This is a genomic window from Brevibacterium sp. S111 (assembly GCF_004745075.1).
Lineage (GTDB): Bacteria > Actinomycetota > Actinomycetes > Actinomycetales > Brevibacteriaceae > Brevibacterium.
This window is the reverse complement of record NZ_RHFH01000003.1, coordinates 114,733-172,403: the sequence shown is the minus strand read 5'-3', so window position 1 is coordinate 172,403 and position 57,671 is coordinate 114,733. Positions and strand designations below refer to the sequence as shown.

46 protein-coding genes (2 of these 46 only partly in view) are annotated in these 57,671 nt (G+C 66.0%); 18 read left to right on the top strand and 28 right to left on the bottom strand.

What is annotated here, in order from left to right:
• From secA to mtrA, 7 genes are all read right to left on the bottom strand, one after another.
• Window positions 1-308: the 5' end (the start) of a preprotein translocase subunit SecA gene (gene secA, locus EB836_RS04975; protein ID WP_135538152.1), read on the bottom strand. It extends 2,383 nt beyond the left edge of the window; only the first 308 of its 2,691 coding nucleotides appear in the window; it begins with the start codon at window positions 306-308; the stop codon falls past the left edge of the window.
• Between the two features lie 54 nt (window positions 309-362).
• On the bottom strand, window positions 363-1,604 hold the full coding sequence (locus tag EB836_RS04970) for a crosslink repair DNA glycosylase YcaQ family protein (protein WP_135538150.1): 1,242 nt from the start codon (window positions 1,602-1,604) through the stop codon (window positions 363-365).
• 98 nt (window positions 1,605-1,702) lie between these two features.
• The gene (gene raiA, locus EB836_RS04965; protein ID WP_135538148.1) at window positions 1,703-2,371 is read right to left on the bottom strand and encodes a ribosome-associated translation inhibitor RaiA; all 669 of its coding nucleotides are present in this window, start codon (window positions 2,369-2,371) and stop codon (window positions 1,703-1,705) included.
• A 66-nt stretch (window positions 2,372-2,437) separates the two neighbouring features.
• Entirely contained in the window at window positions 2,438-3,160 is a 723-nt protein-coding gene (locus EB836_RS04960; protein WP_135538147.1) for a ComF family protein, read from the bottom strand.
• A gap of 43 nt (window positions 3,161-3,203) precedes the next feature.
• Window positions 3,204-4,928: an LpqB family beta-propeller domain-containing protein gene (locus EB836_RS04955; RefSeq protein ID WP_135538145.1), complete on the bottom strand. Its 1,725-nt coding sequence runs from the start codon at window positions 4,926-4,928 to the stop codon at window positions 3,204-3,206.
• A complete protein-coding gene (mtrB, locus tag EB836_RS04950) occupies window positions 4,925-6,751 on the bottom strand; it encodes an MtrAB system histidine kinase MtrB (RefSeq protein WP_240689610.1) in 1,827 nt (608 codons plus the stop codon). The genes EB836_RS04955 and mtrB overlap by 4 nt, the downstream gene beginning before the upstream one ends.
• Window positions 6,748-7,428 carry an MtrAB system response regulator MtrA gene (mtrA, locus tag EB836_RS04945; RefSeq protein WP_135538143.1) on the bottom strand — a complete coding sequence of 227 codons (681 nt, stop codon included), beginning with the start codon at window positions 7,426-7,428 and terminating at the stop codon, window positions 6,748-6,750. The genes mtrB and mtrA overlap by 4 nt, the downstream gene beginning before the upstream one ends.
• A 116-nt stretch (window positions 7,429-7,544) precedes the next feature.
• Here mtrA and EB836_RS04940 point away from each other — a divergent pair, with 116 nt between their 5' ends.
• From EB836_RS04940 to EB836_RS04920, 5 genes are read left to right on the top strand one after another with little or no spacing between them, the layout of a single operon-like run.
• Complete coding sequence (locus tag EB836_RS04940; protein ID WP_240689609.1) at window positions 7,545-8,612, top strand: hypothetical protein; 1,068 nt, start codon at window positions 7,545-7,547, stop codon at window positions 8,610-8,612.
• Window positions 8,609-9,310, top strand: a complete 702-nt coding sequence (locus EB836_RS04935) for a DUF4129 domain-containing protein (RefSeq protein ID WP_135538142.1) — start codon at window positions 8,609-8,611, stop codon at window positions 9,308-9,310. Before EB836_RS04940 ends, EB836_RS04935 begins: the two co-directional genes overlap by 4 nt.
• Window positions 9,307-10,560, top strand: coding sequence for a DUF4350 domain-containing protein (locus EB836_RS04930; RefSeq protein WP_135538140.1), 1,254 nt, complete (start codon window positions 9,307-9,309; stop codon window positions 10,558-10,560). The genes EB836_RS04935 and EB836_RS04930 overlap by 4 nt, the downstream gene beginning before the upstream one ends.
• Window positions 10,557-11,642: a MoxR family ATPase gene (locus tag EB836_RS04925; protein ID WP_135538139.1), complete on the top strand. Its 1,086-nt coding sequence runs from the start codon at window positions 10,557-10,559 to the stop codon at window positions 11,640-11,642. Before EB836_RS04930 ends, EB836_RS04925 begins: the two co-directional genes overlap by 4 nt.
• Window positions 11,643-12,929, top strand: a complete 1,287-nt coding sequence (locus tag EB836_RS04920) for a DUF58 domain-containing protein (protein ID WP_135538137.1) — start codon at window positions 11,643-11,645, stop codon at window positions 12,927-12,929.
• A 68-nt stretch (window positions 12,930-12,997) separates the two neighbouring features.
• Here EB836_RS04920 and EB836_RS04915 read toward each other — a convergent pair whose 3' ends face one another.
• A complete protein-coding gene (locus EB836_RS04915) occupies window positions 12,998-13,996 on the bottom strand; it encodes a stage II sporulation protein M (protein WP_135538135.1) in 999 nt (332 codons plus the stop codon).
• Window positions 13,997-14,063: 67 nt separating this feature from the next.
• On the opposite strand from EB836_RS04915, the gene EB836_RS04910 reads away from it, so the two are divergent.
• Window positions 14,064-14,888: an RDD family protein gene (locus tag EB836_RS04910; RefSeq protein WP_135538133.1), complete on the top strand. Its 825-nt coding sequence runs from the start codon at window positions 14,064-14,066 to the stop codon at window positions 14,886-14,888.
• A 107-nt stretch (window positions 14,889-14,995) separates the two neighbouring features.
• Here EB836_RS04910 and ahcY read toward each other — a convergent pair whose 3' ends face one another.
• The 3 genes from ahcY to EB836_RS04895 all read right to left on the bottom strand — a co-directional run bounded on the left by ahcY (window position 14,996) and on the right by EB836_RS04895 (window position 18,400).
• Window positions 14,996-16,456: an adenosylhomocysteinase gene (gene ahcY, locus EB836_RS04905; RefSeq protein ID WP_135538131.1), complete on the bottom strand. Its 1,461-nt coding sequence runs from the start codon at window positions 16,454-16,456 to the stop codon at window positions 14,996-14,998.
• A gap of 100 nt (window positions 16,457-16,556) precedes the next feature.
• Entirely contained in the window at window positions 16,557-18,047 is a 1,491-nt protein-coding gene (gene manB / locus EB836_RS04900; RefSeq protein WP_135538129.1) for a phosphomannomutase/phosphoglucomutase, read from the bottom strand.
• The gene (locus EB836_RS04895) at window positions 18,044-18,400 is read right to left on the bottom strand and encodes a DUF3499 domain-containing protein (RefSeq protein ID WP_135538407.1); all 357 of its coding nucleotides are present in this window, start codon (window positions 18,398-18,400) and stop codon (window positions 18,044-18,046) included. Before EB836_RS04895 ends, manB begins: the two co-directional genes overlap by 4 nt.
• Window positions 18,401-18,488: 88 nt before the next feature.
• Here EB836_RS04895 and EB836_RS04890 point away from each other — a divergent pair, with 88 nt between their 5' ends.
• Window positions 18,489-18,851, top strand: a complete 363-nt coding sequence (locus tag EB836_RS04890; RefSeq protein ID WP_135538127.1) for a hypothetical protein — start codon at window positions 18,489-18,491, stop codon at window positions 18,849-18,851.
• A gap of 68 nt (window positions 18,852-18,919) precedes the next feature.
• Here EB836_RS04890 and EB836_RS04885 read toward each other — a convergent pair whose 3' ends face one another.
• The 3 genes from EB836_RS04885 to EB836_RS18680 are packed head-to-tail and all read right to left on the bottom strand — an operon-like array spanning window position 18,920 to window position 23,798.
• On the bottom strand, window positions 18,920-20,377 hold the full coding sequence (locus tag EB836_RS04885) for a DUF5719 family protein (RefSeq protein ID WP_135538125.1): 1,458 nt from the start codon (window positions 20,375-20,377) through the stop codon (window positions 18,920-18,922).
• Complete coding sequence (locus EB836_RS04880; RefSeq protein ID WP_135538123.1) at window positions 20,374-23,550, bottom strand: glycosyl transferase; 3,177 nt, start codon at window positions 23,548-23,550, stop codon at window positions 20,374-20,376. Before EB836_RS04880 ends, EB836_RS04885 begins: the two co-directional genes overlap by 4 nt.
• A complete protein-coding gene (locus tag EB836_RS18680; RefSeq protein WP_167200753.1) occupies window positions 23,547-23,798 on the bottom strand; it encodes a WhiB family transcriptional regulator in 252 nt (83 codons plus the stop codon). Before EB836_RS18680 ends, EB836_RS04880 begins: the two co-directional genes overlap by 4 nt.
• A gap of 537 nt (window positions 23,799-24,335) precedes the next feature.
• Here EB836_RS18680 and EB836_RS04870 point away from each other — a divergent pair.
• The 4 genes from EB836_RS04870 to EB836_RS04855 all read left to right on the top strand — a co-directional run bounded on the left by EB836_RS04870 (window position 24,336) and on the right by EB836_RS04855 (window position 27,683).
• Complete coding sequence (locus tag EB836_RS04870; protein ID WP_135538121.1) at window positions 24,336-25,463, top strand: coenzyme F420-0:L-glutamate ligase; 1,128 nt, start codon at window positions 24,336-24,338, stop codon at window positions 25,461-25,463.
• An 88-nt stretch (window positions 25,464-25,551) separates the two neighbouring features.
• Window positions 25,552-26,250 (top strand): hypothetical protein, encoded by a 699-nt coding sequence (locus EB836_RS04865; RefSeq protein ID WP_135538119.1) that lies wholly within the window; start codon window positions 25,552-25,554, stop codon window positions 26,248-26,250.
• Window positions 26,238-27,008 (top strand): CoA transferase subunit A, encoded by a 771-nt coding sequence (locus tag EB836_RS04860; protein ID WP_135538117.1) that lies wholly within the window; start codon window positions 26,238-26,240, stop codon window positions 27,006-27,008. Before EB836_RS04865 ends, EB836_RS04860 begins: the two co-directional genes overlap by 13 nt.
• A 12-nt stretch (window positions 27,009-27,020) precedes the next feature.
• On the top strand, window positions 27,021-27,683 hold the full coding sequence (locus EB836_RS04855) for a CoA transferase subunit B (protein ID WP_135538116.1): 663 nt from the start codon (window positions 27,021-27,023) through the stop codon (window positions 27,681-27,683).
• A 360-nt stretch (window positions 27,684-28,043) separates the two neighbouring features.
• Here the strand turns inward: EB836_RS04855 and manA are convergent, their stop codons facing one another.
• The 8 genes from manA to EB836_RS04815 all read right to left on the bottom strand — a co-directional run bounded on the left by manA (window position 28,044) and on the right by EB836_RS04815 (window position 39,356).
• On the bottom strand, window positions 28,044-29,393 hold the full coding sequence (manA, locus tag EB836_RS04850) for a mannose-6-phosphate isomerase, class I (protein ID WP_135538114.1): 1,350 nt from the start codon (window positions 29,391-29,393) through the stop codon (window positions 28,044-28,046).
• 285 nt (window positions 29,394-29,678) lie between these two features.
• Complete coding sequence (locus EB836_RS04845; protein WP_240689607.1) at window positions 29,679-32,471, bottom strand: NlpC/P60 family protein; 2,793 nt, start codon at window positions 32,469-32,471, stop codon at window positions 29,679-29,681.
• Window positions 32,472-32,733: 262 nt separating this feature from the next.
• Window positions 32,734-34,254: an LCP family protein gene (locus EB836_RS04840; RefSeq protein ID WP_135538112.1), complete on the bottom strand. Its 1,521-nt coding sequence runs from the start codon at window positions 34,252-34,254 to the stop codon at window positions 32,734-32,736.
• Between the two features lie 304 nt (window positions 34,255-34,558).
• Window positions 34,559-35,707 (bottom strand): acyl-CoA dehydrogenase family protein, encoded by a 1,149-nt coding sequence (locus EB836_RS04835; protein WP_135538110.1) that lies wholly within the window; start codon window positions 35,705-35,707, stop codon window positions 34,559-34,561.
• Between the two features lie 37 nt (window positions 35,708-35,744).
• Window positions 35,745-36,269: a 5-(carboxyamino)imidazole ribonucleotide mutase gene (gene purE, locus EB836_RS04830; protein ID WP_135538108.1), complete on the bottom strand. Its 525-nt coding sequence runs from the start codon at window positions 36,267-36,269 to the stop codon at window positions 35,745-35,747.
• Window positions 36,270-36,373: 104 nt separating this feature from the next.
• Complete coding sequence (locus EB836_RS04825) at window positions 36,374-37,576, bottom strand: 5-(carboxyamino)imidazole ribonucleotide synthase (protein ID WP_135538106.1); 1,203 nt, start codon at window positions 37,574-37,576, stop codon at window positions 36,374-36,376.
• A gap of 14 nt (window positions 37,577-37,590) precedes the next feature.
• Window positions 37,591-38,769 carry a nucleotide pyrophosphatase/phosphodiesterase family protein gene (locus tag EB836_RS04820; protein WP_135538104.1) on the bottom strand — a complete coding sequence of 393 codons (1,179 nt, stop codon included), beginning with the start codon at window positions 38,767-38,769 and terminating at the stop codon, window positions 37,591-37,593.
• Entirely contained in the window at window positions 38,769-39,356 is a 588-nt protein-coding gene (locus EB836_RS04815; protein WP_135538102.1) for a DUF5998 family protein, read from the bottom strand. Before EB836_RS04815 ends, EB836_RS04820 begins: the two co-directional genes overlap by 1 nt.
• A gap of 98 nt (window positions 39,357-39,454) precedes the next feature.
• Here EB836_RS04815 and EB836_RS04810 point away from each other — a divergent pair, with 98 nt between their 5' ends.
• The 3 genes from EB836_RS04810 (at window position 39,455) to EB836_RS04800 (ending at window position 45,895) form a co-directional block, all read left to right on the top strand.
• Window positions 39,455-42,127 carry a bifunctional GNAT family N-acetyltransferase/acetate--CoA ligase family protein gene (locus EB836_RS04810; protein ID WP_135538100.1) on the top strand — a complete coding sequence of 891 codons (2,673 nt, stop codon included), beginning with the start codon at window positions 39,455-39,457 and terminating at the stop codon, window positions 42,125-42,127.
• Between the two features lie 272 nt (window positions 42,128-42,399).
• Window positions 42,400-42,954, top strand: a complete 555-nt coding sequence (locus EB836_RS04805) for a TetR/AcrR family transcriptional regulator (RefSeq protein ID WP_135538098.1) — start codon at window positions 42,400-42,402, stop codon at window positions 42,952-42,954.
• A gap of 148 nt (window positions 42,955-43,102) precedes the next feature.
• On the top strand, window positions 43,103-45,895 hold the full coding sequence (locus tag EB836_RS04800) for a DNA topoisomerase IV subunit A (RefSeq protein ID WP_135538096.1): 2,793 nt from the start codon (window positions 43,103-43,105) through the stop codon (window positions 45,893-45,895).
• A gap of 23 nt (window positions 45,896-45,918) precedes the next feature.
• Here the strand turns inward: EB836_RS04800 and EB836_RS04795 are convergent, their stop codons facing one another.
• Together EB836_RS04795 and EB836_RS04790 are read right to left on the bottom strand one after the other, a co-directional pair.
• Window positions 45,919-47,670 carry an adenylate/guanylate cyclase domain-containing protein gene (locus EB836_RS04795; protein WP_240689605.1) on the bottom strand — a complete coding sequence of 584 codons (1,752 nt, stop codon included), beginning with the start codon at window positions 47,668-47,670 and terminating at the stop codon, window positions 45,919-45,921.
• Window positions 47,670-48,542, bottom strand: a complete 873-nt coding sequence (locus EB836_RS04790; protein WP_135538094.1) for a biotin--[acetyl-CoA-carboxylase] ligase — start codon at window positions 48,540-48,542, stop codon at window positions 47,670-47,672. The genes EB836_RS04795 and EB836_RS04790 overlap by 1 nt, the downstream gene beginning before the upstream one ends.
• 67 nt (window positions 48,543-48,609) lie before the next feature.
• On the opposite strand from EB836_RS04790, the gene EB836_RS04785 reads away from it, so the two are divergent.
• Both EB836_RS04785 and EB836_RS04780 read left to right on the top strand, forming a co-directional pair.
• The gene (locus tag EB836_RS04785; RefSeq protein WP_135538092.1) at window positions 48,610-50,190 is read left to right on the top strand and encodes an acyl-CoA carboxylase subunit beta; all 1,581 of its coding nucleotides are present in this window, start codon (window positions 48,610-48,612) and stop codon (window positions 50,188-50,190) included.
• Complete coding sequence (locus EB836_RS04780; RefSeq protein ID WP_240689604.1) at window positions 50,187-50,600, top strand: hypothetical protein; 414 nt, start codon at window positions 50,187-50,189, stop codon at window positions 50,598-50,600. Before EB836_RS04785 ends, EB836_RS04780 begins: the two co-directional genes overlap by 4 nt.
• A 211-nt stretch (window positions 50,601-50,811) precedes the next feature.
• On the opposite strand, the gene EB836_RS04775 is transcribed toward EB836_RS04780, so the two are convergent.
• From EB836_RS04775 to EB836_RS04760, 4 genes are all read right to left on the bottom strand, one after another.
• Complete coding sequence (locus tag EB836_RS04775) at window positions 50,812-52,605, bottom strand: MDR family MFS transporter (protein WP_135538090.1); 1,794 nt, start codon at window positions 52,603-52,605, stop codon at window positions 50,812-50,814.
• Window positions 52,602-53,309, bottom strand: coding sequence for a TetR/AcrR family transcriptional regulator (locus tag EB836_RS04770; protein WP_135538088.1), 708 nt, complete (start codon window positions 53,307-53,309; stop codon window positions 52,602-52,604). Before EB836_RS04770 ends, EB836_RS04775 begins: the two co-directional genes overlap by 4 nt.
• Before the next feature lie 210 nt (window positions 53,310-53,519).
• Complete coding sequence (locus EB836_RS04765; protein WP_135538086.1) at window positions 53,520-54,317, bottom strand: nitrilase-related carbon-nitrogen hydrolase; 798 nt, start codon at window positions 54,315-54,317, stop codon at window positions 53,520-53,522.
• A gap of 188 nt (window positions 54,318-54,505) precedes the next feature.
• Window positions 54,506-55,702, bottom strand: a complete 1,197-nt coding sequence (locus EB836_RS04760; protein WP_135538084.1) for an MFS transporter — start codon at window positions 55,700-55,702, stop codon at window positions 54,506-54,508.
• A gap of 119 nt (window positions 55,703-55,821) precedes the next feature.
• On the opposite strand from EB836_RS04760, the gene EB836_RS04755 reads away from it, so the two are divergent.
• Together EB836_RS04755 and EB836_RS04750 are read left to right on the top strand one after the other, a co-directional pair.
• Window positions 55,822-57,498 (top strand): DUF885 domain-containing protein, encoded by a 1,677-nt coding sequence (locus EB836_RS04755; protein WP_135538082.1) that lies wholly within the window; start codon window positions 55,822-55,824, stop codon window positions 57,496-57,498.
• An 11-nt stretch (window positions 57,499-57,509) separates the two neighbouring features.
• Window positions 57,510-57,671 carry the 5' portion of a GntR family transcriptional regulator gene (locus tag EB836_RS04750; protein ID WP_135538080.1) on the top strand. The gene runs 558 nt beyond the window's last position, so 162 of the gene's 720 nt are visible here — the first part of the coding sequence; the start codon lies at window positions 57,510-57,512; its stop codon lies beyond the right edge, outside the window.

Genomic DNA, 57,671 nt, shown 5'->3' with positions numbered 1-57,671 from the left:
GTCTTCATCTCTGCGATGTTGCCCAGGTGCAGAGCGGCGCCGCCCATGAGCTGGACATCGAAGTGACGCAGGCCCAGGGTGCGGCTCGAGGCCTCCCTCACCGCGGCGAAGGCTTCGGGCAGCAGGGAGTCGAGGCTCTCTCCGTCCTTGTAGCGCTCCTTGAACCTGCCGGTTTCCTCACGCAGCTCAGTGTCGGACATCTCGCTGAACTCGTCGGACAGCTCATTGATGGCATCCGTGTATCGGCGGAGCTTCTTCAGAGTTCTGCCTTCACCTGTGCGCAGAAGCTTCTCGAGGAAATTAGCCACTTTTCTCCTAATCGGCATGACTGCCGGACAACAACTCGAACGACTGTATAGTCTCTAGCTTAATGGCAGGTGAGTGCCTTCGAGGTCCACTCCGCTCAGGCCCAGCCATGTGGCCATCGCCTGGAGCTCTTGGACGAGCTCCGCTGTGTGCTCCTCCCCCGGCTCCCATGTCACCCGGTGTGCACGCAGGGTGCCCGCCGCACGGTCCCGGTGCAGATCGACGCGGCCGACGAGCCGATCACCGAGGAGGAACGGCGTCACATAGTAGCCGTACACGCGCTGCGGAGCGGGGGTGTAGATCTCGATGCGGTAGTGGAAGTCGAAGAGCCAGTCGATGCGCGGCCGGTAGAAGACGAGTGGGTCGAAGGGAGCCAACAGTGCTCGCGCGTCCACTGTGCGCGGGGTGCGTGCCTCATGCCAGCGCAGGGCGGTGACGCCGTCGACCTCGACTTCGCGCAGTTCACCAGTGGCAAGCAGTTCCGCGATGGCGGTGTCGGTGGGTGCGCGCAGCTGTCGGAAGTAGTCCGCGATATCGTCGGGACGGGCGATTCCCAAAGCACGGGAGGCGGTGCGGGTCAGGGCGAGGACGTCGTTGTCGACGCCGGAGACTCCCCGCTGACGGGAAGCGACGGGGTCGAGGCCGAGGTCCGGGTTCTCAGGGGTCCCGAAGGCCAAGGGGATCTCGGGCAGTTCCGGGGACACGTGTTTCGTGCGTGCGTAGATCCGTTCGAAGTGATCATTGCGCCCGGAGGCGCTGATCACGCCTCCGGCGAACAGCGCCTCGAGGGCGAGTTTGACCTGGCTGGGGTTCCAGCCCCAGTGCCCCCGATGCCGTTCGGGCAGATCATGGTCGACGAGTTCGGAGACCTGGCGCGCCGTCTTCGGTCCTGCGGCCAGCACGTCGAGCACGGAGGTCTGCAGCCCACGGAAGGCGGCACCGGATTCGGGGTGCCGTTGTCCGTAGTCGTTTCGCCACCACTCGGCGCGGTTGCGTGCGAAGTGGTTCCACGTCTGCGGGGGCACGAACGCCGCCGCATGGGCCCAGTATTCGACGCCCATCCTCGGCGAGGAATAGAACAGGCGGTCGAGCGTCTCGCGTGGGTACGGTCCCAGGCGGGAGAAGAATGGAAGGTAGTGGGAGCGGACGACACGCGCCACGGAGTCGATCTGGGTCAGCCCCATCGTGGCGAAGACTGATCTCAGGTGGCGAGCCGTGACCCGCTGCGGTCGCGGCCGGTCGAGTCCGGCCGCCGCGATGGCAGTCCTGCGTGCCTGCGCGCGTGTCATCTTCTGCATGATCCCACGCTACATTCCCCTCCCCTATTACTACGTGACGGCGGCCCAGCAACCTCGCGCGAGGTTGCTGGGCCGCCGTCACGTAGTAATAGGGGAGGTTAGTCGGCTGCTTCTTCGAGTTCGCGGTCGAGGGCGATGACTCCGTAGCTCCAGCCCTTGCGGCGGTAGACGACGGAGGGCTTGCTCGACTCCTCATCGATGAACAGGTAGAAGTCGTGACCGACGAGCTCCATCCGGTTGAGGGCCTCTTCGATGCCGATCGGTGCGGCGGTGAAGGTCTTCTCCCGCAGGACCACCGGCGAATCGCCCTCGGCCTTGATCCGACCGTTCGTCTTGTCGACGTTCGTCGGCTGATCGTCTGCCGCGGCCGAAGAGTCGGCGTCAGGGTCGGGAATCAGCGGTTCGGCAATCGGCATCTTCGCCAACGCTTCGGCGGTGGATTCCTTGCGGTGGTGACCCGAACGCGGAACCTTGTGCCGATCTCTGGCGCGCCTCAGCCGCTCGACGAGCTTGGCCCATGCCAGATCGAGGGCCGCGTATTTGTCGCTGGCCATGGCCTCAGCCCGAATCGCCGGCCCCTTCGCCACCACGGTGAGTTCAACCCTCTCGCTCGTCTCGGGCTGGCGGGAGTTCTTCTCGTGGGTGACGTGCACTTCGACGCGCTGAGCTCGGGGAGCGAGCTGTTCGACCTTCGCGATCTTGTCCTCGATGTGGGCTCGAAAGCTGTCGGAGATGGTCAGTTGACGGCCGTTGACAACGATGTCCATGATGTGTCCTTAGCGACTCGCTCGTCGGATTCATCCGATCCCATGCCCTTGGATGGGTAAACACCGTTATACAGTAAAGGGAGAGACAAATCGAGTGCCCCCGCGGCCGAGCCCGAGAACGGCTCCTGCAGCGGGTCTGATCTGCACCGATGCTAATAATCGTGCGCTTTCTGCCAAGGTCGCACCGGTCGTGGAGAAGTCATCGACGAGGATGTCCGCCGAGGCGGCCCGCCGCCGGTCACGCGGTTCGGATGACCGAATGATCTCCAGTTCCACCGCATCGAGATGCTGGGTGCGAGAGGCGTTCTTCGACCGCTCCTTCGCTCCGAGCCCGACCTGGTCCCGGGACCGTTCGGCCCGCAGCACGTCATGGACTTCCAACGGCAGCTCCGGGGCCAGCTCCTGCGCCCTCCGCGCCAGAGCGGCGGTATGGGAACCGCCGCGACGACGCCTGGCACGAGCTGAGCTTGGGGCCGGGAAGAGTCTGATCGCCCCTCCCCTGTAGCCGATGAGGTCGAGGGCCGCGACGACCGAGCGGTTCAGGGCCAGTGCCAGGGGATCGAGGATGTCGCGGCGGCCTCCGTCCTTATATCCGACGACCATCCGCGAGATGCGCGAGTTGTATTCGCAGACGCCGACGATCGGAATCTGACCGTAGCGCGGCTCCATCGCCCGCGGGATTCCGCCGAGCAGCTGCAGGCAACTCGTACACAGCGAGACGTTCTCCCGCCCGCATCCGGCGCATCGTCGGGGCAGGAGCAGTTCGCCGACCTCCTCGAGCAGCCCCATGGGAGCAATCTACTATGCGCCCGCAACCCCACGGGCCTAGCGGTCAGCCGGGGTAGGACGGATCCTTCGCCGCAACATCGACGAGTTTCTGCCACGCATTCGAGTTATACGAATACAGCGCCCCCTCGGAGCCGGTGACCAGGATCGAGCGGCCATCGGCGCCACCGGCGATACGGCTTCCGCCGGAGACCTCACCGAGCTGCTCCGAGGGACCGGTGACGCCGATGCGGAACGGCTGCGCGGAGTCGCCCTCTTCGGCCGCCAGAGCCACCAGATTGGTCGAACCGGCCCAGGAGACGTCCTTGACCTCGTCGAAGTTCGCGCCCACGGAGATCGGGGTCTCGGAGGCGTGGCCGGACGGGTTTCCGGCCTTGTCCCGGGGGATGCCCACGACGTCGATGCGGTCCGGTTCCCCCTTGTGGCGACTGAGCAGGGCGACTCGGGTGCCGTCGCGGGAGACTTCGACGTCGGCGAGCTGCCTGCCGGAGAGGAAGTCCACGGCCACGGTGAAGACCTTGCCGTCACGGCCCACCGCCTTGAGCTCGCCCTTGTTCGCGGCCTCCCCGGTCCACGTCATGTTGAACCGGTCGATACTCGGACGCACGAGCTGTCTGCCCTCGAGGATCGGGGTGGCGTCGACCGCGTCAGATTTCAACCGCATGAGTTCCCGGCGCTCGTTCTGCAGGTACACGTACAGGGAATCATCGAGCGAGACCGCAGGATCGCTGGCCTTCTTCCCCTTGAGGTTCGGACTGTTCTCGACCTTGGCCACGGTGGTGCCCGAAACCCGGGAGAGCCGGTTGTCGGCGAGCACCACGGGAGGACCGTCGACCTGGATGGACGTGTCGGTCTTCGGCTGCAGGCTCGCAGAGATCGTCTGCCCGCCGATGCTCAGTTCGATGCTCGAGACCGAGGGGATGACCTGAAGAGTCGTTGAGATCTGCTGGCGGATCAGCCCCTTCTCCCGGTCCGAGAGGGCGGGGCTCTGCGGTCCCAACGACACATGTGCGACCCCGTTCTCGATCGTCACAACGTTCGATTCGCTGAGCTTCGCGCCGTCCGGGACAGCGGTGATCACCGCGCCCGACAGATACGGGGCCGGCCCGCTGAGCAGTTCGTTCATCAGCGCAGTCGGGGTCGACGAGGAGCGGAGGAACCACCGGGAGTCGGGGACGAGATACGAGTAGTCGGAGGTGAAGAACTGCAGCGAGTAGTTGAGGAAGATCGTGCGGAAATCGGACTGGCTGATGAGCAGGCCGTCCGGGGCCGAGGAGATCCGCCATTCGCCGTTCTCCTGCCGCAGCGAGAACTCCAGAGTCGACTGGGTGCCGGGTTTCGTCGAGTTGTACACGCCGGAGGAGTCGACGAGGCCGACCACCGGGGCCGACATGCTCAGGGTCTTCTGGTCGGAGGTGACCTCTTGGTTCAAGGAATCGATGTCCGTGTCGTTGGGCAGCACCGACACGGATTCCTGCGGACTCCACTCCTGCGCTTCGGCCTCGGTGAGGAATGAACGGGCGACGGAGAAGTTGTTGCCGGTTCCCGCGCCCGCGGCGAGGAATCCGCGCACGATCTCCGAAATGCTGTCGCCGGGTTCAGGCCCGTCGGGGATGCGGGCATTGCTGGCCCCGGGATCCCCCGAATCGTCTTCGATGTGGCCGACCGGTGAGGAGGTCGGGATCGACGAGCAGCCGACAAGGGCGAGAGAGGCGAATACGGAGACCAGGATCGTCCGCACGCGGAACCTTCGTGACTGCAGCGATGTCATGATCGGCCTCCTTCGCCTTCGCCATCGGTCTCGGCGGCGTCGCCGAGGCGGTTGTCGTCCTCATCGGAATCCGCCGCCTCGGCGGCATCGGTGTCCTGCTGTTCGTCCTCGGCGGCCATCGTCTGATCGGTTTCAACGACGATCGGGATCGACCCGGTCTGGATCCGCACGGATCCATCGGAAGACAGAGGACCGGCGACGAGGGCGGCACCCTGGATCTGCGCATCGCGGGGCGGCAGCGGCAGCGGTGAGGAGGTGATCTCCTGATCCGGGCGACGCGGAATCGTCAGACGGAAACAGGACCCCTCGCCGGGTTTGCCCCAGACCTGCAGCCACCCGCTGTGCAGGTGAGCGTCCTCGAGTGAGATCGCCAAGCCCAGCCCGGAACCGCCGAGGGTGCGTTTGCGGGCCGGGTCGGCGCGCCAGAACCGGTCGAAGACATGCTCGACCTGTTCCAAGTTCATGCCCACACCGTGGTCGCGCACGCTGACTGCGACGGCCTCGGCATTGGAGGCGACATAGATGTCGATCGGGTTGCCGTCACCATGCTCGATCGCATTCACCACGAGATTGCGCACGATGCGGGTGATGCGCACCCGGTCGGCCTCGGCCATCACCGGCGAGGACGGGGCGTGGACGACGATGCCCGTCGACATCTGCTCGGCGACCATCGACACCGTCTCGATGACGGAGGTGACGATGGCCCCGATGTCGACGGGTTTGGCCACGAGCGCTGCGGCACCGGCATCGTAGCGGGAGATCTCGAGCAGGTCGGAGAGCAGATTGTCGAAGCGTTCGGCCTGCGAATTCAGCAGCTCGGCGCTGCGGGCGGTGACGGGGTCGAGTTCGTCACGCGAGTCGTAGATGAGGTCCGCGGCGGCGCGGATCGTCGTCAGCGGTGTGCGCAGTTCGTGCGAGACGTCGGAGACGAACTGACGCTGCAGCACGGACAGCCGTTCCATCTGCTCGATCTGATGCTGCAGAGTGTCGGCCATGTCGTTGAAGCTCTCACCGAGCACCGCGATCTCGTCGTTGCCGTGCACGGGCATGCGTTCGTCGAGGTCACCGTCGGCGATGAGGCGGGCGACTTCGGCCCCCGTGCGCACAGGGGTGACGACGAGGCGTGTGACGATCCAGGCGACGGCACCGACGAGGACGACGAGGACGAGTGCGGCGACGAACATCGACCTCTGCACGAAGTTCAGGGTGTCCTGCTGTTCGCTGAGATCGCCCAGGTAATAGAGCTGGAATTGGCCGGCGCCCGGGATCTGCAGCTCCTGGGTGATGAGCAGTCCGGGGCCGTTGCCGTCCGGCAGACTCACTGATTGGTAGAGCTTGTCATCGGTCGGGGCTTTGCGGATGGCTTCGCGCAGTTCGTCGGTGACGGGCACCTTCGCCGTTTCCCCGTCCTCCTCGGCGACGCCGGCGGTGATCGTGGTGAACGAGGAGTTCGGTTCCTTCGGCTCCAGTGTCAGCGAATACACCGACCCGGCCGAACGGTTGTAGATCGACGACAACTGCGAAGACAGGGTGTCCTGAGTCACCGCCTGACCATCGACGGGAGCCAGAGAACGCAGCTCGGAAAGGATCGACCGGGCCTGTGAGGACAGAGAGTCCAGACGGGTGTCAAAGAGGCCGCGGGCGATCTGCTGGGACATATAGGTGCCGACTCCGAAGATCGCCACCGAAGTGAGCACGATGGTGAGAGCGACGATCCTGACCTGCAGGGAGTGGCTGAACGATCGAAGGATGAAACTCCAGAACGTTCGCAGTGCCGAGGCCGCGGTGCGGATGGGCCCGCCCGCTGCCGACCCGGAACTCACGCGGCTCTGCCGGCCTTATAGCCGACGCCGCGGACAGTGACGATGATGTCGGGTTTCTCTGGGTCGCGTTCGATCTTCGACCGCAGCCGCTGCACGTGCACGTTGACCAGTCGAGTGTCGGCGGCATGACGGTAGCCCCAGACCTCTTCGAGGAGAGTCTCACGAGAGAACACCTGCCAGGGTTTGCGGGCCAAGGCCACCAGCAGATCGAATTCGAGGGGAGTCAGCGATACCGGGGAACCGCCCTTGGTCACGGTGTGGCCGGCCACGTCGACGACGACATCGCCGACGGTCAGCAGCTCCGGGGCCTGCGGTTCGGAGATCCGCAGGCGGGCACGGACACGGGCGATGAGCTCCTTGGGTTTGAATGGCTTCGGCACATAGTCGTCGGCACCGGATTCGAGACCGAGGACGACGTCGACGGTGTCCGATTTCGCCGTGAGCATGATGATCGGCACCGAGGACACCTCGCGGATCTCTCGGCAGACTTCGAGACCGTCCTTGCCCGGCAGCATCAGGTCGAGGAGGACGAGGTCCGGGCTGACCTTCTGGAACTCCTCGAACGCCTGGTCGCCTGTGGCACAGAAGAAGGGCTCGAAGCCTTCACTTTTGAGCACAATTCCGATCATTTCGGCCAAAGCCGTGTCATCATCAACTACGAGGATTCGAGCGTTCATGCTCCCATTGTCCCTTATGTTCGCCTGTTCTTTCGTTCCCGACACTCCTACCCTATCGGGCCGAGCCGACCACCTCGGTCATCACGTGGCCTCTGCTCGGCACGAACAGGAGAATCATGGCAGGATTGGCAGTGATGGGACGCTCGAATGCATGGACCTCGGAGGTCGACTGGCACACCGGCCGATGGCAGGCCCGCACCGCATCCGCCCCGCATCACAGCTGGGCGCCTCCGCCGCCTCGCGGACTGTTGCCCAAACGTCCGCTGACCTTCATCGAGGCACTCGATTCCGGGTTTCGGCTGCTGCGATTCGCGCCGGGGCTGAGCATCGGCTCCTCCCTCATCGTCTTCACGCTCTGGAGCCTTCTGCTCACCGCCATCGGCACATTCGTCGCCGTGCAGTTCCTGCCGTTCCTCTACGATCTCAGCGGCAACGACGAGGCCCTCTCCGGCTTCCTCGCCCTCGCCCAGCTGGGATCGGCTGCTCTCAGCCTGCTCAGCCTCGGACTGGCACATCTGCTCTCCGGACTCATCGCCACCGGCACCCGCGCCTCCTTCGGAGCACGCAGGACCACCCTGTCCGAGGCGTGGAAGGCCCTAGCCGGCCGTCGGCTGCGCCTGGTCTCAGCGACCGTGCTCATGTCGGCGATCAACCTCGGCCTGCTGCTCGCCCTCGCCGCCCCCACCGCTCTGTTCGCTCTCATCGATTCTCCGGTTCTCGCCTTCGTCTGGGCCGGAATCGCCGTGCTGCTGTGGCTGCTCGCACTCCTGTGGATCAATCTGCGCCTGTCCTTCCTCGGCGCATCGATCGTCGTCGAGGATCTCAATGTGCGCGCCGGGATCCGCCGGTCGTGGGCGCTGACATCGCGCGGGTACTGGAGGCTGCTCGGTCAGCTGGCGCTCGGCTATTTCCTGTCGAATCAGCTCGTCCAGCTCGTCATCTCACCGCTGGTCTTCGTCATCTCCATCGCCGTCGGCCTCGGCTTCGCCACGACGGAGGGCAACGACACCGCACAGCTCGTCCTCGGAGTCGTCGCCGGCGGTCTGCTGCTGGCTCTGACGCTGATCTCCTCAGCCGTGCTCTTCGCCTACTTCTCCTGCCTCGTCACGGTCTGCTACTTCGACCAGCAGATGCGCACCGAAGGTCTCGACCTCATCCTCATCCGCAGTGAGGAGGAGCGATGACCGGCAGCCTCTTCACCACCGCGGTCTCGGTGGCCCAGCTCAGCGCCGCCTCGGCGAGCATCGACCGCAGGACCGGCCGCGAATGGGTCGAACATGAACTGTCGAAGCAGGAATACGCGGCCAACGACCTCACCCCGCTCGAGCAGATCGGCCAGTGGCTGTCCTCCCTGTGGGATTCCCTCGTCAGCGCCGCGCTGGGGGCGAATTCGCCGTGGCTGCTGCTCCTCGTCGTGCTCGCCGTGATCGCGATCATCGCCCTCATCATCTGGCGCATCCGCCGTGCCGGGTTCCGCCGCACCGGCCTCCCGCTGTCGGCCTTCGACCCGGTCGTGTCCCTGCCCGAACCCGGTCCGTGGCGCGAGAGCGCGGCCCGGGCCGCGGCCGCGGGAGACTTCGAGACTGCGGTCATCGACGAGTCCCGCGCGATCTTCGCGGTCCTCTCGGTCAAGCAGATCGTGTCGTTGGAGTCCTCGGCGACGGCCAATGAGATCGCCCACGACGCCGAGGCGGCCCTGCCCGACCACGGCCCGGACCTGCACCGCGTCGCTGAGGTCTTCAACGACCTCCTCTACGGACAGAGGACCGCACAGCGGTCGCGACCGGACCGAGACCTGTCCGCGGTTTACGCGCAGCAGTGCGCTCTCGACCGGAGCCTGAGCGCGCTGCCGGTCCGCAACAGGCAGGAGGCACCGGCATGAGCGCACAGCTGGATGTGGCCACCCGCGGCACCCGTTCGAGCACCCGCATCCCCTTCGGCACCCGGATGCGTTCGGTCGGAGTCTGGATCACAGCGGCCATCGTCATCCTCATCGTCGTCATCGCGATGATGGTCCTCACAACCGATGACGAAGTCGACGAGCCCCTCCACTTTGATTCGACCTCGCGGAGCGGGACGAAGGCTCTTGTCGAGACGCTGCGCGCCCACGGCGTCGAGGTGACCACCACCGAGGACAAGAAGACGGCACGCACCGCAGCCGCACGTCCCGATACGACCCTGCTCATCCCCGCCAACACCGATGCCCTGTCGGCCGGGGACATCAACGGGTTCGAATTCACTCTGCGCAAGCACGCCAATCGGCTCGCGCTCGTCGACCCGGGCGCGAACGTCGCCTCATTCACCGACCGCATCACCGTCAATGACAATGGGAGTCCGCTGAGCACCCCGGACCCGGTGTCACAACCGGACTGTTCGGCCCCGAGTGCCCGTGCCGCCGGCACCGTGACCACCGGTGAGATGGAATACGCCGAAACGGCGAAGGGCACCGACGGCATCACCGCGTGCTACCCGTTCGCGGGCCCGGGTGTGACGGAGGTCGACGGCGCCGAGGTGGCTCCCGGATCCGCGCGCGGACAGCTCGTCACCGATACCGGTGGTCCGGTCCCCCTGACCGTGATCGGCAATCCGGAGTGGGTGACGAACGAACACATCGATGAGGAGGGCAACGCCGCCCTGGCCCTCTCGACGCTGTCGGAGACCGACCATCTCGTCGTGTACTACCCGCAGTTCGACGCCGATGAGCAACCGCCGCCGTCGCTCATCGACTACGTGCCCAGGTGGTTCCTCGCCGGTGCCCTGTGGCTCATCCCCTGCACGCTCGTCCTCCTCCTCGTCCTCGGGCGGAGGTTCGGCCCCCTGGCCGTCGAGCGACTGCCCGCGATCGTGCCCGCTGTGGAGACAGTCCACGGCCGTGCTGCCCTGAGCTCCCGCAGCCACGACCGTGCCGGTGCTCTGCACACTCTGCGCACAGCGGCGCTGCTGAGGATCGCCAAACGTCTGGCGCTGAGCCCCGATGCCCGCATGCCGGACATCCTCGACCGCATCGCCGCAACCACCGGGGCGGATCCGGCTCTGCTCCATCATGTCTTCGTCTCGGCTCCTGTGCGTACGGATGCCGAACTCACCGACCTCGTCCATCAACTCACCCAGATCGAAAGTGAGATCCCATGACCCAGTCGCCGCAGGACAACTCCGCACCCCAGACTCCCGCTGCGCCGGAGGCCCCCGAACCGGACACGCCCCCTGCTCCGCAGACCCCGGTCGGCGGCGAGGCCCCCGCCCAGCAGGTGACTGCGCCGGGACCGGATCCGCTGCGCGAGGCCTTCACCGGTGTGCGCACCGAGATCGCCAAAGCCGTCGTCGGTCAGGACCAAGCGGTCACCGGAATGCTCATCGCTCTGCTGAGCCAGGGACATGTCCTCCTCGAAGGTGTGCCCGGAGTTGCCAAGACACTCCTCGTGCGCAGCTTCGCCGCCGCCGTCTCCCTCGAGAGTTCACGCGTCCAGTTCACCCCTGACCTCATGCCCAGCGATGTCACCGGTTCGCTGGTCTTCGACGCCTCGGCCGCTGACTTCTCGTTCCGTCCCGGACCGGTGTTCACGAACATCCTCATCGCCGATGAGATCAACCGCACCCCGCCGAAGACCCAGTCGGCGCTGCTCGAAGCGATGGAGGAGCACCAGGTGTCCGTCGGTGGTCGTCCCCGCCGGCTGCCCGAACCGTTCCTCGTCGCCGCCACGCAGAACCCCGTCGAATATGAAGGCACTTATCCGCTGCCGGAAGCCCAGCTCGACCGGTTCCTGTTCAAACTCGTCCTCGACCTGCCGGAACGTGAACACGAGTTCGAGATCCTCGAGCGCCACGCTCGCGGCTTCGATGCCGCCGAGCTCTCGGCGGCGGGCCTGCGCCCGGTCGTCGACGCCGACCTCATCGCCGGCGCCCGTGAGGCCATCGCGGGAATATACATCGCGCCGCAGATCATCACCTATGTCGTCGATCTCGCCCGCGCCACCCGCCGGGCCCCGTCCCTGGCGCTGGGTGTCTCCCCCCGAGGAGCGACGAGGATGCTCGGAGCCGCCCGCGCCCACGCGTGGCTGAGCGGACGGAACTACGTCACCCCCGACGATGTCAAGGCACTGGCGCATATGACGCTCGGTCACCGTGTCATCCTGCGGCCCGAGGCGCAGATGGACGGCCTCGACGTCAATCAGGTCCTCGATTCGATCATCGCCACCACCGAAGTTCCGCGCTGAATGACCGCCCGGCTGTTCCTGCTCACTCTCCTCGGTCTCGTCCCGATCCTCCTCGTGCCCACCTGGACGATGGGGCTCATCGTGATCGGGGTGCTCATCATCGTCGGAGTCCTCGACTTCTTCCTCGTCCCCCGCATCCATGATCTGCGGCTGCAGCGCACACCGGGCCCCCTCGTCCGCCTCGGCGCCGGGACCCACAGCACGCTGACGCTGATCAACGATTCGCCGCGGCGACTGCGACTGGACGTCCGTGACGCGTGGGCGCCGAGCGCCGGAGCGGTGAGGACCCGCTCACATCATGACCTGGCGCCCGGCGAGGAGGCCGAGGTGCGCACAGCACTGCAGCCGGTCAGGCGTGGAGCCCTGCCGGCCGATCTGGTGACGGTGCGCAGCCGCAGCGTGCTCGGTCTCATCGCCCGCCAGAAGAGCATCGAGGTCCCCGCCGAAGTCCGTGTGCTGCCCCCGTTCGCCTCTCGCCGGGAACTGCCGTCGAAGACGCAGAAGCTGCGTGAGCTCGAGGGCCGGTCCGCGGTGATGATCCGCGGCCTGGGCACCGAGTTCGATTCGCTGCGCGACTATGTCGACGGTGATGATGTGCGCTCCATCGACTGGCGGGCCAGTGCCCGCGCTCAGGATCTCGTCGTCAAGACGTGGCGACCGGAGAAGGACCGAAGGGTCGTCATCGTCGTCGACTCCTCCCGCTTCGCCGCCCGCCGCTGCGGTGAGGGTACGGTCTTCGATGCGGCCCTCGAAGCGTCTCTGCTGCTCACCGCCCTGGCCACCGGAGCAGGCGACCGCGTCGATGTCATCGTCGCCGATGCCCGGGTGCGCGCCATGGCCTCGAGCCGACGCGCCCACGACCCGGTCCATGACCTGTCGGTGGCATTGACCCCGGTGCATCCGGAGCTCTTCGACGCGGATTGGGAGTCGATCACCGCCTCGGTGCTGGCCACGGCTCGTCAGCAGGCGCTCGTCGTGTTGGTCACGCAGCTCGATGAGTCGACGCTCGCCGACGACATTCTGCCGGTCCTGCCCACCCTGACCAGCCGTCACCGGGTGGTCGTGGCCAGTGTCGAGGATCCTTCCCTGCGTGACCTCGCCGAGGCTCGCGGTGATGCCGAGGAGATCTACACCGCGGCCGCCGCCGAGGCGGAGCTGCTGACGACGACCTCGTTGCGGACCCGTCTGCGCGGGCTCGGTGTGTCCTCGGTGCAGGCCGCACCGGAGGATCTTCCCGGTGCCCTGGCCGACCTCTACATCCGGCTCAAGGTCACCGGGGGCCTGTGAACGGGTTCCCGGCCCCGGACTCATCTGCCAGCTCACACGAACCCGTCGGCGGCCGCTGACCGGGTGTTCTAATGGTCGGTGGAGATGACGGAATAACCGGCCTGATGTTCGTCGAGATCGGCGCTGAGCCCGGCCTCGGCCGCGCGTTTGCCGAAGTGCCGGGCATAGAGGACGACGGCCGCGGTGCAGAGGACTCCGATGGCGATCTTGAGCACCGGCGGAATCGGGTTCGGAGTCACGAACCCCTCGATGAGGCCCGAACCGAAGAGCAGAATCACGAGTCCGCCGGCGACGATGAGCAGCGACCGGGCTTCGGAGGCGAGCTTGTCACGACGGAGTCGGGGCCCCGGCACGACCCAGGCGAAGAAGAGTCGCAGGCCGGCGGCTGCGGCGAGGATGATGCAGCTGATCTCGGGGATCCCGTGCGGCAGGATGTAGAGGAAGAAGTCTGACGCTCGGTCGAACTCGAACATCATGGCGCCGGAGAAGCCGACGTTGATCGCGTTGGAGAACAGTCCGGCGACGACATAGACGCCGGTGATGCCCAGGAGGACGAATTGGACGGCGATCCACGCGTTGTTCGTCCACACGCCCACCGCGAAGAATCCGTTCGGGTTCTCCTTGTAGTAGTCGACGAAGTCATGTTCGGCGAACTGTCTGCGGAACTCACGGTCGCCGAAGGTCTCGAGCACTTCCGGGTGCATTCCCGCCCACACTCCGGAGACGACGGCGACGGCGAGGAACGCCGCGGCCACGATGACGAAATCCCAGCGCAGGCGGTACAGCGACAGCGGCAGGCTGATGACGAAGAAACGCGACAGACCCGACAGTCCCCCGCTCGGTACGGAGGACAGATGGTTGCGGGAACGGTGGACGATCGCGGAGAGCCGGGCGGCTTCGAGCGAGTCCGGGGCGACGGTCATGATCCGAGAGAGATCCTTCGACGCCGCCCGGTAGAGGTCGAGGAACCGTGTCGTCTGATCGGGGGTCAGCGTGTTCTTCTTCGCCAGTGCCGACAGCTCCTGCCAGTCATCGCCATGCAGCTCGGCCAGAAGGTTCGGATCCATGCCTCCACTCTATCGGAGACCGCATGCCTCATGACGATTTCTCGGCCGGATATGACACGATGGACCGGTGAGTACTCTGGTCACCGGTGAAGCCGTCGAACTCAACGTCCAGCCAGCCGCGCTGGCGGCACGCGCGTTGAGCTGCCTCATCGACTACATCGTCTATTCCCTCGTGAACATCGGGCTGCTCATCGCCACGTTCTGGCTGCTGCTGGCCGCGCTCGACGTCAATGGGCTGCTGCTGGCCTCGATCATGACCATCATGACGGTGTCCGTGTTCGTGCTGCTGCCGATGCTCGTCGAGGTGCTCAGCCACGGCCGGTCGCTGGGAAAGCTCATCCTCGGGCTGCGCATCGTCCGCGACGACGGCGGCGCCGTGCGGTTGCGTCATTCGTTCATCCGCGCACTGCTGTGGCCCTTCGAGATCCTGTCCACCGGCGGCGGTATCGCCGCTCTGTCCGGGCTCGTCTCACCTCAGGCGAAGCGCCTCGGCGATTATCTGGCCGGCACCGTGGCGGTGAGCGAACGCAGCGCTCCGCCTCCGCCGATGCACACACATGTGGCACCGCAGCTGCAGGCGTGGCTGGCCCGCACGGACGTGTCCGCAGTGCCCGCGGGCCTGCACCGGCGCATCGTCCAGTTCCTCGCCATGGCGCCGCAGCTCGGCAACGAATCGAGATGGCAGCGGGCGATCGAACTCGCCACCGAACTCAACCCCTATGTCGCGCCGGCACCACCGGAGGGAACCTTCCCCGAACAGTTCCTGTCCGCGGTCATCCACCGAATCCGCGCCGCCGAAGTCGACACGCTCCGGCAGCGCGCGGCCCGGGCGGAGAAGTTCAGAGCCGGGGTCGACACGCTCCCCCACGGCCTGAGCCTCCACCGCCGCTGAGCGAGCCGCCAGCAGGGCGCTGAGCGCGTCGACGACAGCGTGCTGAGCCTGCCCGGCGGCGTCGCACTGCATATGCCGGCGAAAGCGCACTGAGGCCGCTGGCGGCGTCAGTAGCGGTAGTGATCGGGTTTGTACGGTCCGGCCACGTCGACGCCGATGTATTCGGCCTGTTCCTTGCTCAGTTCGCTCAGCTTCGCTCCGAGCGCGGGCAGGTGCAGACGTGCGACCTTCTCGTCGAGTTCCTTCGCCAGACGGTGCACCGAATCATCGTAGCGTTCGTGGGCGGCCCACAGTTCGATCTGGGCGAGCACCTGATTGGCGAACGACGCGCTCATGACGAACGACGGGTGCCCGGTGGCGTTGCCGAGGTTGAGCAGCCGCCCTTCGGAGAGGACGAGGAAGTCCGTCCGCGCCCGGTCGAGTCCCACCTCGGCGGGCACCGGAACGGACCATTCGTGGACCTGCGGTTTGATCTCGATCTTCTCCACACCGGGCAGCCGGGACAGTCCGGCCAGGTCGATCTCATCGTCGAAGTGGCCGACGTTGCCGACGATCGCTCCGGGCTTGAGCGTCTGCAGCACCTCGACGCTCACGACTCGGGTGTTCCCGGTCGTGGTGATGATGATGTCGGCCTGTGGTGCCGCCTCGGCGAGGTGGGAGACCTGGTAGCCGTCCATCGTCGCCTGCAGTGCGCAGATCGGGTCGATCTCTGTGACGATGACGCGCGCCCCCTGACCGCGCAGGGCTTCTGCGGCGCCTTTGCCCACGTCTCCGTAGCCGACGACGACGGCGATCTTGCCGCCGATGAGCACGTCGGTGGCGCGGTTGAGTCCGTCGGGCAGGGAATGGCGGATGCCGTAGCGGTTGTCGAACTTCGACTTCGTCACCGAGTCATTGACGTTGATGGCGGGGAACGGCAGCGCTCCCTGCTCGGCGAGGCGGTAGAGGCGGTTGACTCCGGTCGTCGTCTCCTCGCTCACGCCCTTGATGCCGGTGGCCAGCCGGGCGAAGCGGCCCGGGTTCGCCTCGATCGCCGCAGCGATCTGGGTGAGCAGGACCTTGAATTCCTCCGGGTCGTCCTCGGCTGCGGTGGGCACTCCCCCAGCGGACTCGAATTCAGTGCCTTTGAGCACGTACATGGTGGCATCGCCGCCGTCGTCGAGGATGAGATTCGGGCCCTCGGGGAAATCGAAGATCTTGTCGGCCGCCCACCAGTACTCCTCGAGCGTCTCGCCCTTCCACGCGAAGACCGGGACCCCTGCCGGAGCCTCGGGTGTCCCGGAGCCGACGACGACGGCGGCTGCGGCCTCGTCCTGAGTGGAGAAGATGTTGCAGCTGGCCCAACGGACTTCGGCGCCGAGGGCCACGAGGGTTTCGATGAGCACCGCGGTCTGCACGGTCATGTGCAGGCTGCCGGCGATGCGGGCACCGGACAGAGGCGCTGAGGCGGCGAACTCGTCGCGCAAGGCCATGAGCCCGGGCATCTCCCGTTCGGCCAGGCGGATCTGGTGCCGACCGGCCTCGGCAAGGGTGAGATCGGCGACCTTGAAGTCGGTGGAATCGAGCACGGTACCTCCATATGGCGGGCTGTCGGATCGTGTTCGAGTCTATTGCCCGAACAGCTGGCTTGTCCCACCCGGCCCGGTCCGCGGACAGAGAACCGGTCGGTCAGGCACGAGCGGTGACGAAGTCGCTGACCCGATCCCGCAGTTCCTGCATCCGGGCGACGTCCGCGGCTTCGACGTTGAGCCGGACGAGGGGTTCGGTGTTCGACTTGCGCAGGTTGACCCACCAGTCGTGACCTTGGAGTCCGATGCCGTCCAGGTCGTCGACCGTGTTGTCCGGGAAGTCTCCGGCGTGTGCGGCGAAGTCCGAGAGCACGGCGTCGGGGTCGGCCACGGTGAAGTTGATCTCCCCGGACTGCGCGAAACGGTCGAAGGAGTCCACGAGTCGGGAGGCGGGTGCTCCGGACTCGGCCAGGGCCGAGATGAGGTGGCAGGCGGCGAGCATGCCTGAGTCCGCGCCGAAGAACTCCTCGAAGTAGAAGTGGGCGGAGTGTTCGCAGGCGAAGACCGCTCCGGTTTCGCGCATGAGGGTCTTGATCCCGGAGTGTCCGACCTTCGAGCGCAGGGCACGCCCGCCGGCGGCCGTGATCGTCTCGGCCACGCTGCGGGAGGTGATGAGGTTGTGGATGACGGTGGGCTGTTCGTTGCCCTGAGCTCGTGCGCGGGCGATCTCTCGTTCGGCGACGAGGGCGCCGACGGCCGAAGCCGACATCGTCGCTCCTGTCTCGTCGATGAAGAAGCAGCGATCGGCATCGCCGTCGAAGACGAGTCCGAGATCCGCCCCGGTCTCGACGATGGCGTGGGCGGCGTCGACGAGGTTCTCGGGCTTGAGCGGATTCGCTTCGTGGTTGGGGAAGGTGCCGTCGAGTTCCGTGTACAGCCCGATCACCTCGAAGGGCACCGAGGCGGCTCCCGCGTCGGTGCCGAAGACCTCCCCGAGGAGCCGGCCGGCCATGCCGTTGCCGGCGTCGAGGACAATCTTCAGTCCCGTGACCTCTTCGATGCGGGTCAGTGCCCGCATCCGCGCGACGTACTGTTCGCGCATGGTCTTCGCTGCCCCTTCGTCGACGGCGACGGCACGGCCATCGTTGAGAGGTGCCGTGGCGGCGAGCTCCCTGACTCGGGACAGACCGGAGGCGAGGCTGACCCCGGCGGCGCGGGGGCCGCAGATCTTGATCCCGTTGTAGTCGGCGGGGTTGTGGCTGGCAGTGATCATCGCACCGGGGATGTCGAAGATCCCCGAAGCGAAGTAGAGCTGGTCGGTCGAGCACAGTCCCAGCAGCATCGGTCGTAATCCGGCGGCTTCGACTCCCGCGGCGAAGGCGTGGGCGAACCCGGGCGAGCTCGGGCGCATGTCATGTCCGAGGACCACCTCGGTGGTGGAGTGGAGCTCGGCCATCGTCGCTGCGGTCGCGAAGCCGAGGGCGAAGAGGACGTCATCGTCGAGCTCGTCCGGGATGCGCCCGCGGATGTCATAGGAGCCCACGACCGCGGTGAGGGCGGCGGTGCGGTGCGGGGCCGGGCCCGCGTCGTTCGAAGCGGGGTTCGGTGTCTCGGGCGAGGCTTCGGACGAGGACGAGCCGGTGGGGCTCATGAGTCGCCGATGATGCGCAGGTGTCCGTGCTTGCGGCCGGAGTGCGCGGAATCGTTCGCGCCGGTCTGTTCGCCGCGGGCCGGGGTCCGGTCGGCACGGTCGGCGGCTTCCCTCACAGCATCGGCGATGGCCAAGAGGTCGTCGCGACTGCGCTCGGGCGGGGCCTGCCCGGAATCGATGCGGATGAGCTGCCAGTCCACGGGCGCGGTCAGCTTGGCAGCATGTTCGGCGCACAGGTCGTGGGCACCCGGCTCGGCGCGCCTGCCCAGCGGCCCGATGACGACGGTCGCATCAGCGTGCACGTACGTCATAGTGGCGGCGGCGGGGCGCGAGCAGCTGACTTTTGAACACATTCTCACGGCTGACACAGTCCAATACTCTACACGCCGGATTCGACCGATTCGCTCAGGCGCGGCGGCCTCGCACGTAGAATGGCGTCCTATGAGATCGAGGCGACATCGCGACCGGCACGGACGGGGCCTGCGCTCCCCGCTGCACCGGGCCGCGGTACCGGCCAAGCTGAGTCGGGCCGAGAGCTTCGCCCAGGCCGCTGCCGCCGAATTCGCCCGGATGCGCACCCGCGAACCGGATCTCCTCGCCGAGGTGGTGCTGGCCGTCGATGCGGTTCCACCGGCGAGTTCGACCGAGCCGAGTTTCGGTCGAGTGTTCCCGGCGACGGCGAATCGTGCGACCCATATCGTCCTCTACCGACGGGTCATCGAAGATCACGCCGGCACAGAGAACAGGGACGCGCTCATCGCCGAGGTGGTCGCCGATCAGGTCGATATCCTCCGCCGTACGTGACGGCCGTGTCCGCGCGGTCCCCACAGACTCGGAGCCGAAGCGGCTTCAGCCCGAACCGTGCAGCCGACTCAGCCGAGGCGGATGTCGCGGTAGGCCACACCGGTCGGTGCCGGGGCCGGAGCGACGGTGGAGATTCCATCGTCGGTCGTCACGACGGCGGTGGCGTGCACTCCCTCGGCGCGTGAGCCCGAGGCCTGGGAACCCTTGAGGACCAGAGCGCGCACCGATTCCTCGGAGACCGTGCCGGTGTCGACCACCGTCGTTCCGGTGGGGTTGAGGTCGACCGTCTGCGGGTCGGTCAGCGAACCGTTGTCGAGCATGCCCTGCACCTGCACGCGCCCCTGTCCGGGTGAGAGGTGCAGGGAGGTCTCTCCGGTGCGCGGCAGCGCCATGATCTGGGTTTCGGCCAGGGATTCGCTGGCTTGGACGCTGCCGAAATCGCTGGCGCCCTTCTTGCCGTCCTGGCCGATGAATGCTCCCGCCTGGATCTGCTGATCGGCGTCGATGACGAGACTCGTGGCCTCGAGGTCACCGAGATCGGCTTCGGCGACTCCGTGTCCGACCACGGTCATCGACTGTCGGGGAATGTCGATTTCGCCATCGGGGCCGAAGGCCTTGAGTCCGACCTCGGCCAGCCCCTTGCCCGGGTTCGCCACACGCACCCGGACGTCTTTGCCGTTCAAGCCGGTGAGCACCTGCTCACGGTCGGCATCCGCGCCGGCTGCGGCAAGGTCGATTCCCTGAGGTTTGAGCCCGTCGAGCACGGTCTCCTGCACGGAGCCGGCAAGGACTCCCCCGTCGACGGTGACATCGACGGCCAGGGCTTCGGCTCCGCCTGCCAGTCCGGCCAGACGCACGGCGCGCTGTTCGCCGGCTTTGATGCTCAGTTCGGTCGGCTCGGCTGCGCCTCCACCGGGGGTCATGAGCTTGACTTCAGCCTGGACGGGAGCGTCGCCGGGGTTGCTCAGCAGCAGCTGCGAATTCGAGCCGGTGGCACCGGAGCCGGCGAGGATGCGAAAGCTGCTCGCGGCCTGTGCGCAGGTGAGTGTGGCCAGACCGGTGAGGTCGCCGGAGCTGCCTTCGACGGTTTCGAGACCGGTGGTGAGAGCGGGGGCGCCGGGGCGGGCGAATCCCGTGACGACTTTCGTCGAGTCGATGCTGTCGTCGCCGGAGACGAAACCCTGCCCGGCAGGGTTGTCGAAGTCGACCGAGCCGCCGAGGTCGGCGACCTGCAGCCTCGCCGAGGAGGTCGATCCGTCCGCGGCCCCGATCGGTGCCGAAGCGGCGACGACTCGCGTCGAGACCTTCGAATCGTCGACGAACTCCGCGTCCGTGCCCTCGGCCGTTCCGTCGGTGAGCAGAGGGCCGGGGCACACGACGCGCGTGTCGGCGGTGGGCATTCGCACCTGTTCCGGACTGCGATCGAGGGTGCCCGGGGTCATTGGCGCGAGGAATGAGGTCGTGGCCACGAGCACTCCGGGTACGGCGATGGCCCCGAAGGTCATGATGCTGCGCAGATTCTTCATGCGCTCGTCTCCTTGCTGCCGTGGCCGTCGGTGCGCTCGGTCGTCCGACTCGTCCGCTCGGTCGTCCGGCCCGTCTGCCCGGTCGTCCGGCCCGTCCGCTCGGTCGTCCGGCTCGTCCGGCACGTCTGCCCGGTCGCAGCGCCGGACTGCCTGCTGGACACGCGGGTGTGTCTGCGAGATCCGCCGAAGGGGATGGCTGCGATGATGCTCAGCGCACCGAGCACCCAGCCGGCGATGACCCCGACCGGATAGGCCGGCGAATTGAGTGAGAGCTCGACTCGGCCGCCGGAGGCGGGGAGATCGAATTCGCTCACCCAGGTCTCCTGGGAATTTTCCGGCTGCGGCAGCACTTCGCCGTTCGAACGGGCGGTGATCCCGTCTGCGGCATCGGCGATGATCAGTGTGCGTCCGTCCTCACCGGCGGGCACCTCGGCGGTGGTGCCGTGCATCGGTGCGGTGCTCAGCCGTCCATCGGCATCGCGGATGAGGAAGCGCCCGCTGGAGGGCTTGTCGACTCGCCACAGCTGTCCGGATTCGGTGGGCCCGACGGCGATCAGCCCCTGCGCGACCGAGACGGATTTCTGCAGCCCCTCGGCGTTGGTGCCGACGAGGACGAAGTCGGCGCCGAGTTCGCCGAGGATATCGCTGACGTCTCCGGCGTCGTCGGCCGACAGGGCGGCCGCCGCCTGTGCCACGAGCACCTGGTCGTCAGGGATCGGCAGCGGGCGTCGCTGCCACGGCCATCCGCCGACGGTCTCAGCTGCGGTCACCGTCGAGGTGCCCAACACGGTTCCGTCCTCGGCCGACAGCAGAGTCGCGAGGACCTCCCCGTCGACATTGTCCAGGCGCAGGGTGCGAGCCTTCGCGTCCCCTTCGGCACGGTCGGCGGCCAGGGCCGGGACGGTGCTGTCCTCGGTGGCGGTGACGGCCTCGGGCGAGGTCGCGGCCCGGCCGGCGCCGATGGCGATGAGTCCGATGGAGGCGACGGCGACCAGGCCGACGAGGCCGCGCATGGGCATCCGTCCGCTGCCGGTCCGACTCGCCGAGGTGCGATCGGCCCCCAGGGACAGCAGCAGGATCGCCCCGAGGCTGATCAGGGTCAGGCCGGCGGCCGGGTAGGAGCCGATGAGATGGAATGGGCCGGTCTGTGCGGGCAGGTGCACCTGGATGGCGGCGAGGATGAGCCCGCCGAGGTAGAGTCCCACCGCCCAGGTCAGCCGAGTGAGTTCGAGCCTGGCCTCGATGAGAGTGAAGAAGGCGAGGATGAGCATCGGGAGAACGAGGACGGGTGCCCACAGCTGGAGCGCTCCCGGGCTGATTCCGCCGAGTCCGAAGTGTTCGGCGAGGTCCGCCAACCAGGACAGGTCGATCGGTCCCGGGAATCCGACGGCCAGCAGGTAGGTCGGCGCGGTCTCGGCCGCTATGGTCTGTCCGGGCATGGTCAGCTGCGTTCCGGGCTCCCGCACGAGAGCCCACAGCCAGGGCCAGGCGAGGAACAGTGTCGGTGCCAGCAGCCACAGATGGCGCAGCCCGCGCCCGGCCACGAGCAGCACCGCAGTGCCGAGGACCGCCACGGTCAGCAGCAGCGGGATGCCGGAGATGATGACGAAGAGCAGCAGTCCGCTGCCGGCCGCGGCCGCGATCGATCCCGTGCGCAGACTCCGTCGCAGGCTCAGCGCCAGCAGCGGCGCGCAGATCCAGACGAGCACCACACCGAGGCGGCCGTCTGAGAGAGCGGAGGTGAACAGCGGTGAAGCGATCCACAGCAGAGCGGCGAATCCGCGTACCCAGCGGCGTGGGAGCACGCTTCCGGCCCCGGCATAGGCGGTGATCCCGGCGAGGATCGGCGCCGCGAGCAGCAGGGTGCGGACCATGATGTCGACATGGCCGAAGAAGAGGAGTGAGAGAGTCCCGAGGACGAGGTGGTAGGGGTCGGCAGGGGCTGCCGCGCCGGTCGAGACATCGAGGTGACGGCCGAGCAGGCGGGAGAAGATCTCACCGAGGCCGACATCCGTGGTCCCCAGGGCGCCGCCGTCGAGGTGGCCGGGTCCGAAGAGCCGGTAGCTGATGAAGCCGCTCATCACCACGGCGGCCAGAACCACATAGGTCAGGGGCGCACGCAGCAGACTCGAACCGCCGGAGATCTCGAGTCGGGAGAAGGAGTCGATGGCCTCTTCGGTGTCGCCGATCGGATTGAGCTCGGCATCGGCGTCGGGCCCGCCGGTGGGCACCTCGGCTGGATGCGAGTCATCGTCCACGTCGCCCATCGACCGACGCTGGACGGCCAGTTCGTCCGCATCGGCATAGAGTGCGGCGACGTGGGAGGTGGAGGTGCGCTTGGCCGATCGGCTGCGCCGAGCATTGGCGCGGCGCAGCGGCGCCGTGGTCCTCGCGTCCGCGGGCAGACCGAAGAGGGCACCGAGGTACCAACCGGCGGACCGGAAATTATTCGACAGCAGCCCACCGAGGATGTGCCCGAAGTTCGAGAAGGCGAGCAGGAAGAGCAGAGCAGCCTGACCCTGACCGGCGAGACTGAGTCGGTAGCGCTGTTCGGTGCGGATCTGGAACTTCGAAACCGGGGGCTGGGGAGAGGACCGGAGCTGAGCGGCCGCCTCGGCGGAGATCTCCATCCGTGCTCCCGGGGCCAACAGCACACGACGCCCGAGATCACGCAGCCGACGGGAGTATTCGATCCCGCGATATGCGGGACCCAGGACGCGAGAGGGGGCGCCGATGCGCGTCAGTTCGGCGGTGGCCATGAGCAGGCCGGGCAGGTCGAGGCCGAGCGTTTCGGTGCGGCTGTCACGCTGCCCCTGATCGATTTCGCCGGAGCCCACGGGATTGAAGCGCTCCCCCGCCGGAGTGGTGCTCACACCGGCGGAGACGATGCGATCGCCGCGCATGAGCTTCGGGCCCACGGCGGCGATGGATTCGGTTTCCCCGATGGCGTCGAGCAGCTCATCGAGACAGCCGGGTTCCGGTCGGCAGTCGGGGGTGAGGAACCACAGATAGTCCGAGTTCGCGACAGCGGGATCCTCGGTTGCCTCGGTCAGCGTCCGTCCCCCGAGATCCACGACTGGGATCTCGGGGAAAAGCGGACGCAGAGCTGTTTCGAGCTCGACCTTGCTGGCGTCGTCACCGGAGGTGACAACGACAGTGACGGCTGGCCTCACACGACCTTTTTCTTGAGCCGGCGGCGTTCGCGTTCGGACATGCCGCCCCAGATGCCGAAACGCTCATCGTTGGCCAGAGCGTATTCGAGGCATTCGGAACGGACGTCGCAGGATGCACAGACACGCTTGGCTTCGCGAGTCGATCCTCCCTTCTCGGGAAAGAACGCCTCCGGGTCGGTCTGGGCGCAGAGGGCCTGGTCCTGCCACGACAGTTCACCGTCTTCTGCGGCACCGAGAAGCAACGACAGCGGCGAGACCGCGGCGTTGTCCTGCTGCAGCGGCGTCAGATCACTCGGATCGACGGCGAGCGGATCAGGCAGCGTCTCGGGTGTACGTGCTCCCGGTTCGATGAACCAGTCTTCGGCACGGCGGGAGGTGACTCCCGGTGCGGCGGTGAAGTCTTCTCTCTCCCGCCATTCTCTCTGTGCGCTTTGCACGGTCTTCCCCTTTCTCACGCTCGAGCAGGTCCTTCACCGTGACTGAGCCGATCAGTCCGATGTACGGTCGAATCCTGAGATCCATGCTCGGCGCGTTCCCCTTTAGGTATAAATTACACGCGTGTCATTACCGCTCCGTCAAGCCCTCATGGAGTATTGGGACAGCACCTGAGACCCGAATAGAACACACGTTCACATGCACACGCGCCCGGAACACCATATGTAGGGAGAGCCCTTGAGCCCCAGCACAACCTGTGGGATCCGCCTGAGCAAACCTGGAGAATTTAGAAAGAACGCGCCGTCGATGGGATTATGGAGGAATGAGAGTGGAATCACCGGCGGCCGAGCATGAATGACCGACTCCTCACCGTCTACGCTCCTCCCGTCGAGGAGGACATCGCGCCGGGTTCCGACCTCGCCGCGATCCTCATCAACGCCCTGCGACGCAATCGCATCGACCTCAAGGACGGCGACATCCTCGTCGTCGCCTCGAAGGTCGTGTCCAAGGCCGAGGGCCGTCTGCGCACCGTCGCCGATCGCAGCGAGTTCGAAGAGCTCGTCGCAGCCACCGGCACACATCTCGTCGCCGAACGCTCCTATGGTTCCGGCACCACCGTCCAGGTCGTGCGCACCCCGGCCGGCACCGTGCAGGCCGCGGCGGGACTCGACCAGTCGAATTCTGCCGGCGCCGTCATCATGCACCCGCTCGACAGCGATCGCTCGGCCGACCGGCTGCGGCTGAGGGTGGAGCAGGCGTTCTCCGTGCGCATCGGCCTCGTCGTCTCCGACACGAGCTCTCGACCGTGGAGGATCGGCGTCGGCGACATCGCCCTCGGTCTGTCCGGCTTCTCCGGGCTCGACGATCAGCGCGGACGCCCCGACGACGACGGCCGCGTCCAGACTGTGACGGTGCGAGCCATCGCCGATGAGATCGCGGCAGCCGCGGATCTCGTCAAAGGCTCTTCCCGCGGTCTGCCGATGGCTCTCGTGCGCGGCGCCGGCGGGTACCTCGACAACGGTCGCGACGGAGCGAAGGCCCTGTCGCGCGAGCTCGGCGACGACTGGTTCCGCTACGGACACGTCGAAGCCGTCCAGCGCAGCCTCGGCGTCACCGAACTTCCCGGCGGGGCGCCCGCCGGGGACAGCAGCGATGACATCCTCGAGCGCGTCTCACGTGCGATCCGACTGGTGCGCGCCGGGCAGTCGCGGACACCCGGCCATGCGGCATGGCGGATGCGCATCGAAGGCGCGGGCTCGCGGATCACCCTCAACCCCTCGGATTCGCCGGCAACAGCGCAGTCGGGAGGTCCCCCGCTGCTCGAAGCGATGGTCGGACTCGGGTCACTGGTCGAGCGACTCCACACGGCGCTCTTCGCCGAGGATCTCAGCGCCTCCACCAGGTACCACTGGGTCGACGGCGAACTCGGCGCGTTCCCGCGCGGAGTGACCATCGACATCGGACTCATCGTCCCCTGAACGGCACGGTCCTGTCCTACGCAGGTGCCGCCTCGGCGGGCGGAGACGGCCGTGCCACAACTGTCAACACTCAAGGATGGATACGGATATGGATCTGACAGTCATTGCGAACACCGGCGGGCCGGTCCTCATCTGGCGCGGACCCGACCACGACCGCCTCGACCTCACCGGGCCGGTCGTGGCGAACTGGGTCAACAAGGGCGTCGGACTCTTCGGCGACTATGACCTCGGACCCGACTTCACCCTCTTCGCGCCCCTTCCACAACGCCTGCACTGGCGCGAACTCGTCGCGCTGCTCAGCGTCCTCCTCGCCGGCGGTCGTGTCTGCATCGGCGAAGAACCGCCGACGGAGGACTTCATGGCCTTCGTTCCGCTCGGCCACGAGGACCTTGGTTCCGTGGCCGATGCCGAAGAGGTCTTCGTCTTCAACCCGCCGGCGCTGGCTCTGAGCACGCCGGTCGATGAGGACTTCATCGACGTCAATTCGGCGATTCGGGCCTATCCCGATGTCGCCTCACGTCGCCTCGACGCCTCGGGCACTCTCGAAGTCGACGGGCAGATCATCGACTGGGCGGGAGCAGAGCAGGCGGCTCCTGTCGGCGGCAGACCGCAGGGTCTGCTGGCGTCGAACTCGACCCCACGGCCCGATGAGTGGCCGCGGCTGCTGCAGCATCTCCTCGGCGGTGGTGAACTCCTCCTCACCAGCAGTGTCGACGATGCTCGTATGACGGACCTGGCCCACGGCCTCGGAGTGCTTCATGGCACACTGGGCACATGGACAAAGTAGTTGATAGCCCCGCAGAAGCGGTGGCCGACATTGCAGATGGATCATCGATCGCCGTAGGCGGCTTCGGTGTCGTGGGCGTACCCGAATTCCTCATCCGTGCGCTGCAGGACCAGGGTGCCAAAGACCTCGAGGTGATCTCGAACAACGCAGGTGTCGATGGTCGCGGTCTGGGCATTCTGCTCGCCGACGGACGCCTCCGCCGCATCATCGCCTCCTACGTCGGTGAGAACAAGGAATTCGCCCGTCAGTACCTCTCGGGAGAACTCGAGGTCGAACTCACCCCGCAGGGCACACTGGCGGAGAAGCTGCGTTCCGGAGGCGCCGGCATCCCGGGCTTCTACACCATCACCGGTGCCGGCACGCAGGTCGCTGAGGGCGGAATGCCATGGAAGTACGACTCCGAGGGCAATGTCGTCAAGAAGTCTCCTGCGAAGGAGACGAAGGTCTTCGACACCTTCGGCGAAGAGAAGGAATACGTCCTCGAAGAGTCGCTGGCGCCCGACTACGCCCTCGTGCGCGCCGCGGTCGGCGACCGTCACGGCAACCTCGTGTTCCATTCCTCCGCCCGCAACTTCAATCCCCCGGCGGCCCAGTCCGCACGCGTCACCATCGCCGAGGTCGAGAAGCTCGTCGAACCCGGCGAGATCGATCCGGATGATGTCCACGTGCCCGGGGTCTTCGTCCACCGTGTGGTGCCGTTGACGCCCGAACAGGTGGCTGACAAGCCCATCGAGAAGCGCACCGTACGAGAAGCCTGAGGAGACACAGCAATGTCATTGACACGCAATCAGATGGCGGCCCGTGCCGCCCAGGAACTCGAAGACGGCAGCTACGTCAACCTCGGCATCGGCATGCCGACCCTGGTTCCGAACTTCCTGCCCGAGGGTGTCCACCTCGTGCTCCAGTCCGAAAACGGCCTGCTCGGCGTCGGCCCCTACCCGACCGAGGACGAGATCGATCCCGACCTCATCAACGCGGGCAAGGAGATCGTCACCATGAACCCGGGCGCGGCCTACTTCGACTCCGCTGCGAGCTTCGGCATGATCCGCGGAGGCAAGATCAACGCCGCAATCCTCGGCGCGATGCAAGTCGCCGTCAACGGCGACATCGCGAACTGGATGATCCCGGGCAAGATGGTCAAGGGCATGGGCGGTGCGATGGACCTCGTCCACGGTGCTCAGCGCGTCATCGTCATCATGGACCATGTGGCCAAGGACGGATCGCACAAGCTGCTCAAGTCCTGCGACCTGCCGCTGACCGGCAAGGGCGTGGTCTCGCGCATCGTCACCGATATCGCGGTCCTCGACGTCTCCGGTGATTCCTTCACCCTCGTCGAACTCGCTCCGGGCGTCACCGTCGATGAGGTCAAGGAGAAGACCGCCGCAGAGGTGATCGTCCCCGACGACGTGCCCACTATCGAGGTCGCCGCCTGAGCATCTCCGGATGTCCGGCAGGCCGCTGACCGAGTAGCGCCAGGCCGCTGGCCGAGTAGCGCCGGGCCGCTGACTGAAACGCGCCGGGCCGCTGACCAAGTAGCGCCGGGCCGCTCGCCGAATAACGGGTCGCGTGCCGAGAAACGGGTTGACACATACCGTGTACACCCGCGTTTCGGCACGCGACCCGTTTCTCGGTGACAGCAGGCGAGCCTCCCCAGCGACAGAGACGCCCAACAACAGAGAAGTGGTCACGTTCGGATACGGAATCTCGGTTCTGGTATCCGAACGTGACCACTTCTCGTTGTGAGCGCCAAGCCGGAGGAAGCCCCGCGCGTCACGAGCGTGAGATAGCTTCGCTCAGGCGAGAGACGGGGTGGGGGCGAGTCCGGCGGGGGCGAGTCCGGAGGGGGCGAGCCCGGTGGTGGCGACGAACAGGTCGCCGTGGCCGTCGGCGGTCACCATCGGCTCGTTGGCCGCGATGAAGGCACTCTCGCCGCGTTCGAGGGTGAGCGAGGAGCCCAGCGAGTTCAGCGTGATCGTTCCCGCGGTGCACAACACGATAGCGGCTCCGCGGCGTTCGAGCGTGGCCAGCCTGGGGCAACGCAGCGCCTGCAGAGCGAAGTCGTCTGTGGCTCCGAACATGACGCCGGCACGGTCGGGTTCGACCATGCGCGGTCTGCCCGCGCGGAAGTCAGCGACCTTCGTCAGTTCCGCGATATCGACGTGCTTCGAGGTCAGACCCCCGCGCAGCACATTGTCGCTCGAGGCCATGATCTCGATGCCGGTGCCGAACAGGTAGGCATGCAGCACCCCGGCCTCCATAGCCAGCGCCTCCCCCGGCTGCAGATGCACACGGTTGAGCATGAGCCCCACGAGCACACCGGGGTCGTGCGGGTAGTCGTCGACGAGCTCGCAGAAGGTCTGCGCCGGGTCGACGGCGCTGCCGAGTCGGCTCACGTGCCGTTCCGGCAGTTCGTCCATCCCGTGCGCGGCCACCTCGTCGACGAGTCCTGCGGCCCGCGGATCGCCGAGGACGAGTTCGACGGCGTGTGAGAGCGCTCGGCCCTCTCCGAGGGACTTCAGCGCGCCGATGACGTTGCCGAGGAAGTCCAGCGAAGGCGGCGTCAGCGGCTGGCAGAGCATCCGTTCGAAGGTTGCTCGGACAGCCTTGCGCGGACGGAATCCGGTGAGAGCGTGGAAGTCAGTGAGTGCATAGATGAGTTCCGGTTTCGCCGAGGCGTCCTTGTAGTTGCGCTCGGGAGCATCCAGTGTCGGCCCGTGGGCCTCTTCAGCGGCGAATCCGGCCCGTGCCTGGTCTCGGTCAGGATGGACCTGGATCGACAGTGCCTTCCGGGCCGAGAGCACCTTGAGCAGGAACGGGAGGCGAGCACCGAAGGCCTCGACGGATTCCTGCCCGAGCAGACCCGTGGGGTCTCCAGCCAGGTATTCGATGAGGTTGGGGCCGAGTTCGCGCGCGGTCTCCGTCGCCACCGTTCCAGTCGAGTCGATGCCGCCGAGGCGGCTGCGGCGTTCGTCGACCGCGCGGGTCCGATCCTGGTGTATATCGAGCCGGGAAGGACTCATCGGATGGGCACCCAGCCACAATTCCGCGCAGGGGGTGCCGTCGGGGGCGGTGCCCAGGAGCGCGGGAATCGCGTCCGTGCTGCCCCATTCGAAGTTCTTGACCGTGTTGTGCAAGCGGTGCACTGGAGGCCCCCTTGGATGGATCGGTGTCGAAACCACATCCGGCTGTTCCGGGTGTGCACTGTCCACGATAGCGTCACCAGCGCGTTCGGACCCGGCACTTCACTGACTGTTCAGCCGAAGTCACACACTATTCACCGCCGCCACCTGCAAGGACGTATCCGGCCCGCTGAGAGGGCGAGAAGAATCCGCAGGAGAACCTGACAGTGCCCCCGCGGGGTTCCGGAACCGGATCCCCGCGGGGGCACTGTCAGTGGGGCCTTGGAATTCCCGCTGCGAGGCTGTCGATCAGCCGATGACGCGGATGACCTTCGCTCCACGGTTGAGCATCCAGCTGTAGCTGCGCTTCGTGGTGTTCGTCCGGGTCGATCCCGCATCGTACATCTGCCCCTTGGTCTCGGAGATGATTCCGATGTGACCGGGGATCCAGATCAGGTCGCCTGCCTTCGCGTCCTTGATGGGGATCTCCTTGCCCGCAGAGCGCTGCTGGCTGGTCGTGCGCGGCAGCTTGATGCCGTTCTTGGCGTAGACGTACTGGGTGTAGCCCGAGCAGTCCCAACCGGACTTCGGCGAGGTGCCGCCCCAGACGTACTTGACACCGAGGTTGGCCTTGGCATCCTTGATCACGGACGCACGCTGAGCCGCGATCTTCTCTGCCTTGGTCGGCTTATCCTTCTTCTTGTCGTCCTTCTTCTTCGAATCGTCCTTCTTGGAGTCGTCCTTGGACTTGTCGTCCTTCTTGGAGTCGTCCTTGGACTTGTCGTCCTTCTTCGAATCGTCCTTCTTGGAGTCATCCTTTGTGGAATCGTCCTTGGACTCATCATCCTTCGAGTCTTCGTCGTCTGCAGAACCTTCCCCGGAGTCTGCAGGCGAATCGCCATCGGTGGACTTGTCTCCCGGCGGTGTCGTGTCGCCCGAAGCATTATCATCCGTCACTCCGCCGGCGATCGAACCCTTGGGAGAGAATTCGGTGGTGCCGTATCCTTCGGCCCAGACCAGTCGAGCACCTTCGAAGAGCTGCTCGCCGCGACCGTCCTTGAAGACCACGTCGGACTTGGGGTAGCCCAGGTGGCCCTTGACAGTCCCCTTGTCACCCCAGTACTTCATGATCGCACCGGTGGTGTAGTGGGCGCCGGTGGCCTTCGACCAGTAGAAGGATCCCTTCTCGAAGCGCTGTGCGACACCCCCGTCCTTGAAGCCGCCCTTCTCCGCAGAGGTGGGCAGCCCCAAGTTGGTGACCGCGTCGCCCTTGTACGACGAGGCGATCGCTCCTGACAGGTGGTAGGCGCCGGTCTTCTTGGACCAGTAGACGACACCCTTTTCGAACTTCTGAGCCTTGGCACCCGAGATGCCCTTGACCGCGTATTCCTTGCCGACAGCCTTGCCGAGCTTGTTCTTCTCGGCGTACTTCTCGATCGCAGTCTTCGTCTTCGGCTTCTCAGACTTCTTGGAGTCATCCTTCTTGGAATCGTCCTTATTCGAGTCGTCCTTCTTGTCGCTGGGCTGTTCGCCGGTCTTCAGGATCGAGTTGACCGTTGAGCGGACCTCGCCCAGCTTTGCGTAGAAGGCATCACCGGGGCAGTCGGTGCTGCCCAGGTCACGGTGGCCGACCAGGTTCGACTTCGTCGCCTTGGAGATTCCGTTGAGCGAGAACTTCCAGGCGATGGCCGAAGCCACGGCGTCACGGGTCTTCTTCGGAGGAGCTGCGCTGTTGTAAGTGCCCAGCACGGAGATACCGAAGGTTCCGGTGTTGTGTCCGGCCACGTGTGCGCCGATGACGGCCTTCGAGACGTCACCGCCGCGAGCGTGCCAGAGGCGACCGTACTTGTCTGCGACGACGTTGTAGCCGATATCGCTCCACCCACGGCCGTCCTGGTGGTAGGCCTGGATACCGCGGATGATTCCCGGGACGTCCTCGGCTGAGTAGCTGTTCGAACCGGAGGTGTGGTGGACCACGGCCTGCTTGATCCCGCTGGCATAGTCAGGGCTGCCCCGGTAGGCTTTCGCACCCCAGGAGCTGCGCGAACCGATCTTCGGCTTCGCAACCTTCTTCGCGACGGTGGACACCGTCGACGAACCGGGCACATAGTTCTGGTTGGCCACGGTCGCGCCGGAGACGTCGCTGAGGTTCTCGGCCTCGGCCGCCTCGGCGTCGGTCGATTCCTCGGACGCGGCATCGGAGGTCTCCGCGTCGTCGGCGTTCTGCTGTTCGAGGTCGACGGGGGCGTTCTCGGCGACGGCCTGTGCGTCACCGGAGTCGCGCTTCGGATCGACGAGGACGAGCTCGGCGTCACTCGGTGCGGAATCACCGAGGATGCGCATCTGCACTCCGGAGGCGTCCGTCACCGTCATCGGCTCCGAACCCTTGTTCTCGGCTTCGTCCTGCTCCTCTTCGTCGAGAGTGTCCCAGCTGCCCCACTCGGATCCGTGCTTGATGCGGATCTGAATGCGGATGTTCGACTTCGACTCGGAGAAGGTGAACCCGACGAGGCTCGGGTTCTTCGTCGGAACATCGAGGACATCAGAGATGAGTGCGATGTTCACGCCGTCTTCGGTCTTCTGCCGGACCGAGCCGGAGATGTCTTCGTCGTCCTTGGCCTCCGACTCCTCGGCGGAGTCCTGCCCGCCCTCGTCCTCGGAGTCTTCGGACTTCTTGGCAGGGGTCTGCTCCGTCTCGGACGGGGAGGAACCCTCGGACGGCACGGTCTCGTCGGATTCAGAGGCGAGTCCGGCGGATGTGGTGTTGACCGTCCCGGTCGCAGCGGAGGCGTTGACGGCCGACCCGGTGTCTGCCGAGGCGGATGCGTTGACGAACTCCGGCACCTTGGTCCCGGCCAAAGCGGTCTGCGACTTGAAGATGTTCGGCAGATTGCTCGTGGCGCTCTGGTTGGCGGCAGTGGCGGTGGAATCGCTGGAATCACGGGCACCGGGGACGTTGAGTCCCTCTTCGCTGACGTTCAGCGCCTCTTTGGACACGTCAGGCGACGTCGTGGCCGCAGAGGCCGTCGATGCCGTGACCGCTAAGGTGCCGACGAGTGCGACAGAAGCGCAGCCCGCGACAGTGGGCAATAGATATTTCATCGTTACAGCCTTTTCGAGGAAGACAGGGAAGTTCAGGCCTCGAGGTCCCCTGCACCGTTGGCAGTACGGCGGGCAACCCCAACATCTCAAAATTGTTACACATTTTCGGCGTGTCAGACTAGCCACAGAGCGGAATATTCTAATTACACGAGTGTGGTTCCCAGTATTGGCAAGGGACACACCGAGCAAAAGTTTTTCCCGGAATCGTCGTCGGCCGGACGTTTTCGGTCATTGTTCGGCCGCCCGAGCCGCTTCCGGTGCCTCACGGCACGTAGCAGATCGCCTTTGCGTCGGCTTCATCGCCGTTGTCAGCAGAGTTGTCGCCGGCACTCTGTGCCAGCAGCTGCGGCCCGGAACCGGGGTTCGGATCGAGTCCCGCATCGACTCCGGCGGCAGCTGACAGATCGCTTCCGGAAGCCGAGAATGCGTCCTTGTCCTCCTTCGAGGACTTCGACGCCTCCTCGATCCTATCGGCTACGAGCTGTCGTGCCACATCGAAGTCCGGATTCGACGGTGTCACGCGCGGCGGAGTGAGGTCGAGGGACTCAATCTTCTGCGACTTCACCTTGAGAGCCAAGTCGACGAAGGAGTCCACCTGGGAGGACGGAATGTTCGTGGCCACAGCCCCCGGAGTGGCCTTGGCGATCGCCTGGTAGCGAGTGAGCACCGTAGCCGGATCGAGCTGCTTGACCATGGCCGTCTGCACGCAGCGCTGCCGGATCATCCGCTCGTAGTCGCTGGAGAACTCTCGGGAGCGGGCGAACCACAGTGCGTGGAATCCGTCGAGCTTCTGCTTGCCCGGCTCGATCCACCCTTTGACCGGGCCGTGCTGGCCCGTCTTCCGGTCGACCTTCGAAGAGATCGGCACCCGCTTGCCCGAGACCAGAGTGATTCCGCCGAGGGAGTCGATGAGGTGCTCGAATCCCTTGAGGTTGATCATCGCGTAGTACTGGACCTCAAGCCCGGTGATCGCGGATACGGCGTCCATCGTTGCCTGCTCGCCGGCCTGCTCCGGGTCGTCGAATTCGTCTTTGTGCTGCTCGCCCTGCTGGAATACGGCGTTGAGCAGGCACTCCGAGCCGCAGTTGTACCCCTGCGGGTACTTCTTGTGCAGCGGCGAATCCTCCGTGAATGGCACGTTCTCCATATTGCGCGGCAGCCCGATGATCACGGTCTTGCCCGTCTTCGCGTCGATCGAGGCCAACGACAGAGAATCCGGACGGATGCCCGTGCGCCCCTTGCCGGCGTCGGATCCCAGAAGCAGGATGTTGTAGCGGCCGTCGACGGGTTTGAGGGCCTTGCCGGAGGCGAAGAGGTCGCTCATGAGACCGCGCTGAGAGTTCAGCATCGACGTCCCCCAGGCCAGCGGGCCGACGACGATGAGGAGGAGAGCACAGAACGCCGCGACGAAGCGTTTGCGGGCCCTCTGCGAGATCGTGACGAGTCGGATCCGGCGCAAGGAGTCGAACAGGCACACGGCCCAGTTGATCGCGATGACCGGAACCCAGATCGTGAGGAAGGTGAGGATGAAGGGGTTCGTGCCGATGGTGAACAGGAACGTCCGGTTGATGAGGACGGTGACTCCGGCGAGGATGGCCAGAGCCCAGCTGATCGCGGTGATCGACAGGGAGATCTTCGCCCACCGACGATGTCCGAACAGCAGCTGGACGCCGCCGGGGACGACGACGGTGACGAGGAGCAGCAGCCAGGCCCGCACATCCCGTGTGGACTGCGAGGCGTACGAAGGGTAGCGGATCGGGTCCACGTATCTCGTTTCGGCCACTGCCTTCCCTTCGTCTCCTCGGCGGTCTTCACGGCTTCCGGCACACAGTCGCACGCGCCTCGACGACGAGCGACACGGTCTCTGACCGGACGTGCGGCGAAGACAACTGTGCCAAACGTTCTTCAGAGTCCACTGTGTTCATCCATTGTGTCGCCTGCGGGCCGTGGATTCCGGCAAATCCGCGCCGTGCATGTCGGATTGCGCTGCTGTGCGATTCTTCACAGACGACGGCGAGGGTGCTGCGTCCCGACCATCTTCGTCGAGTCGCAGCACCCTCGCCGGGGTTCGCACGCGGGCTGAAGGCTCAGCGCAGGAGCTGGCGTCCCATCACCATCCGCTGGATCTGGTTCGTGCCCTCGTAGATCTGGGTGATCTTCGCATCGCGCATCATCCGCTCGACCGGGTGGTCGACGACGTAGCCGGCGCCGCCGAGCAGCTGCACGGCGTCCGTGGTGATCTCCATGGCCGCATCCGAGGCGTAGGCCTTCGCCGCCGCCCCGAAGTAGGTGAGGTCGTCATCGCCGCGTTCGCTCTTGGCGGCCGCGGTGTAGGTCAGCTGACGGGCGGCTTCGAGTTTCATGCCCATATCGGCGAGCATGAATTGGATGGCCTGGTTATCGGCGATGGACTTGCCGAACTGCTGACGTTCCTTGACGTAGGACAGCGCGTAGTCGAGCGCGCCCTGGGCGATGCCGACAGCCTGAGCGGCGATCGTCACACGGGTGTGGTCGAGGGTGCGCAGCGCAATCTTCAGGCCCTCTCCGGGCTGTCCGACGATCCGGTCCCCCGGCAGCCGGACGTTGTCGAAGAGCAGTTCGCGAGTGGGCGAACCCTTGATGCCGAGCTTGCGTTCCTTCTCGCCGAAGGTGAAGCCCTCATCCGATTTCTCGACGACGAAGGCCGAGATGTTGCGACCGCGGGCGCCGTCGGGGTCGGTCACGGCCATGACCGTGTAGTAGTCGGATTCCCCGGCGTTCGTGATCCAGGTCTTCACTCCGTTGAGGATCCAGTCGTCACCGTCGGCGACGGCGCGAGTCTTCATCGATGCGGTGTCCGAGCCCGCCTCCCGCTCGGACAGGCCGTAGGAGAAGCCGGCCTCGCCGGAGGCGACCGAGGGGAAGTACTTCTTCTTGATCTCTTCGCTGCCGCCGAGCTGGACGGGCATGCTGCCGAGCTTGTTCACGGCCGGGATGAGCGAAGACGAGGCGCAGCCTCGGGCCACCTCTTCGATGATGATCGCCACGGCCAGCGCGTCGGCACCCATTCCGCCGTATTCTTCGGGAATGTGGGCGGCGAAGAAGTCGGTCTCGACCAGCGCCTCATGAGCTTCTCGCGGGTAGCGGGAATCCGCATCGACCTCCGCCGCGAACGGCGTGATCCTCTTCTCGACGATATCGCGTACGGCCGCACGGATCTCTTCATGCTCTTCGCTGGGCTGGTAGAGGTCGAACATTCTTCTCCTAATGCTTATCGGACGTTCAGTAACACCATTATTCCTGCAGAGCCCGGCCCTTGTCGAGAGCGACCTGCCGCAGTTCGTCTCGGTAGCCGTCCAAACGCTGCCGCACAGCGGCGGCTTCGTCGCCGTCTCCCGCGCCGAGGATGCGTGCGGCGAGCAGGCCCGCATTCTTCGCTCCGCCGATCGACACGGTCGCCACGGGCACTCCCCCGGGCATCTGCACGATCGACAGCAGGGAGTCCATTCCGTCGAGGTATTTCAGCGGCACGGGAACGCCGATGACCGGCAGAGAGGTCATCGATGCGATCATGCCCGGCAGGTGGGCCGCTCCCCCGGCTCCGGCGATGATGACACGTACGCCTCGGTCGGCCGCGGACTTCGCCCAGGCCACCATGTCTTCGGGCATGCGGTGGGCGGAGACGACCTCGGCACTCGAGGCGATGCCGAGTCCGTCGAGTGCCTCGGCGGCGGCCTTCATCGTCGGCCAGTCTGAATCCGAGCCCATGACGATTCCGACCGGAGCCGCTGTTGCTGTGGAGTCGTGTGCTGTGGTCATCTGTGCTTCCTTCGTCGCAGGCGGTGCGGGATCTCGTTCGCTGCCGTCCGGATCGGCGGTTGCCGATGTGGTTCGGCAGCAGGTCGGTGACAGCCGGTTGGGTTTCAGCCCGTGCTCGACTCCCGGTCGGCCAGGAGATTCTCCGGGGTGGGCATCCGCGGGTGCGGGTCGACATCGACCCCGGCGATGAAGTCAGCGGCATGGCGGGCCCGAGCGAGCACGAGCTCGCGGTCGTCACCGTAGGCGTTGACGTGGCCGACCTTGCGGCCCGGACGCACGCTCTTGCCGTAGAGGTGGACCTTGACCGCCGGATCGTGGGCCATGACGTGCAGGTACGGCTGGTAGAGGTCCTCGTGCTCGGCACCGAGGATGTTGACCATCGCAGACACGTCTTCTCTGGCCGCGGGGCTGCCCAACGGCAGATCGAGGACGGCACGCAGATGCTGCTCGAACTGGCTGGTCACCGACCCGTCCTGGGTCCAGTGCCCGGTGTTGTGGGGGCGCATCGCGAACTCGTTGATGAGGAATCCATCGGCGGTCTCGAACATCTCCATCGCCATCACACCGGTGACCTCGAGGGTTCCGGCGACGGTGAGGATCGCCTCGGTGATGGCCCGGGACTTCTCTGCCGACAGGTCGGGTGCCGGGGCGAGGGCCTCTTTGCAGACGCCGTTCTGCTGCCAGGTCTCGACGACCGGCCACACGGCGGTCTGGCCCATCGGGGAGCGTCCGACCATGACGGCGAGCTCACGGGCGAAGTCGACCTTCTCTTCGGCCAGCAGCTGCCCGACTTCGGCGAGCCACTCGGAGGCTTCTGTGAAGCTCTCGATGACGCGGACGCCTTTGCCGTCGTAGCCGCCGCGCGGCGTCTTGAGGACGAAAGGATAGCCGACGCGATCGGCGAAGGCCGCGATATCGGCCTCCGAGGTGATGTCTGCCCAGGCCGGGTTCGGCAGTCCCAGCTCGTCCATCTTCGTGCGCATCCGGATCTTGTCCTGTGCGAAGATGAGCGCCTGCGGTCCCGGGCGCACGGCATGGCCGGCCTCGACGAGGTCTTCGAGATGCTCGGGCGGGACGTGCTCGTGATCGAAGGTCACGACATCGACGGTCTCGGCGAAGGCCTTGAGCGTCGGATAGTCCGTGTAGTCGCCGACGCTCACCTCATTGATGACCTGGGTGGCGGGGGCATCGGCGGTCTCCGCGAGGACGGAGAAGCGGACACCGAGGGCTTCTGCGGCGGGGGCGAGCATGCGTGCCAGCTGGCCGCCGCCGATGACACCGATTCGAGGAAAAGTCACGTCTGTCATCCTAACTGTCGATCTCAGAGGACGAGGAGCGGGATCTGCAGTTCGCGTTCCGTCGTCGAGCCGTGGTGGCCGATCAGCGCCAGCGCCGAGGCGGACTCCACGTCCGAATCGACGACGGCGAATCCGTCGGAGCAGATGACGACGAAGTCCCCGATCCGCGGGTTCACGTGTGCGGCGACGGGACCGAAGTATCCGCGGGCGATGGCCTGGGACTTCGGGATGATCAGCGCCCGGTCGCCGAGCGTCTCTGACCACGCGGATTCGACGTCGGCCTCGGCGCCGGGCTCGGCATAGAGATGCAGAGCTCGCGGTTCCCCTCCGACGTGGCGCAGCCCGGACTTGAGATCGGGAGCCGAGGCGAGGTCGAGGCGTCGGTCATGATCGATGTCAACCATGCCGTGGTCGGCGGTCACGAGCATCGTCGCATCGTGGGGCAGGTCCGCGGCGAGCCGGGACAGGGCGAGGTCGACGCGTTCGAGCTCTTCGGTCCAGGCCGCCGAATCCGAACCGTGCACATGACCGGTCTTATCCAGGTTTCCCCAATAGAGGTAGACGAGTCGCCGGCCCGGAGCCTTCGCTTCGGCGAGGGCCTGCGCGCAGCGATCCTCCAGTGTCTTCGAATCCCGGAACCGGCCACCGCGCAGAGACGCGCGATTGAGCCCGCGTCCGGCGAACTTCTTCTCACCGAGGCTGACCACATCGACACCGACGTCGGTGAGTCGTTCGAACAGGGTGGCATCAGGGACCCAGGCGACGGGGTCGACGTCGAGGTTCCAGGTCAGCTGGTTGAATACCGCGTCCTTCTCCGGGTCGAGGACGCGATAGCCGACGACCCCGTGGGCACCGGGCAGCCGGCCCGTGGCCAAGGAGGACAGGGAGTTCGCGGTGGTCGAAGGGAACCCGGCCGACAGAGTCCGGCGGGCCTCTGCCTGCGACCGGAAGAACGGAGTGTATCCGCTGAAGCGGCGCAGCTGCTGCTCACCGAGGCCGTCGATGAGCACGACGATCGTGGTCCGTGAGTCCCGGTCGAGCCCGAGGGCCCGAGCCCGCTCACGCGCCTCGGCGTCGAAGATGCCCCCGGCGCCGAGGCTGAGCGCGGCGGCGGGCACGATGTCGGAGAGGATGGGCCCCGAATAGTCCGGTGGGCCCAAGAGACCGTTGCCTGCGGGTGTCTGCGCGGCCGCGTCGCCCATCAGCGGCGTGACCGCAGCCGGGCGTGGAAGACCGCGGCGCGCAGCTTGCCGGCGAATTCGGTGATCCGGTCGACGGCGGCCTGGCCTTCGGCTTGGGCGGAGACTCGGAGCATGACATCCTCGGCGAACATCGATCCGCCGTAGCCGTGGTCGCCCATGCAGTCGGGATCCCCGCACGTCTCGGGGAAGGCTTCGATCCGCTTCGACGCTCCCCAGGACAGGGTGAGGGAGACCTCGACGGGTTTGTCGCCGGGTTTGTAGGCGGCCGGATCGGCGAAGGTGCGGCCGACCATCACGGTGCCGAGCCGGTCGAGGTCGATGTCCTCGCTGCTCGTGACCGCCCGCGGTTTGGACCCGGGTTCGGCGTTCGGATCGTCATCGACGTGGGCCAGCAGCAGCCGGGTCTCGGTGAGGACGAAAGCGGTGACGTGACGGTGGATGGATTCGATGTCGACATGGGTGTCGATGTGGACGAAGTGGGCCAGTACCGGTTCGTCGAAGAGGGAGTCGGCGAGTATGCCTTGGGTCAGCTGAGGATAGTAGCCGGCCGACTGCAGATCGTGAACGAGAACCTCGGGTAATGCCATGCCCACTATTGTGCCCCACTCCCCTGACACTTCCCAGCGCCCCCGACACTTCCGAGGACGGTCGGCCACAAACGTGAGCAGACGCATATGCTGGGAACATGGAAAACTATCCTGCCGGGTGGGAAGCCGATGTCGTCCTCCGCGACGGCGGCACCGCCCATCTGCGTCCGATCACTCCCGCTGATGCCGATGCCCTGTCCCGGATGCATGAGGCCCAGTCGCCGGAGTCCGTGTATCTGCGCTTCTTCGCCCCGCTGCCGCGGCTGCCGCAGCGCGACCTCGACCGGTTCGTCAACGTCGACCATCACGATCGTGTCGCTCTGATCATGCTCATCGGCGATGACATCATCGGCGTGGGCCGGTTCGACAAGATCTCCGACACCGACGCCGAGGTGGCCTTCAACATCGCCGACGCCCACCAGGGACGCGGCATCGGCTCGATCCTCCTCGAGCACCTCGCCGCGGCCGCGCGTGAGGCGGGGATCCAGAGGTTCACCGCCGAGGTGCTGCCTCAGAACCGCTCGATGCTTCAGGTCTTCCAGGCCGCCGGCTACGAGGTCTCCCGCGGCTTCGACGACGGCGTCGTGGCCGTGAACTTCGACATCGACCCGACGGCGCGTTCGATCGAGGTCCAGGCCTCCCGCGAACACAGGGCCGAGGCCCTGAGCGTGCGCACGGTCCTCCACCCCACCTCGGTGGTGGTCATCGGCGCCAGCCGGAAGCGCAACTCCACCGGTCATCTGCTCATCCGCAACATCACGGCCGCAAAATTCGCCGGCGACCTCTGGGTCGTCCATCCCGAGGCCGATCAGATCGCCGGAGTCCAGGCCTACCCGAGCCTGGAGAATCTGCCCGGCAAGGCCGACCTCGCCGTCATCGCCGTTCCGGCCGATTCCGTCACCGAGGTGGTCAAGGACTGTGCCGTGCACGGGGTCAAGGCCGTGCTCGTCATCTCCTCCGGCTTCGCCGAAACCGGCCCCGAGGGCGCCGAGCTGCAGCGGCGGATGGTCGCGACCTCGCGCGCCTACGGCATGCGGGTGGTCGGGCCGAACTCCTTCGGCCTGGTCAATGAGGCCGAAGACATCTCCCTCAATGCCTCGCTCGCACCGTTCCTGCCCGCTTCGGGCACACTCGGACTGTTCAGCCAGTCGGGGGCCTTGGGCACCGCGCTGCTGGCGGCGGCGAAGAACCGCGGCCTGGGCATCTCCACCTTCGTGTCCGCAGGCAACCGGGCCGACCTGTCGGGCAACGACCTGCTCCAGTACTGGGAGGAGGACCCGGCCACGCAGACCGTCGGCCTCTATCTCGAATCGATCGGCAATCCGCGCAAGTTCTCGCGCATCGCCCGCCGGGTCTCGCGCGTCAAACCGGTCATCGTCATCAAGTCCGACCTCACTGGGCGAGAGCTGCCGCCCGGGCATATCGTGCGCACCTCCTCCCTGGCCCCGAACACGCTCGATCAGGTGCTCGAACAGGCGGGCGTGATCCGCGCCGACACCGTCCACCGCCTCTTCGACCTCGCTCAGGTCTTCTCCTCGCAGAAGCTGCCCGCCGGCCGCCGGGTCGGTGTGATCGGCAACTCCGCGGCGATGGGCACGCTGATCATGCAACGGGCCCGATCCGAGGGTCTGCGCGTCGACACGGACCCGGTCTCCCTGCACCCGGAGGTCGATACGCAGACCTTCCGCGCAGAACTCGATGCGATGTACGACCGCGACGACGTCGATTCGGTCATCGTCACGTTCACCCCGTCGGCGGGGGCCGAGGAAGCGGAGATCGCCGCGCTGCTGTCCGAATCGGCTGCGAGGTCGGGCAAGACCACGGTCGCGTGCTTCCTCGGCATCCAGGGCGTCCACGACGAACTCACCACTTTCCTCACCGATGACGAGGGCAACCGCGTCTCCCACACCGTGCCCAGCTACATCGGTCCCGAGGACGCGGTGTGGGCGCTGGCCCGGGCGACGGACTATGCCCGCTGGCGGGCCGCCGATCACGGCACGTACGTCGAACTCGATGACATCGATGACAAGAAGGTGCGTTCGATCATCGACTCGGCGCTCGACGGCGCCAAGCCGGGCGCTCCGGTACGGCTCGAACGCGATGACACCCGCGCCCTGCTCAACGCCTACGGCATCGAGGTGCTGCCCTATATTGCGGCGTCCTCGGTCGAAGAGGGGCTCGCCGCGGCGGAGACCATCGGCTATCCCGTTGCCCTCAAGGCGGTGACGAAGATGCTGCGGCACCGGATGGAGCTCGGCGGTGTGCGGTTGAACATCGACTCTCCGGAAGAGCTCGCCGAGGATTTCGCCGCCGTCCAGGACACCATCCGTCAGCTCACCGATGAGGACGAACCGCTCGTCGACGTGCAGGCGATGGCCCCACACGGTGTGCCCTGCGTGATCCGAGCCGGAGAGGACCCGCTGCTCGGTCCGTTGCTGGCCTTCTCTCTGGCCGGCGACTCCACGGAGCTCCTCGGAGACGTCGAGCACCGGGTCGCCCCGATCACGGACAAAGAGGCCGAGGACATGATCCGCTCGATCAAGTCCTCCCCACGCCTGTTCGGCTACCGGGGCCTGCCGCCGATGAACATCGAACCTCTGCGCACGGTGATCGAGAGGCTCTCGGTGCTGGTGGAGAATCACCCGCAGATCCTCGAGCTCGTCATCCACCCCGTGGTCGCCACGGAAACCGAGTCCCACGTGCTCAGCGCCCACGTCGATCTGCTGCCGGATCCCACCCGCATCGACGGGACTCGACGGCTCCTCAGCTGAGCCCGAAACGGCGGCGAAAACTGAACGCGGAATCTGCGCCGGCCCGAGACCGGCTCCGAATTTTGGGAACCGACTCTCAGATTGGCGAGTCCTATACCAATTCGCAGACTTGACGGGTAGTGTCTGTATCCATTCGACACGAATAGTTATGAATTCGTGTTTTCCATGAGTGGCCGCTCCGGCGGCCACCATCTGTGGTCAGCATCCTGACCATTCACCGTCCACGGCACCGGCGACCTGCGGATGTCCCACGAGAGCGAGGCCTCACAGTCATGATTTCGCGCAGAGACGTCGTCACCGACTCCGCGATCGCCGTAGTCGCCGAACAAGGTGTCCGCGGACTCACCCACCGAGCAGTCGACGCATTGGCAGAGCTGCCGGTCGGATCGACCTCGAATGTCTACCGCACCCGGGACGCCCTGATCACCGGAATCATGGAACGCATCGGGGAACTGAACTCCCAGCAGCTCGAACGCATTCCCGAGCTGATGCGCTCTCCGGACGCCGATCCGATCGAGGTCGCCATCGATTTCTGCATGAACTGGCTGACCACCGACCGCAACCGCTTCTACACGATGATGATGCTCAGCCTCGATCCGGCGCTGCCGCCGGAGGCCGTGATCGCCAAGGAGAAGAACCTCCGCGCGATCCAGGACTTCATCATGCGCTTCGCGGGAATCGACGCCGAATACGCGCGGCGGGTCAACAGCTCGGTCGCGGGCATGATGCTCAGCGAACTCGTTGCCGGAACCGCTGAACGCTCCCACGTCGAGGCCTACCTCAAGGACTTCTTCGTCTGGCTTCGCTCAACGCGCGAAGAAGCCTGAACTTCCGACACGAAACCTCCGGGAACTCCCGATTGAACCGGAGAACGCAAATCGAACGCTAGAATCGACAGGTGCACGCCCACGCTGAGGCACGGCTTCGGAGCGGGCAGGCGTCCGAATCGAACAGTTCGTGTGTCAAAGGAGTTCCATGCCCGAAGGCAGAGTCATCGATGTCGACGTCTCCTCAGAGATGGAGAGCTCGTACCTCGAGTATGCGTATTCGGTCATCTACTCACGCGCACTGCCTGATGCTCGTGACGGCCTCAAACCCGTGCAGCGTCGCATCGTCTACCAGATGGGCGATATGGGGCTGCGCCCGGAGCGCGGTCATGTGAAGTCCTCCCGCATCGTCGGCGATGTCATGGGCAAGCTCCACCCCCACGGCGATTCGGCGATCTATGACGCACTGGTGCGTCTGAGCCAGAGCTTCATCATGCGGGTGCCGCTGGTCGACGGGCACGGCAACTTCGGCTCCCTCGACGACGGTCCCGCCGCACCCCGCTACACCGAGGCCCGCCTGACCACAGCGTCGATGCAGATGATCGCCGGTCTCGACGAGGACGTCGTCGACTTCGTTCCGAACTACGACAACACGCTCACCCAGCCCGAAGTGCTGCCGAGCGCCTTCCCGAACCTGCTCATCAACGGGGCTTCGGGCATCGCCGTGGGCATGGCCACGAACATGGCCCCGCACAACCCCGGAGAGGTCATCGCCGCCTGTGCGCACCTCATCCGCAACCCAGAGGCCGGTCTGGCCGAGCTCATGCGCTTCATCCCCGGACCCGACCTGCCCACCGGAGGTCGGATCATCGGCCTCGACGGTGTGCGTGAGGCCTACGAGACGGGACGCGGCACCTTCCGGACCCGCGCCACCGTCTCGATCGAGAACATCAGCGCCCGCCGCAAGGGCATCGTCGTCACCGAACTGCCCTACCTCGTCGGCCCGGAGAAGGTGGTCTCGAAGGTCAAGGATGCCGTCGGTGCGAAGAAGCTGACGGGAATCGCTTCGATCGACGACTATTCCGATCGCAAGAACGGCATGCGTCTGGTCATCGGGATCAAGAACGGCTTCAACCCCGAGGCGGTGCTGGCCGAGCTCTACCGGCAGACTCCGCTCGAGGAGTCCTTCGGCATCAACAACGTCTGCCTCGTCGAAGGCCAGCCCTCGACGCTGGGGCTGCGGCAGCTGCTCACGGTCTACCTCAGCCACCGCATCGACGTCGTCCGTCGGCGCACGGTCTTCCAGCTGCGCAAGGCCAAGGACCGGCTCCACCTCGTTGAGGGTCTGCTCATCGCGATCCTCGACATCGACGAGGTCATCCAACTCATCCGCTCCTCCGATGATGCGGCCACGGCACGCACCCGGCTCATGGACGTCTTCGAGCTCTCCGAGCTGCAGGCGACCTACATCCTCGACCTGCAGCTGCGCCGGCTCACGAAGTTCTCCCGCCTCGAGCTCGAAGCCGAGCGGGACGAGCTGAAGAAGCGCATCGACTACCTCGAGTCGCTGCTGGCCGATGAGGCCAAGCTGCGCGAACTCGTCGCCACCGAGCTCGAAGCGACCGCTGAGATCATCGGGACGCCGCGGCGGACCGTCCTCATCGAGGGGTCGATGAAGGAGCTCACCGCCAAGGGCAGGAAGGCGCCGACGAACCTCAAGATCGCCGATTCCCCCTGCCGGGTGCTGCTGTCGACTTCCGGACGCATCGCGCGCACCTCGGATGCCGCACCCCTGGCGCGGGAGGGCCGACGCTCGAGCCATGATGCGCTGACCTCGGAGATCGTGACCACAACCCAGGGCAAAGTCGGTGCGGTGACCACGGCCGGACGCCTGCATATGGTCGATGTCGTCGACCTTCCGGCACTGCCTCCGGCCGCCGCGCGACCGAATGTCGCCGGTGGTGTGAAGATCGCCGAGTATGCGGCCCTGGAGAAGAACGAGAAGATCCTCGGGCTCATCGACCTCGATCGCGAGTTCGTCGTCGGCACCGCCCAGGGCGTGGTCAAGCGCGTGTCGGTGGCCGGACGACCGAACAAGAACGAGTGGGAGACGATCACTCTCAAAGGCAAGGACACCGTCGTCGGCGTCGCCCAGCCGGAGGACATCGATGATTCTCTGGCCGTGTTCGTGACCTCGAATGCTCAGCTGCTCGCCTTCGACGCCTCCGGGCTGCGGGCGCAGGGATGGAATGCTTCGGGCGTGGCCGGGATCAAGGTCGCAGCCGACGCCCGGGTGGTGTTCTTCGGGATGACGCCGAAGGCCGCGAAGACCGATGAAGACGGAGCTGCGGACGCCGAACTCGGCAGCTTCGCCGTCGTCACCATCGCCAGCGGGGAGAACTTCTACGGCGCCCCGTCCTCATCGATCAAGGTCAGTGAGTTCTCCGAGTTCCCGACGAAGGGCCGGGCCACCTCGGGTGTGCGGGCGCACAAGTTCCTCAAGGGAGAGACCGAGCTGTCTCTGGCATGGGTCGGGGATTCGCCGCAGGCCGCAGCCTCGGCCGGCGGTGCTCGCACGTTGCCCGCGGAACTGTCGCGGCGTGACGGCACGGGATCCCCGTTGGAGTCGAAGATCGACGTCATCGGCACTCTGCCCCGCCTCGGTGGGGCCGAGAGCATCGACCATTCCGCAGCAGACGCGGCGGAGGACGCCGAGACCGGTGGCCAGGCGACGACCGATACTGCAGAATCGACCGCCGAGGCGAGTTCCGGTTCTGCCCCGCGCGCCGGGAAGGCGAAGCCCGCAGGCAAGAAGTCCGGGGGCAAGAAGCCTGCGGGCAGGGGACAGCGTGGTCAGCAGGGATTGGCGACGAGTTTCGATGGGCTCGAACTCGATCTCGATGATGCGAAGGACGAGATCGCCCGGGCGAAGTTCGATGACGAGGACGCCGTCATCGTCTCCCACGACGATGAGGACGATGACGGCTCAGCACTGTTCTGAGTCCGTCGAACATCTCGGGGCGCTCAGCCCTCTCCCTCGTCGTCGAGATCGAGGCGCATCCGCGTCGCGGTGCCGCGCTTCATCTCACCGATCGAGGTCTCCCCGAGACCGTGGAGCGAGATCGAATCACGCGGTTCGTAGACATAGTCGTCGGAGGCCGAGAGCACCCGCGCCGTCTCTTCGTCGGTGAAGATCGTGCCGGGATCGGCGACGGCCGTCAGCCGTGCCGCGAGGTTGACGCTGGAACCGAAGATGTCGCCGAGGCGGGAGAGCACACGTCCCCAGACGAACCCGACCCGCGCCTGCGGCAGGTCTTCGGCCGCGGTGACCCGTTCCATGAGCGTCATCGCGATCTCGGCTCCGGCCAGCGGCGTCGAGGCGGCGAAGAACACCTCATCCCCGACGGTCTTGATGACGCGGCCGCCGCCGGTGGCGACGATGTTGTAGGCCATGCCCTGGAACTCCTGGACCATGTTCGCCAGCTGCCGCGGTTCCATCTTCTGCGAGAGACGGGTGAAGGAGACGAGGTCGATGAATCCGACGGCCCTGGCCAAGGGCATCGATGAGTCGTACCAGCCCTGACGGTTGTCCATGGCCAGCCCGTCGGAGACGTTGACGTTGAGTCGCCCCATGACATCGGCGAGGTTGCGTCGCCATGAATAGGTGAGCATCTTCTGCAGAGGGTCGATCATGTCCTCGACGACCTGCAGGGCATCACGTCGGGCTTCCGGATCGGTCAGTCCCTTCTCCTCGGTGAGGAACTCGACGAGCGTCTCCATCTGCCAGACGACGAGACGGTCCGTGGTCTGTCCGATCGCACGCGCCAGCGACAGCGCAGTGGTCTGGTCGATGAGGCCGTCGGCGACGGGCTTCGCCCAGATCCGCAGCGCATGAGCATCACTGACGGTGTAGGCCTTGTCCGATTCGTTCGCCTGAGACATGCCCAGCGCGCGCCACATCTTGCGTGCCGATACCGTCGAGATCCCGCCGAGCTTCGCGGCCTCACGCCGGTCGAGGACGCGTTTGCCGTCGAGCAGGATCTCTTCGAGGCGTTCAGCCGCCGTCCGCGTCTCATAGATCGTGTCATCGAAGTCCGGAGCGTCGGCATCGACGTTGACCGATGCGCTCCCGTCGTCGTCCTCGACGGTCGGCATCGCCGAGGTCCGCGGGTCCTCCCGCAGTCCGCTGAAGAAGTCCTCCTCGTCGTCGGCCCGCGTGTTCGTCTCGCCTGCGCCCCGGCCTGCGGAGTCGCTTGCGTCGGTGGTCTCGATTCCGCGGACCAGATCGTCATCGCCGTATTCGATCCCCGGCACCGAGGCGGCTGCTGCACTGCCCTGCGGCCCCGAGTCGTCGGCCGAGTGAGTCGGCGGTCGGTCTTCGGTGATGACGGGAATCGAGTTCGGTTCGAACGGGGCTCCCGCCTCGCTGGCGGAATCGCTGGCGGAATCGGTGGCGGAATCGGCCTCGGCGCGGGTGCCGGATCGGTTCCCACTCTCGGTCGACGACGCAGGGGCTTCGTCCACCGGCACATCGGGGTCGGACTCTCCGGACTCGGCGGCACGGGGCTCTGCACTGGTCGAGTCGCTCGCGCCCGCTGCCGCCTCGTCGACATCAGCTTCCATGTCGGAAGGGCTCGCTGCGCGGTCCTCCGCCTGCCCTCCGGTGTTCTGCGACTGTGAGACTTCGTCCCGGCTGTCGGCGGCCCCGACTTCTGCGGTGCCGAGCTTTTCGGGGTCGACGATGTCGAAGCCGGCCGTGAAATCGGAGACCGCCATCACCGCTCGCCTTCGGTCGGAGCCGTCGGCGGTGCGACGGGACGCAGGTGGTGGACGTCGCCGGCGCTGACGGACACGCGGTCGTCGATGATGAGGTCAGCGTCGGAGTCGAGGCCGGTGGCGATGCCGATGAGGTCCGAGCCGTCGGGTTTCTCCACTCGGACTCGCGTCCCGAGCGTCACCATGTGCTCACGTACTCTCTGCGCCGCAGTGCTGGAACGGAAATCCGTCTCGCCATACTCAGCCAGCTCTCTCAAACAGGGAATCAAGGTGCTCAGAATTGAGACTAGCAACGCTTCATGATCAATTTCTGAACCGTGTCTGCCGGTTTCTATGGCGATCGAGCTCGCATCGGCACGCGGCAGGTCTGCCGGTTCCAATCGCGTGTTCAGCCCGATCCCCAGCACGATCTGCGGACCGCTGGCCAGGGGTTCGATGCGGGCGAGGATCCCGCACAGCTTCTTCCCTTCGGCGGTGAGCACATCATTGGGCCATTTGATGACGGCGGGCACCCCCACCTCGGCGACGGCAGAGCGCACGGCCTCTCCTGCGATGAGCGCAATCCAGCCCCAGCGGGTGAATCCGGCCGGGGGCGTGAGGAGGATCGACCAAGTCAGCGAGCGACGGGCAGGCACAGTCCAGGTGCGCCCGAGTCGACCATGCCCGGAGTTCTGGAAATCGGTGCCGCGGATGGTGAACTCGGCCAAGGGGGTGCCGTTCGCTGCGTTCTCGCGAACCAGCCGAGCGAGGTCGTCATTCGTCGACGGACAGTCATCGTCCCAGATCAGAGGCGGAAGCGAGAACCCACGGTCCGCCGCTGCGCGGAGCACGGAGTCGGCGTCGACGAGAAGAGGAAGGTGTTGGCTGTTCACCAGTCCACTCTAGATTCTTTTGGTGAGAGTGCACAATGATCGCCTCTTCCATCGTTATTGTGGAGGCATGACGGATACCCCACGGACTACAGCCGAACGCATCGACGCTTTCATCCAGCGCCGGGACGCGGCTCACACCGGCAACCAGCGCTCGGTGGACAATCAGCACAAGCGCGGCAAGCAGACCGCCCGTGAACGCATCGACGCTCTCCTCGATGACGATTCCTTCCAGGAGATCGACGAATTCGCCCGCCACCACAACCACCAGTTCGGGATGGAGAACAATCGTCCCGACGGTGACGGTGTGGTCTGCGGCCTGGGCACGATCGAAGGCAAGACCGTCGCGGTCTTCGCTCACGACTTCACGGTCCTCGGCGGGTCGCTCGCCGAAGCGAACGGACGCAAGATCGTCAAGGTGCAGAAGCTTGCGCTCAAGCTCGGCTGCCCGATCATCGGCATCAACGACTCCGGCGGCGCCCGGATCCAGGAAGGCGTCGGCTCGATCGCCCTCTTCGCCGAGATCTTCCGCCTCAACGTCGCCTCCTCCGGCGTCATCCCGCAGATCTCGCTGATCATGGGGCCCTCGGCCGGCGGTGCGGTCTACTCCCCCGCGCTCACCGACGTGACGATCATGGTCGATCAGATCAGCCACATGTACATCACCGGCCCCGACGTCATCAAGACCGTCACCGGTGAGTCGGTCGGCCACGAAGAGCTCGGCGGCGGCCGGACGAACAACACGGTCTCGGGCAATGCCCACTACCTCGCCAGCGATGAGGACGACGCACTCAACTATGTGCGCGATCTGCTCTCCTTCCTGCCGCAGAACAACCTCGATCCGGCCGATGCCGACGAGTTCGAATCCGATCTCACGCTCACGGCCGAAGACGAGGCGCTGGATACGCTGATGCCGGATTCTCCGTCGCAGCCCTACGACATCCTCGACGTCGTCACCGCTGTCCTCGACGACGGCGAGTTCCTGCAGGTCTCCGAACTCTTCGCTCCCAACGTCGTCACCGGCTTCGGCCGAGTCGAAGGGGTCAGTGTCGCCGTCATCGCCAACCAGCCGATGCAGCTGGCCGGAACCCTCGACATCGACGCTTCGGAGAAGGCCGCTCGCTTCGTGCGCCTGGCCGACGCTTTCAACATCCCGATCCTCACCTTCGTCGATGTGCCCGGGTTCCTGCCCGGAACCGACCAGGAGTACGGCGGCATCATCCGTCGGGGCGCGAAGCTCATCTACGCCTACGGTGAGGCCACGGTCCCGCTCGTCACGCTCATCACCCGCAAGGCCTACGGCGGTGCCTACTGCGTGATGGGTTCGAAACAGCTCGGTGCCGACATCAACCTCGCCTGGCCGAGCGCGCAGATCGCCGTGATGGGCGCCCAGGGTGCGGCGAACATCGTCTACCGACGCAAGCTCAAGGCCGTCGAAGAGGCCGGTGAGGACGTCGAGGCCGCACGCGCTGAACTCATCCAGGACTACGAGGATGCGCTGCTCAACCCGTACCTCGCCGCCGAAGAGGGGTACATCGACGCCGTCATCAAACCCAGCGAAACCCGCAACCGGATCGTGCGCTCCCTGCGGGCGCTGAAGAACAAGCATGTCGACGCCCCCGCGCGCAAGCACGGTAACATCCCACTATGAGCGAGGATGCACACACCGATTCCGCAGCCGTGCCCGAAGCGGACCACACCGCCGGGGCGAGCACTTCAACCGAAGCGGACCCCGCAGCTGGAGTGACCACCTCCATCGAAGCGGACCACACCGCCGAGGCGGTGGCGGAGTCTCCGGAGACGCTGCGGGTGCCCTCGGTCGAGAGTCGATCACGGGTGCATGCCGATGACGGAGAGCCGATCAGCGATGAGATGGCCAGCGCCGCGGCCGTAGCCGCCGTCGTCGCAATCCGCCAGGTGGCGACCGCCTACGCCGCGCAGCAGGCCGAAGCCGCAGCCGAATCCGAGACCCGCAAGGGCGACCTGGCAGGCTTCCGGGCTCCCCGCCGGAATGTGCGCAGACGTCTCCCCCAGACCTGGACCCAGAAACTGGGACGCTGACCTCTCGGCAGAACACGACTCGCCGCAGGAGCTCGCTGAGGGCGCCGACAGATCGACTGTCGGTGCCCTCAGTGTCTCCGCCGGCACCGCATCTCGGAACGAGCCTCGCCGAAAGGACCGCTGCGCGTCGAGCGGACCGGTTGCAACTGGTCCGCTCGACGCGCAGCGGTCCTTTCGGTGCCGCCGGTCGGCCAGGGCCGACACTCCGCGACTATCGCAGGCGGTACTGTTCCTTAGCCGGATCCGCGCCGGTCTCAGGTGCCACCCGGGTCGTGCCGGGCTCAGTCCCCAGCGCACCGGTGTCGGGTGCTACCCGGATCGTGCCGGTCTCGGCCCCGGGTGCGGGACGGGACTGCTCCTCGACCGAGATCGTGCTCAGTCGCTGCTGGCCCTGCGGCTCGGAGTCCCCACGTGCGGCTCCGCCCATGTCCTCTCCGTAGACGGCCTCACCGCGAGCGACCATCCCGGCGACATCGGAGAGTTTGAGCTGCGGGAGGAACCAGGCGAGGACGAAGGCGAGGAGGAAGACCGGAACCATGTACCAGAACGACGGCGCCAGCGCATCGGCATAGGCGTTGACGACGAGGTCGTGGATCGGACCGGGCAGGCTCGCCACCGACTCGGGCGTCAGCGAATCCGTCGTGGGAGCGCCCGCCGCGGCATTGGCCGCATCCGCCGGCAGGCCTGCCATCGCCTCGGCGATCTTGTCCGAGAGTCGGGAGGTGAAGATCGATCCGAACAGTGCCGTGCCGACCGACGCACCGATCTCCCGGAAGTAGTTGTTCGTCGAGGTGGCCGTGCCGACCATCGCCGGGGCGACGGAGTTCTGGATGATGAGGACGATGATCTGCATGACCAAGCCGAGTCCGAAGCCCATGGTGAAGATCATCGTGCCGACGAGGACCATCGAAGTGTCCGCGGTCATCGTCGTCATCCACGCGAGCCCGGCCCCGGCGATGAGGGTGCCCAGCAGCGGGTAGATCTTGTACTTGCCCGTCTTCGACACGATGATGCCCGAGACGATCGAGGTGAGCATGACGCCGGCCATCATCGGCAGCATGAGCAGCCCGGACCCGGTGACATCGGTGCCCGCAGCCATCTGCATGAACGTGGGCAGGAACGCCATCGCGGAGAACATCCCCAGGCCCAGCAGCAGACCGATCGTCGTGGAGAGCACGAAGGTCGGGTTCTTGAACAGCCGGATCGGGATGATCGGGTTCGACACCTTGGATTCGACGATGACGAAGATCACCGCGGCCACGATGGTGCCGATGATGAGGCCGATGATCGTCGGTGAGTCCCAGTCATAGTCGTGGCCGCCCCAGCTGGTGACGAGGATGAGCTGCGAGGTCGCGGCGATCATGAACACGATGCCGAGGACGTCGACCTTCTGGTCGGAGCGGTGGCTGGGCAGGCGCAGAGCGAAGAGTGCGATGAGGAAGGCGATGATGCCGATGGGCACATTGATCCAGAAGCACCAGCGCCAGTCCAAGTGCTGAGTGAAGAATCCGCCGAGCACCGGCCCGAGGACGCTGGAGAGCGCGAACAGGCCGCCGAGCGGGCCCATGTACTTTCCACGTTCGCTGGCGGGGATGATGTCGGCGATGATCGCCTGGGAGAGGATCATCAGTCCGCCGCCGCCCAGGCCCTGGAATCCGCGCCAGGCGATGAGCTCCCAGAAGGACTGGGACATGCCGGAGCCGAAGGAGCCGACGACGAAGATCGCGATGGCGACAAGGAAGATGATCTTGCGTCCCCACATGTCGCCGAACTTGCCGTAGAGCGGCATGACGATGGTCATCGCGAGCAGATAGATGGTGACCAGCCAGGCCTGATGTTCGACACCGTCGAGTTCGCCGACGATGGTCGGCATCGCTGTGGACACGATCGTCTGGTCGAGGGTGGCCAGGAACATCGCAGCCATGAGGGCTGCGAAGATGAGGACGATCGTCTTCTTCGTGAGGACGATCGGGGACTTCTCGGCCGGCTGCACGTTCGTGCTCATTCTTCGTCCTCCTTGAAGATCTCACGCAGTTCATCGAAGAGCCGGTCGACCACCGGGCCCGGATCCCCTTCGAGTCGGCGCATCCGCGTGAAGGTCGCCTTGAGCGCCATCATCGCCAGGGCGGCGACGGCTTCGGCTCTCACCGAGACGTCCTGGTCCTCGGTCTCCGAACAGGAGAAGATCGCGTCGGTGCCTGTGGATTCCGACGCCGAGGCGGTGCCGGGCCGGCCGTCGAGGCGACGTTGGATGATCCGTCGGAAGAGACGTTCGTTGTTGCCCATCCGCGCCATCTGCAGCTGCAGCAGCGAGGGGTCCTGTTTGAACATGAGATGGTACTGGTGCATCTCTTCGCGTTTGCTCATCCGAGTGGCGACGATGAAGGACAGCAGGTGTTCGAGATCGGCGACGAGACGGCCGTGGGGTCCGCCGGCTTCGAATTCCTCGATCGCCGGTTGGTCCTCTTCGTCGAACACGGTGTCGGCGCGACCGAGCAGGGCCTCTTCCTTCGACGAGTAGTAGTTGAAGAAGGTGCGCCGGGAGACTCCGCAGCGTTCGCAGATGTCTTCGACGGTGACGTTGTGATAGCCCTTTTCCAGGGCCAGATCGATCGCGGCACGGCGCAGGGCCTGGCCGCGTTCGCGCTTCTTGCGTTCACGCAGCCCTTCGGACGGTGCCGCTTCCTCTTTGTCGGAACTGAAACTCATGGTCCCAGTATTGCACTCAGTGCATTTTTGCCTCAAGTGCAACTACCGTGTTCTGAGGCACATTCCTATCGCTCCCGCAGCGAACCGGATTCAGTGCGCCGTCGACGAACGGGGACGCCGCTGAATCCGGTCGGGCCATTCGGTCATCGAGTTGAGCCTCGGGGACGGGCCGAAACCGTCAGCGGATGAGCTGCACGGTCGACATGCGCATCAGTAGCCGAGCTTCGCGTTGGCCAGCACAGGGACCGTCTCGGCGGCGGAGTCCGCGGCACTGAGGTCGAGGTCGACGATCTCGAGGCCTTCGGCCCCGTCGAGGGAGACCAGCACCTTGCCCAAGGGGTCGGACACGAGGCTGTGCCCGACACCGGTCGGCCCCTTCTTCGGCACCTCGACTCCGGTGACTTCGGGATCGGCCTGGCCGAGGGCGGCGATGAACATATTCGAGTCCAAGGCCCTGGCCCGGGCGAGGATCTCCCACTGTTCGACCTTGCGCGGACCGGCGCCCCAGGAAGCGGCGACAAGCGCGAGGCGGGCACCGCGTCGGCTGAGTTCGGCGAAGAGTTTGGGGAAGCGGATGTCATAGCACAGGGCCAGCCCGATGTCTTCGCCGTCGATGTCGATGACGACCGGCTCCTCTCCGGCCTCGACGGTGTCCGACTCCTTGAAGCCGAAGGCGTCGTAGAGATGGATCTTCGCGTAGTCACGGCGTTCGCCGCTCGGTGCGTACACGGCCAGCAGATTGATGACCTTGTCCGCGGCCGTGGCGAATTCGCCGACGATGACGGTGATGCCGGAATCGACGGCGAGTTCCTGCAGCGCTGTCCGCCAGGTTTCGGAGTTCTCCTCGGCGATGGCGCGCAGTCCCGACCCGAAGGCCGACATCGTGGCTTCGGGGAAGACGATGAACCGGGCGCCCGCAGCGGCCGCCTCATGCGCATAGGTGCGAACCTTCTCGAGGTTGTCGGACACCGAGGTGGTCGAGTTGATCTGAGCGAGAGCGAACTTCATTCTCATCCTCCGGAAACGGGCGTGCGAAGGAGGGTGCGCCCTCCCTGCGGTTCACTCTCAGGCTATCTCCTCCCTCGCGCCGGCGGAACCGTGCGGAGCTCACCTGGCCGTCGGAACAGCCCAACCATGCGGAGCCACCTGGCTGCCGACGCAGCCCGGAACGGGGTCCCGGTGGCGGCATGTGCCTGTCAGGCGAGGAATTCCCGGCCCGGTCGACCGCCTCGGCGACGTCCGTGGACCCACACGTAGACGACGATGGCCGCGACGACGAGTCCCGCGCAGACGAGGAACATGCCATTGCCTCCGGTCAGCGGATAGAGGAAACCGAGGACCACCGGGCCGATGCCCGAGCCCGCGTCGAGGAGGAGGAAGAACGACGCGGTGGCCACGGGGACCCTGCTCATCGGCACGGATTTGACCGTGATCGCCTGCATGCACGGCATGAGCGAACCGAAGCCGAATCCGATGAGCACACCGGCGAGGACGATTCCCGGCATCGTCGGCCACAGGGCCAGGAGGAGATTGCCGGCGATATCGCAGATGAAGACGGGGAAGATCACCGCATTGTCGCCGAAGGCGTCCTGCATCCGGCCGACGAACAGGCGGGCGACCAGTGAGGCCGCAGCGAAGGCGACGAAGAACAGCGAAGCCGCCGCAGCGACTCCGTGTTCGGCCGCGTACCCGGCGAGGAAGACGAGCGCCGCGGCGTACGCGGTTCCGGCCAGCAGCATCACCGAACCGATGCGCAGACCGTCCCGGTCGACGAGCGTGCCGAGGGTGAGCTGCCATTTCGTCCGGCGCTGATAGTCGCTGAGCTCCTGGACCGGCAGGCGGATGAGCACACAGGAGATGAGAGCGAACACGGACATGATCGCCGAGGCGATGAAGAGCATCGCGAAGTCGAATTCGCGGGGGATGATCACCCCCAGGTACGGACCGAGGGCCGTCGACAGAGTCGTCGCGGTCCCGAAGTACCCGGTCCCCTCACCTCGCCGAGAGGCGGGGATGATGCTCTGGATGGCGGTCATGATCGCGGTGTTCCCGGCTCCGAAGGCGATGCCGTGGACAATGCGGAGGACGAGCAGGAGTGTGAGACCGTCGGCGGCCATATACGCCAGCGAGGCGAGGACCGAGACCGCCATGGTGATGATGAGCAGAGTGCGACGGCCGATGAAGTCGAGATACTTGCCCGTGAGCACACGGGCGACCACGGCACCGAGGACGAACGATGAGGACGCGAAGCCGGCGGCAGCCTCCCCGGCGGAGAACCGGGCGACGGCGTATCCGGCCATGGACGTCATGAGCAGGTAGAACACCATCGACATCGACAGATTGAGACCGATCCCGACGATGAAGTCCTTCGTCCACAGCTTCGCTCGTGCCACGGGAGTTCGGCCTCTCTTTCTGCTGTGCGTCGGGACCTTAGATACACTAGCGGGTTCGAGAGCACGACAGTGCTCGGGTCCACCGCGGATGTGACTCAGCTCGCGATAGGGTGGAGGACATGACCCAGAAGAGAACCCCGTCCGCCGTCGACGCGGTCGCCGAAGCCTACGTCGATGACATGCTCGCCCTCTCCCCGTCCCTGGCCCTCTACCTCGGGCTCGACGGCAAGCAGGGACTCGATGACTTCTCCCCCGCCGGGCTCGCCGCGCTCAATGATGTCACCGTCGCGACCCTGGCCCGACTCGATGAGGCCGCGGCCGAATCCGAGCTCGACGAGGTCGATCTCGTGACCATCGATGCCATGCGAGATCGCCTCGGTGTCGACCGGGACTGCTACGAAGCCGGACTCAAGCACTCCAGCCTCAACGTCATCGAATCCCCACTCCAGCAGGTCCGCGACGTCTTCGACCTCATGCCCACCGACACCGTCGCCGACTGGCAGACCATCGCGACCACGCTGGCCGCGGTGCCCTCCTCGCTCGCCGGCTATCAGGAGTCGCTGGCGATGGCACGCGAGGACGGTCAGGTCGCCGCTCGGATACAGATCGAGAAGGTCATCGAACAGGCTCGTGCCCTCGCTGAGCCCGGCAGCAGCTTCGACCGCCTCGCCACCGGCGCAGGCGATGTCCCCGAGACTCTGCATGGCGAGCTGAAGTCCCACGCCGAGGCGGCCCGCGAAGCCGCCGCCGGTCTTGCCGACTTCCTCGGTGAGCAGCTGCTGCCCGCCGGCGGAGAGAATGAAGCCTGCGGACGCGAAGCCTATGCGCTGGACTCCCGGGACTTCCTCGGCGCCGAAGTCGACTTCGACGAGACCTACGCCTGGGGGCTCGAAGAGCTCGCCCGCATCGATGCCGAACAGCGCGAGATCGCTGCGAAGATCCTGCCCGGCGCAGACCTGTTCGAGGTCATGGAGGAGCTGAACAGAGATCCCGACCGCACCCTGAAGGGCGCCGATGCTCTGCGCGAGTGGATGCAGGGGGTGGCCGACGAAGCGATCACCGCACTCGGCAAGTCCCATTTCGACATTCCCGAACCCGTGCGCACGATCGAATGCATGATCGCACCGTCAGCCACCGGCGGCATCTACTACACGGGCCCGACCGATGACTTCTCCCGACCCGGCCGCATGTGGTGGTCGGTGCCCGAAGGCGTCACGGAGTTCGCCACCTGGCAGGAGAAGACGACCGTCTATCACGAAGGTGTGCCCGGCCATCACCTGCAGGTCGGCCAGGCCACGTACGTCTCTGACACCCTCAACCGCTGGCGCAGGCTCATGTGCTGGGTGTCCGGTCACGGTGAGGGCTGGGCACTGTACGCGGAGAAGCTCATGGCCGATCTCGGTTTCCTCGACGATCCCGGCGACTATCTCGGCATGCTCGATTCGCAGCGTCTGCGGGCGGCTCGCGTCGTTCTCGACATCGGCTTCCATCTCGGCCTCGAGGCCCCTTCCAGCCTCGGCGGGGGAATCTGGAACCGAGAGAAGGCCTGGCAGTTCCTCACCGACAATGTCGCCATGGACCGGTCCTTCCTCGCCTTCGAACTCGACCGCTACCTCGGTTGGCCCGGTCAGGCTCCGAGCTATAAGATCGGTCAGCGGCTGTGGGAGCAGTACCGGGACGAGGCGAAGACCGCCGCCGGTGCTGACTTCGACCTCAAGGAGTTCCACACTCGTGCGCTGGGTCTCGGTTCGGTCGGCCTCGACGCTCTCGGCCGTGCGATGAAGCGCACGCAGTGAGAAGAGGTGAGATGACGTCTGCTGAAACTCCGCGTTCGGAGACCGTGCGGGTCACCGAGGTGCTGCGCAATGAGATCATCGACGGCGACCGGGCACCGGGTGAGAAGCTCGTCGAACGCAATCTCGCGACCGAGCTCGGTGTCTCACGCGTACCGGTCCGAGAGGCGCTGAAG

Bases quoted from the DNA above. Each gene is read 5' to 3' on its own strand.
- EB836_RS04970 (WP_135538150.1), bottom strand. From the start codon at position 1,604: ATGCAGAAGATGACACGCGCGCAGGCACGCAGGACTGCCATCGCGGCG.
- raiA (WP_135538148.1), bottom strand. From the start codon at position 2,371: ATGGACATCGTTGTCAACGGCCGTCAACTGACCATCTCCGACAGCTTT.
- EB836_RS04960 (WP_135538147.1), bottom strand. From the start codon at position 3,160: ATGGGGCTGCTCGAGGAGGTCGGCGAACTGCTCCTGCCCCGACGATGC.
- EB836_RS04955 (WP_135538145.1), bottom strand. From the start codon at position 4,928: ATGACATCGCTGCAGTCACGAAGGTTCCGCGTGCGGACGATCCTGGTC.
- mtrA (WP_135538143.1), bottom strand. From the start codon at position 7,428: ATGAACGCTCGAATCCTCGTAGTTGATGATGACACGGCTTTGGCCGAA.
- EB836_RS04940 (WP_240689609.1), top strand. From the start codon at position 7,545: ATGGCAGGATTGGCAGTGATGGGACGCTCGAATGCATGGACCTCGGAG.
- EB836_RS04935 (WP_135538142.1), top strand. From the start codon at position 8,609: ATGACCGGCAGCCTCTTCACCACCGCGGTCTCGGTGGCCCAGCTCAGC.
- EB836_RS04930 (WP_135538140.1), top strand. From the start codon at position 9,307: ATGAGCGCACAGCTGGATGTGGCCACCCGCGGCACCCGTTCGAGCACC.
- EB836_RS04925 (WP_135538139.1), top strand. From the start codon at position 10,557: ATGACCCAGTCGCCGCAGGACAACTCCGCACCCCAGACTCCCGCTGCG.
- EB836_RS04920 (WP_135538137.1), top strand. From the start codon at position 11,643: ATGACCGCCCGGCTGTTCCTGCTCACTCTCCTCGGTCTCGTCCCGATC.
- EB836_RS04915 (WP_135538135.1), bottom strand. From the start codon at position 13,996: ATGGATCCGAACCTTCTGGCCGAGCTGCATGGCGATGACTGGCAGGAG.
- manB (WP_135538129.1), bottom strand. From the start codon at position 18,047: ATGAGCCCCACCGGCTCGTCCTCGTCCGAAGCCTCGCCCGAGACACCG.
- EB836_RS04895 (WP_135538407.1), bottom strand. From the start codon at position 18,400: ATGTGTTCAAAAGTCAGCTGCTCGCGCCCCGCCGCCGCCACTATGACG.
- EB836_RS04890 (WP_135538127.1), top strand. From the start codon at position 18,489: ATGAGATCGAGGCGACATCGCGACCGGCACGGACGGGGCCTGCGCTCC.
- EB836_RS04885 (WP_135538125.1), bottom strand. From the start codon at position 20,377: ATGAAGAATCTGCGCAGCATCATGACCTTCGGGGCCATCGCCGTACCC.
- EB836_RS04870 (WP_135538121.1), top strand. From the start codon at position 24,336: ATGAATGACCGACTCCTCACCGTCTACGCTCCTCCCGTCGAGGAGGAC.
- EB836_RS04865 (WP_135538119.1), top strand. From the start codon at position 25,552: ATGGATCTGACAGTCATTGCGAACACCGGCGGGCCGGTCCTCATCTGG.
- EB836_RS04860 (WP_135538117.1), top strand. From the start codon at position 26,238: ATGGACAAAGTAGTTGATAGCCCCGCAGAAGCGGTGGCCGACATTGCA.
- EB836_RS04855 (WP_135538116.1), top strand. From the start codon at position 27,021: ATGTCATTGACACGCAATCAGATGGCGGCCCGTGCCGCCCAGGAACTC.
- EB836_RS04845 (WP_240689607.1), bottom strand. From the start codon at position 32,471: ATGAAATATCTATTGCCCACTGTCGCGGGCTGCGCTTCTGTCGCACTC.
- EB836_RS04835 (WP_135538110.1), bottom strand. From the start codon at position 35,707: ATGTTCGACCTCTACCAGCCCAGCGAAGAGCATGAAGAGATCCGTGCG.
- purE (WP_135538108.1), bottom strand. From the start codon at position 36,269: ATGACCACAGCACACGACTCCACAGCAACAGCGGCTCCGGTCGGAATC.
- EB836_RS04825 (WP_135538106.1), bottom strand. From the start codon at position 37,576: ATGACAGACGTGACTTTTCCTCGAATCGGTGTCATCGGCGGCGGCCAG.
- EB836_RS04820 (WP_135538104.1), bottom strand. From the start codon at position 38,769: ATGGGCGACGCGGCCGCGCAGACACCCGCAGGCAACGGTCTCTTGGGC.
- EB836_RS04815 (WP_135538102.1), bottom strand. From the start codon at position 39,356: ATGGCATTACCCGAGGTTCTCGTTCACGATCTGCAGTCGGCCGGCTAC.
- EB836_RS04810 (WP_135538100.1), top strand. From the start codon at position 39,455: ATGGAAAACTATCCTGCCGGGTGGGAAGCCGATGTCGTCCTCCGCGAC.
- EB836_RS04805 (WP_135538098.1), top strand. From the start codon at position 42,400: ATGATTTCGCGCAGAGACGTCGTCACCGACTCCGCGATCGCCGTAGTC.
- EB836_RS04800 (WP_135538096.1), top strand. From the start codon at position 43,103: ATGCCCGAAGGCAGAGTCATCGATGTCGACGTCTCCTCAGAGATGGAG.
- EB836_RS04795 (WP_240689605.1), bottom strand. From the start codon at position 47,670: ATGGCGGTCTCCGATTTCACGGCCGGCTTCGACATCGTCGACCCCGAA.
- EB836_RS04785 (WP_135538092.1), top strand. From the start codon at position 48,610: ATGACGGATACCCCACGGACTACAGCCGAACGCATCGACGCTTTCATC.
- EB836_RS04780 (WP_240689604.1), top strand. From the start codon at position 50,187: ATGAGCGAGGATGCACACACCGATTCCGCAGCCGTGCCCGAAGCGGAC.
- EB836_RS04775 (WP_135538090.1), bottom strand. From the start codon at position 52,605: ATGAGCACGAACGTGCAGCCGGCCGAGAAGTCCCCGATCGTCCTCACG.
- EB836_RS04770 (WP_135538088.1), bottom strand. From the start codon at position 53,309: ATGAGTTTCAGTTCCGACAAAGAGGAAGCGGCACCGTCCGAAGGGCTG.
- EB836_RS04765 (WP_135538086.1), bottom strand. From the start codon at position 54,317: ATGAAGTTCGCTCTCGCTCAGATCAACTCGACCACCTCGGTGTCCGAC.
- EB836_RS04755 (WP_135538082.1), top strand. From the start codon at position 55,822: ATGACCCAGAAGAGAACCCCGTCCGCCGTCGACGCGGTCGCCGAAGCC.